This window comes from Ostreibacterium oceani (genome assembly GCF_009362845.1).
GTDB lineage: Bacteria > Pseudomonadota > Gammaproteobacteria > Cardiobacteriales > Ostreibacteriaceae > Ostreibacterium > Ostreibacterium oceani.
Genome location: NZ_WHNW01000006.1, coordinates 1 through 57,671 on the forward strand (window position 1 = coordinate 1; position 57,671 = coordinate 57,671).

At 45.7% G+C, this 57,671-nt stretch carries 50 protein-coding genes and 1 pseudogene (1 of these 51 running past the window's edge); 26 read left to right on the forward strand and 25 right to left on the reverse strand.

Annotation, left to right across the window (positions count from 1 at the left end; all coding sequences use genetic code 11):
- A pseudogene (locus GCU85_RS10460) lies at positions 1 to 112 on the forward strand (IS30 family transposase); the annotation flags it as partial.
- On the opposite strand, the gene GCU85_RS06065 reads toward GCU85_RS10460, so the two are convergent.
- Both GCU85_RS06065 and fur read right to left on the reverse strand, forming a co-directional pair.
- On the reverse strand, positions 98 to 946 hold the full coding sequence (locus GCU85_RS06065) for an acyltransferase family protein (protein ID WP_152810295.1): 849 nt from the start codon (positions 944 to 946) through the stop codon (positions 98 to 100). The pseudogene GCU85_RS10460 and the gene GCU85_RS06065 overlap by 15 nt on opposite strands.
- An 81-nt stretch (positions 947 to 1,027) precedes the next feature.
- Complete coding sequence (fur, locus tag GCU85_RS06070) at positions 1,028 to 1,444, reverse strand: ferric iron uptake transcriptional regulator (protein ID WP_152810296.1); 417 nt, start codon at positions 1,442 to 1,444, stop codon at positions 1,028 to 1,030.
- Positions 1,445 to 1,550: 106 nt separating this feature from the next.
- Here fur and pyk point away from each other — a divergent pair, with 106 nt between their 5' ends.
- The 3 genes from pyk to metA all read left to right on the forward strand — a co-directional run bounded on the left by pyk (position 1,551) and on the right by metA (position 5,216).
- Positions 1,551 to 2,993 carry a pyruvate kinase gene (pyk, locus tag GCU85_RS06075; protein WP_152810297.1) on the forward strand — a complete coding sequence of 481 codons (1,443 nt, stop codon included), beginning with the start codon at positions 1,551 to 1,553 and terminating at the stop codon, positions 2,991 to 2,993.
- 192 nt (positions 2,994 to 3,185) lie between these two features.
- Positions 3,186 to 3,995, forward strand: a complete 810-nt coding sequence (locus tag GCU85_RS06080; RefSeq protein ID WP_152810298.1) for a EutP/PduV family microcompartment system protein — start codon at positions 3,186 to 3,188, stop codon at positions 3,993 to 3,995.
- 156 nt (positions 3,996 to 4,151) lie between these two features.
- Positions 4,152 to 5,216 carry a homoserine O-succinyltransferase MetA gene (gene metA / locus GCU85_RS06085; RefSeq protein ID WP_152810299.1) on the forward strand — a complete coding sequence of 355 codons (1,065 nt, stop codon included), beginning with the start codon at positions 4,152 to 4,154 and terminating at the stop codon, positions 5,214 to 5,216.
- A 51-nt stretch (positions 5,217 to 5,267) separates the two neighbouring features.
- Here the strand turns inward: metA and GCU85_RS06090 are convergent, their stop codons facing one another.
- The 5 genes from GCU85_RS06090 to coaBC all read right to left on the reverse strand — a co-directional run bounded on the left by GCU85_RS06090 (position 5,268) and on the right by coaBC (position 9,934).
- Positions 5,268 to 5,816 (reverse strand): protein-methionine-sulfoxide reductase heme-binding subunit MsrQ, encoded by a 549-nt coding sequence (locus tag GCU85_RS06090; protein ID WP_218110575.1) that lies wholly within the window; start codon positions 5,814 to 5,816, stop codon positions 5,268 to 5,270.
- Between the two features lie 202 nt (positions 5,817 to 6,018).
- Entirely contained in the window at positions 6,019 to 6,987 is a 969-nt protein-coding gene (gene msrP / locus GCU85_RS06095) for a protein-methionine-sulfoxide reductase catalytic subunit MsrP (RefSeq protein WP_152810301.1), read from the reverse strand.
- Positions 6,988 to 7,286: 299 nt separating this feature from the next.
- Positions 7,287 to 8,090: an acetylglutamate kinase gene (gene argB / locus GCU85_RS06100; RefSeq protein WP_152810302.1), complete on the reverse strand. Its 804-nt coding sequence runs from the start codon at positions 8,088 to 8,090 to the stop codon at positions 7,287 to 7,289.
- 88 nt (positions 8,091 to 8,178) lie between these two features.
- On the reverse strand, positions 8,179 to 8,667 hold the full coding sequence (gene dut, locus GCU85_RS06105) for a dUTP diphosphatase (RefSeq protein WP_152810303.1): 489 nt from the start codon (positions 8,665 to 8,667) through the stop codon (positions 8,179 to 8,181).
- Between the two features lie 64 nt (positions 8,668 to 8,731).
- On the reverse strand, positions 8,732 to 9,934 hold the full coding sequence (gene coaBC / locus GCU85_RS06110) for a bifunctional phosphopantothenoylcysteine decarboxylase/phosphopantothenate--cysteine ligase CoaBC (RefSeq protein WP_152810304.1): 1,203 nt from the start codon (positions 9,932 to 9,934) through the stop codon (positions 8,732 to 8,734).
- Positions 9,935 to 10,305: 371 nt separating this feature from the next.
- Here coaBC and GCU85_RS06115 point away from each other — a divergent pair, with 371 nt between their 5' ends.
- Positions 10,306 to 11,085, forward strand: a complete 780-nt coding sequence (locus GCU85_RS06115) for a response regulator (RefSeq protein ID WP_152810305.1) — start codon at positions 10,306 to 10,308, stop codon at positions 11,083 to 11,085.
- A 223-nt stretch (positions 11,086 to 11,308) separates the two neighbouring features.
- Here the strand turns inward: GCU85_RS06115 and GCU85_RS06120 are convergent, their stop codons facing one another.
- Positions 11,309 to 11,602 (reverse strand): YhbY family RNA-binding protein, encoded by a 294-nt coding sequence (locus GCU85_RS06120; RefSeq protein ID WP_152810306.1) that lies wholly within the window; start codon positions 11,600 to 11,602, stop codon positions 11,309 to 11,311.
- Positions 11,603 to 11,679: 77 nt separating this feature from the next.
- Here GCU85_RS06120 and rlmE point away from each other — a divergent pair, with 77 nt between their 5' ends.
- The 3 genes from rlmE to folP all read left to right on the forward strand — a co-directional run bounded on the left by rlmE (position 11,680) and on the right by folP (position 15,398).
- Positions 11,680 to 12,312, forward strand: a complete 633-nt coding sequence (rlmE, locus tag GCU85_RS06125; protein WP_152810307.1) for a 23S rRNA (uridine(2552)-2'-O)-methyltransferase RlmE — start codon at positions 11,680 to 11,682, stop codon at positions 12,310 to 12,312.
- Between the two features lie 100 nt (positions 12,313 to 12,412).
- Positions 12,413 to 14,338: an ATP-dependent zinc metalloprotease FtsH gene (ftsH, locus tag GCU85_RS06130; RefSeq protein WP_328592804.1), complete on the forward strand. Its 1,926-nt coding sequence runs from the start codon at positions 12,413 to 12,415 to the stop codon at positions 14,336 to 14,338.
- A 232-nt stretch (positions 14,339 to 14,570) separates the two neighbouring features.
- Positions 14,571 to 15,398, forward strand: a complete 828-nt coding sequence (folP, locus tag GCU85_RS06135; protein WP_152810308.1) for a dihydropteroate synthase — start codon at positions 14,571 to 14,573, stop codon at positions 15,396 to 15,398.
- A gap of 111 nt (positions 15,399 to 15,509) precedes the next feature.
- Here folP and ung read toward each other — a convergent pair whose 3' ends face one another.
- Positions 15,510 to 16,205, reverse strand: a complete 696-nt coding sequence (ung, locus tag GCU85_RS06140) for a uracil-DNA glycosylase (protein WP_152810309.1) — start codon at positions 16,203 to 16,205, stop codon at positions 15,510 to 15,512.
- Positions 16,192 to 17,688: an O-antigen ligase family protein gene (locus GCU85_RS06145; RefSeq protein ID WP_218110576.1), complete on the reverse strand. Its 1,497-nt coding sequence runs from the start codon at positions 17,686 to 17,688 to the stop codon at positions 16,192 to 16,194. The genes ung and GCU85_RS06145 overlap by 14 nt, the downstream gene beginning before the upstream one ends.
- Positions 17,689 to 18,159: 471 nt before the next feature.
- Here GCU85_RS06145 and GCU85_RS06150 point away from each other — a divergent pair, with 471 nt between their 5' ends.
- Entirely contained in the window at positions 18,160 to 19,830 is a 1,671-nt protein-coding gene (locus GCU85_RS06150) for a glycosyltransferase family 2 protein (RefSeq protein ID WP_152810311.1), read from the forward strand.
- A gap of 130 nt (positions 19,831 to 19,960) precedes the next feature.
- Here the strand turns inward: GCU85_RS06150 and GCU85_RS06155 are convergent, their stop codons facing one another.
- On the reverse strand, positions 19,961 to 20,995 hold the full coding sequence (locus tag GCU85_RS06155) for a metal ABC transporter solute-binding protein, Zn/Mn family (RefSeq protein WP_152810312.1): 1,035 nt from the start codon (positions 20,993 to 20,995) through the stop codon (positions 19,961 to 19,963).
- Between the two features lie 90 nt (positions 20,996 to 21,085).
- Between GCU85_RS06155 and GCU85_RS06160 the strand changes: the two genes are divergently transcribed.
- The 3 genes from GCU85_RS06160 (at position 21,086) to GCU85_RS06170 (ending at position 23,388) form a co-directional block, all read left to right on the forward strand.
- Positions 21,086 to 21,652: a Fur family transcriptional regulator gene (locus GCU85_RS06160; RefSeq protein ID WP_152810313.1), complete on the forward strand. Its 567-nt coding sequence runs from the start codon at positions 21,086 to 21,088 to the stop codon at positions 21,650 to 21,652.
- 67 nt (positions 21,653 to 21,719) lie between these two features.
- Positions 21,720 to 22,562: an ATP-binding cassette domain-containing protein gene (locus tag GCU85_RS06165; protein ID WP_152810314.1), complete on the forward strand. Its 843-nt coding sequence runs from the start codon at positions 21,720 to 21,722 to the stop codon at positions 22,560 to 22,562.
- Positions 22,549 to 23,388: a metal ABC transporter permease gene (locus GCU85_RS06170; RefSeq protein ID WP_152810315.1), complete on the forward strand. Its 840-nt coding sequence runs from the start codon at positions 22,549 to 22,551 to the stop codon at positions 23,386 to 23,388. Before GCU85_RS06165 ends, GCU85_RS06170 begins: the two co-directional genes overlap by 14 nt.
- 100 nt (positions 23,389 to 23,488) lie before the next feature.
- Here the strand turns inward: GCU85_RS06170 and GCU85_RS06175 are convergent, their stop codons facing one another.
- Both GCU85_RS06175 and GCU85_RS06180 read right to left on the reverse strand, forming a co-directional pair.
- The gene (locus GCU85_RS06175; RefSeq protein ID WP_152810316.1) at positions 23,489 to 24,625 is read right to left on the reverse strand and encodes a carboxylate-amine ligase; all 1,137 of its coding nucleotides are present in this window, start codon (positions 24,623 to 24,625) and stop codon (positions 23,489 to 23,491) included.
- A 139-nt stretch (positions 24,626 to 24,764) separates the two neighbouring features.
- A complete protein-coding gene (locus GCU85_RS06180; RefSeq protein ID WP_152810317.1) occupies positions 24,765 to 26,828 on the reverse strand; it encodes an EAL domain-containing protein in 2,064 nt (687 codons plus the stop codon).
- 384 nt (positions 26,829 to 27,212) lie between these two features.
- Between GCU85_RS06180 and GCU85_RS06185 the strand changes: the two genes are divergently transcribed.
- Both GCU85_RS06185 and mnmD read left to right on the forward strand, forming a co-directional pair.
- The gene (locus GCU85_RS06185) at positions 27,213 to 28,268 is read left to right on the forward strand and encodes an NAD(P)H-dependent flavin oxidoreductase (protein ID WP_152810318.1); all 1,056 of its coding nucleotides are present in this window, start codon (positions 27,213 to 27,215) and stop codon (positions 28,266 to 28,268) included.
- Positions 28,269 to 28,408: 140 nt separating this feature from the next.
- Positions 28,409 to 29,170, forward strand: a complete 762-nt coding sequence (gene mnmD, locus GCU85_RS06190) for a tRNA (5-methylaminomethyl-2-thiouridine)(34)-methyltransferase MnmD (protein ID WP_152810319.1) — start codon at positions 28,409 to 28,411, stop codon at positions 29,168 to 29,170.
- Between the two features lie 52 nt (positions 29,171 to 29,222).
- Here mnmD and GCU85_RS06195 read toward each other — a convergent pair whose 3' ends face one another.
- Complete coding sequence (locus tag GCU85_RS06195) at positions 29,223 to 30,311, reverse strand: asparaginase domain-containing protein (RefSeq protein WP_152810320.1); 1,089 nt, start codon at positions 30,309 to 30,311, stop codon at positions 29,223 to 29,225.
- Between the two features lie 246 nt (positions 30,312 to 30,557).
- Between GCU85_RS06195 and rarD the strand changes: the two genes are divergently transcribed.
- On the forward strand, positions 30,558 to 31,445 hold the full coding sequence (rarD, locus tag GCU85_RS06200; RefSeq protein WP_152810321.1) for an EamA family transporter RarD: 888 nt from the start codon (positions 30,558 to 30,560) through the stop codon (positions 31,443 to 31,445).
- 8 nt (positions 31,446 to 31,453) lie between these two features.
- Here the strand turns inward: rarD and uvrD are convergent, their stop codons facing one another.
- From uvrD to rpe, 3 genes are all read right to left on the reverse strand, one after another.
- Positions 31,454 to 33,649, reverse strand: coding sequence for a DNA helicase II (gene uvrD / locus GCU85_RS06205; protein WP_152810322.1), 2,196 nt, complete (start codon positions 33,647 to 33,649; stop codon positions 31,454 to 31,456).
- A gap of 1 nt (position 33,650) precedes the next feature.
- Complete coding sequence (gene trpE, locus GCU85_RS06210; protein WP_152810323.1) at positions 33,651 to 35,123, reverse strand: anthranilate synthase component I; 1,473 nt, start codon at positions 35,121 to 35,123, stop codon at positions 33,651 to 33,653.
- A gap of 81 nt (positions 35,124 to 35,204) precedes the next feature.
- Positions 35,205 to 35,873: a ribulose-phosphate 3-epimerase gene (gene rpe, locus GCU85_RS06215; protein ID WP_152810324.1), complete on the reverse strand. Its 669-nt coding sequence runs from the start codon at positions 35,871 to 35,873 to the stop codon at positions 35,205 to 35,207.
- Positions 35,874 to 35,962: 89 nt separating this feature from the next.
- Between rpe and GCU85_RS06220 the strand changes: the two genes are divergently transcribed.
- Genes GCU85_RS06220 through GCU85_RS06230 form a run of 3 tightly spaced genes read left to right on the forward strand, consistent with a single transcriptional unit; the run spans position 35,963 to position 38,532 of the window.
- Positions 35,963 to 36,802: a biotin--[acetyl-CoA-carboxylase] ligase gene (locus GCU85_RS06220; RefSeq protein WP_152810325.1), complete on the forward strand. Its 840-nt coding sequence runs from the start codon at positions 35,963 to 35,965 to the stop codon at positions 36,800 to 36,802.
- Positions 36,803 to 36,804: 2 nt separating this feature from the next.
- Positions 36,805 to 37,596, forward strand: a complete 792-nt coding sequence (locus GCU85_RS06225; RefSeq protein ID WP_152810326.1) for a type III pantothenate kinase — start codon at positions 36,805 to 36,807, stop codon at positions 37,594 to 37,596.
- 39 nt (positions 37,597 to 37,635) lie between these two features.
- Positions 37,636 to 38,532, forward strand: coding sequence for a hydrogen peroxide-inducible genes activator (locus tag GCU85_RS06230; protein WP_152810327.1), 897 nt, complete (start codon positions 37,636 to 37,638; stop codon positions 38,530 to 38,532).
- Positions 38,533 to 38,541: 9 nt separating this feature from the next.
- Here the strand turns inward: GCU85_RS06230 and GCU85_RS06235 are convergent, their stop codons facing one another.
- Together GCU85_RS06235 and GCU85_RS06240 are read right to left on the reverse strand one after the other, a co-directional pair.
- Positions 38,542 to 39,732 (reverse strand): YihY/virulence factor BrkB family protein, encoded by a 1,191-nt coding sequence (locus tag GCU85_RS06235; protein ID WP_152810328.1) that lies wholly within the window; start codon positions 39,730 to 39,732, stop codon positions 38,542 to 38,544.
- Positions 39,733 to 39,830: 98 nt separating this feature from the next.
- Positions 39,831 to 40,313, reverse strand: a complete 483-nt coding sequence (locus tag GCU85_RS06240; RefSeq protein WP_152810329.1) for an FxsA family protein — start codon at positions 40,311 to 40,313, stop codon at positions 39,831 to 39,833.
- 162 nt (positions 40,314 to 40,475) lie between these two features.
- On the opposite strand from GCU85_RS06240, the gene dsbD reads away from it, so the two are divergent.
- From dsbD to GCU85_RS06260, 4 genes are all read left to right on the forward strand, one after another.
- Positions 40,476 to 43,004 carry a protein-disulfide reductase DsbD gene (gene dsbD / locus GCU85_RS06245; RefSeq protein WP_152810330.1) on the forward strand — a complete coding sequence of 843 codons (2,529 nt, stop codon included), beginning with the start codon at positions 40,476 to 40,478 and terminating at the stop codon, positions 43,002 to 43,004.
- Positions 43,005 to 43,463: 459 nt separating this feature from the next.
- The gene (locus GCU85_RS06250; RefSeq protein WP_152810331.1) at positions 43,464 to 44,207 is read left to right on the forward strand and encodes a hypothetical protein; all 744 of its coding nucleotides are present in this window, start codon (positions 43,464 to 43,466) and stop codon (positions 44,205 to 44,207) included.
- Positions 44,208 to 44,350: 143 nt separating this feature from the next.
- Positions 44,351 to 45,265: a hypothetical protein gene (locus GCU85_RS06255; protein ID WP_152810332.1), complete on the forward strand. Its 915-nt coding sequence runs from the start codon at positions 44,351 to 44,353 to the stop codon at positions 45,263 to 45,265.
- Between the two features lie 240 nt (positions 45,266 to 45,505).
- The gene (locus tag GCU85_RS06260; RefSeq protein WP_152810333.1) at positions 45,506 to 46,453 is read left to right on the forward strand and encodes a DMT family transporter; all 948 of its coding nucleotides are present in this window, start codon (positions 45,506 to 45,508) and stop codon (positions 46,451 to 46,453) included.
- 55 nt (positions 46,454 to 46,508) lie between these two features.
- Here the strand turns inward: GCU85_RS06260 and recG are convergent, their stop codons facing one another.
- The 6 genes from recG to rpoZ form a co-directional block, all read right to left on the reverse strand.
- Positions 46,509 to 48,644 carry an ATP-dependent DNA helicase RecG gene (gene recG, locus GCU85_RS06265; RefSeq protein ID WP_152810334.1) on the reverse strand — a complete coding sequence of 712 codons (2,136 nt, stop codon included), beginning with the start codon at positions 48,642 to 48,644 and terminating at the stop codon, positions 46,509 to 46,511.
- Positions 48,645 to 48,657: 13 nt separating this feature from the next.
- On the reverse strand, positions 48,658 to 50,151 hold the full coding sequence (locus GCU85_RS06270) for a cryptochrome/photolyase family protein (protein WP_218110577.1): 1,494 nt from the start codon (positions 50,149 to 50,151) through the stop codon (positions 48,658 to 48,660).
- Positions 50,126 to 50,611, reverse strand: a complete 486-nt coding sequence (locus tag GCU85_RS06275; RefSeq protein WP_152810336.1) for a TspO/MBR family protein — start codon at positions 50,609 to 50,611, stop codon at positions 50,126 to 50,128. The genes GCU85_RS06270 and GCU85_RS06275 overlap by 26 nt, the downstream gene beginning before the upstream one ends.
- Positions 50,612 to 50,832: 221 nt before the next feature.
- Positions 50,833 to 51,213 carry a RidA family protein gene (locus tag GCU85_RS06280; protein WP_152810337.1) on the reverse strand — a complete coding sequence of 127 codons (381 nt, stop codon included), beginning with the start codon at positions 51,211 to 51,213 and terminating at the stop codon, positions 50,833 to 50,835.
- Between the two features lie 33 nt (positions 51,214 to 51,246).
- The gene (locus tag GCU85_RS06285) at positions 51,247 to 53,262 is read right to left on the reverse strand and encodes a RelA/SpoT family protein (protein ID WP_152810338.1); all 2,016 of its coding nucleotides are present in this window, start codon (positions 53,260 to 53,262) and stop codon (positions 51,247 to 51,249) included.
- A 48-nt stretch (positions 53,263 to 53,310) separates the two neighbouring features.
- On the reverse strand, positions 53,311 to 53,538 hold the full coding sequence (rpoZ, locus tag GCU85_RS06290; protein WP_152810339.1) for a DNA-directed RNA polymerase subunit omega: 228 nt from the start codon (positions 53,536 to 53,538) through the stop codon (positions 53,311 to 53,313).
- A gap of 998 nt (positions 53,539 to 54,536) precedes the next feature.
- Between rpoZ and hemL the strand changes: the two genes are divergently transcribed.
- The 4 genes from hemL to dnaG form a co-directional block, all read left to right on the forward strand.
- Positions 54,537 to 55,835 (forward strand): glutamate-1-semialdehyde 2,1-aminomutase, encoded by a 1,299-nt coding sequence (gene hemL, locus GCU85_RS06295; protein ID WP_152810340.1) that lies wholly within the window; start codon positions 54,537 to 54,539, stop codon positions 55,833 to 55,835.
- Between the two features lie 203 nt (positions 55,836 to 56,038).
- A complete protein-coding gene (gene rpsU / locus GCU85_RS06300) occupies positions 56,039 to 56,254 on the forward strand; it encodes a 30S ribosomal protein S21 (RefSeq protein ID WP_152810341.1) in 216 nt (71 codons plus the stop codon).
- A gap of 381 nt (positions 56,255 to 56,635) precedes the next feature.
- Positions 56,636 to 57,088 carry a GatB/YqeY domain-containing protein gene (locus tag GCU85_RS06305; RefSeq protein ID WP_152810342.1) on the forward strand — a complete coding sequence of 151 codons (453 nt, stop codon included), beginning with the start codon at positions 56,636 to 56,638 and terminating at the stop codon, positions 57,086 to 57,088.
- A 298-nt stretch (positions 57,089 to 57,386) separates the two neighbouring features.
- Positions 57,387 to 57,671, forward strand: the start of a protein-coding gene (gene dnaG / locus GCU85_RS06310; RefSeq protein WP_152810343.1) for a DNA primase. 1,446 nt of this gene lie beyond the right edge of the window; only the first 285 of its 1,731 coding nucleotides appear in the window; its start codon is at positions 57,387 to 57,389; its stop codon lies beyond the right edge, outside the window.

The window sequence follows — 57,671 nt, forward strand, 5'->3', positions numbered from 1 at the left end:
GCTTGACACAGTGACGCTTGAGCAAACACAATTTATCGAACACAGATTAAACAACCGACCCCGAAAAGTACTAGACTACCAAACACCACTTGAGGTATTATCTAGATGTTAGACCGTTGCACTTGCAAATGGAATCCGCCCTTAAATAAAAACTTTGTAATAAAGGATAGCCAATCATTGAGTGCGCTCGACCCCAGTAGTGGTTATGCAAAACAAAATGATATTGCGTAAATAGTAATAAAAAAATAGTCATGCTAATGATTGAAATGATGACGGTTTTTTTGTTTTGGAAAAAGCTCAGTGGATTAATATGCTTAAAATAGTGCATGCTGGCTAAAATCATACCAAATGCGATGTAGCCAAACGGGGTAAAGAATCCCAATCCCAAATAAGGACGTTCTTCTACCGGATGAAAATAAAAAGTGTAGCTACGCCAAATAATAGATAATGTGATGAGCACAAAGGCAATCATGAGAGTATGCTTTGCTGTTTTTAGCCACGGGCTTAAAAATGTCGCGATGACATAGAATAAGAATGAATAACTGAGCATCCACAATGTCCCGTTAATTGCTCCGCCAAATCCAGGGAAAAAAGATTGGACTGCAAACATGTGCGCAAGCAATACATGAATGCCATGCTCTGTGGTGATATAAAACGGCTTCATTAACAATACCGTTAGGATTAACACAAGGTAGTAAGGTGGTAATAAAACGCTTGCTCGTCGTTTTAAAAAAGTTGCCTTGGAAAAGTTCTTATTTCTAAGTAAAGTTACACAGGTAAAGTAGCCCGTTAGAATATAAAAGATAGGCACTCCGTGAGAAAGCCACTGTATTGGGGTGATAATCGGTGTGATATAATGCGAAAAATGCACAAAGAAAACGAGTAAGGCAGCGACGCCTCGTAAAGCATACAGTGTGGCACTTTCTTGTTTTTTTACAGTCGCCATAGTGGAAAAGACCTCGAAATGAGTTTATCTGAGACGTTAGTGAAGCGAGTTTAAGGCTTATTAAATAGTACCACGGATGTTTTATTTTTTATTACTACAGTTTTTATTCTGGCAAATGCCATACAGTACCATATTGTGGTCTTCTAGCGTAAAGCCGTTTTCTTTGGCGATTTGTGTTTGTTGATTTTCGAGTTTTTGGTCAAAAAATTCGATGATTTTGTTGCATTTGGTGCAAATAATGTGGTCGTGGTGGTCGCCTGTGTCGATTTCGTACATGGCTTGCCCATTCTCAAAATTGAGTTTATTCAGCAGGCCGGCTTGTTCGAATTGCGCTAACACACGGTAGACGGTTGCTAAGCCAATGTCGTGCCCACGCTCACGTAATGTGCTAAAGACATCTTCAGCACTGAAATGATGATCGTCCGCGTTTTGTAATAATTCCAATATGGTGACGCGCGGAATAGTGACTTTGAGTCCCACTTGTTTGAGTTCTTTCATAAATTAATTTCCGATTAACTGCCCTTAATCAATTTGACTTGTATATAATACAACGAGAATGCAATAATTAAAAATTGAAACCTATTAACAGGTGTCGGAGGATGAGATGCGAAGACAACGATTTGCGAAAATAGTAGCGACTTTGGGGCTAACGAGTAGCGACTCGGCCGTCATTGAACATTTGTTTTTAGCGGGTGTTGATGTTTTTCGCCTTAACTTTAGCCATGGCACCCACGAACAACACGCCATCAATATTAAAACGATTCGTGAAATTGAGGCAAAACACCAGCGCCCCATTGCGATTTTGCAAGATTTACAGGGGCCAAAATTTCGCGTGGGACAGTTTGTTGATAAACAAGTGGCGCTAACATCGGGGCAGTCTTTTGTCTTTGACTGTGATCCGACACCAGGCGATGCCAGCCGCGTTTATTTGCCGCACCCTGAGATTTTCTCAGGCGCAAAGCCAGGCGATAGGCTATTAGTCGATGACGCACGCGTTTGTTTTAAAGTCACTGCGGTGACGCCTGAGCGGATTGATTGCTTGCATGTTTATGGCAAGGCCATTTCAAATAACAAAGGCATTAACTTGCCCGATACGGTATTGAGCGTATCGGTACTGACAGACAAAGACATTACCGATTTACAATTTGGCTTGTCACAAGGCGTTGACTATGTTGCCTTGTCCTTTGTGCAACGTGCCAGCGATATGTATCGGCTGCGTGAGATGGTTGGGGATCGCGCTAATATTCTGGCCAAAATAGAAAAACCCTCAGCAGTTGATGATATTGAAGCCATTCTTGAGGCCAGTGATGCCATTATGTTAGCGCGAGGCGATTTGGGGGTGGAATTCCCGCCTGAAGAATTGCCCAGTATCCAAAAAACCATCGTGCAAAAAGCCCGTGAAGTCGGCAAGCCAATCGTGATTGCCACGCAAATGCTAGAGTCTATGATTGACAGCCCTGTGCCGACCCGCGCTGAAGCAACCGATATTGATACAGCGATTTCGTCGGGCGCGGATGCCGTGATGCTGTCAGGGGAGACCGCCATCGGTAAATACCCGATAGAGGCCGTTTCATTTATGAATCGTATGATCATCCAAACGGAAAAAGACTGGCGCTATCGTTCTGACATGAAACACGCCGCTTTTGGGCATGTAACGACTTCAGAGGGCGCTATTTCTTTGGCGGTAAAAGCCATTGCTAATGCCATGCCCATTGTTGCTGTTGCGTGCTATACCACATCGGGGCGTTCTGCCATTCGTTTAGGGCGAGAACGTGCACTAACGCCACTCATCGCCTTAACACCCAGCCAAGATACCGCGCGTAGGTTGCAGTTACACTGGGGCATTGATGCGTGTTTAATGCCAGACGTCGACAGATTTCAAACCATTGTTGCGGCAGCGACAGAGACGGTGAGGAAAAAAGGCTACGGCTCGCAAGGCAGTCCTGTGATTGTGACAGCGGGTGTGCCATTCGGCCAATCGGGGACGACTAACACGCTCAGGTTAGCGATTATTGGTGCGGATGATTCGGCGCAAATTATTGCCTAATAGCCAGTATCTAATAGTCGTTATCTAATGGGCGATATCTAATGGGCGGTATCATGCTAAGACACTCAGTCATCACGCAGCAAATGGATAATCTGTGTGCATATTTGTGTGGAATTAGTCAGTGTAAATAGCCGTTGTAAATAGACAGTGTAAGTGATTGACTGAAAAAAAAGAGCGAATAAGGTGAGCGTCATGCCAATAAAACAAAAACAGGCCTTAACCATCATGGGGATGTCTGGTGTCGGTAAAACAACGTTATCAAGAAAGCTACCGCGTAATAAGTGGTTTCATTACTCGGGCGACTATCGTATTGCAACACACTATTTAGCGGATGCGATTGGTGACTTTTTAAAACACGAAGCCATGCAATCAGCCGTGTTGAAAGGCTTGTTAAAAAGTGATTCGGTCTCTGTGACCCCTAACGTCAGTATTGATAATTTAGCGGTGGTGTCGGCGTTTATTGGAAAATTGGGGAAAACGGCGCTAGGTGGTACGCCATTGGCAACTTTTCAGCAGCGACAGGCGCTTCATCATCGTGCTGAAGTCGCGGCAACTTACGATATTGGTTATTTTAAGCAACGGGCGCAATCAATATACGGCTACGACTACTTTTTACATGATGCGGGTGGGAGTATTTGTGAATTAGATGACGAGGCGGCGATTGAGTACGTGAGCCGAGAAACTCAAATCATCTATCTGCACGCCGATGATGAAATGATTGCCGATATTACACAACGTGCGCTGGATTACCCTAAGCCATTGTATTATAAAAATGATTTTATTCGTCAACAAATTAAAACTTACGTAGATGAAGTTGGCTTGCCCCATATCGATGCCGCCGTCCCTGATGAATTTATTCGTTACGTGGTGCCCAAACTCATGCAGCACCGCAGTCAGCGTTATTTGTCTATCGCCGAACGTTATGGGAAAATTATAGACGCCAAAGATATTTTTGCCGTGCGCGATGAAAAAGATTTTTTGGCGTTAATTGAGCAACGTTAGCGACATTAGCTTGCCGCTAATCAAAAATTAAGCGATATTGTTAGTCGCGTTTATCGCCACGTTTATCGCCGCGGTCATAGTCACTGTCAGTCGCAATGCGTTGTTATTGAATATGAGAGTATGAATGAGAGTATGAAAAGATAATGAGAGTGTATCATGCCAATTGTTGCCTATAATGATTTACCTTCGCTGGCGCGCATCGCGCAAGAAGGAATAGACGTTTTATCGCAGGAACGCGCGCAGCACCAAGATATTCGTGAATTGCATATCGGATTTTTGAATATGATGCCAGATGCCGCTTTTTTAGCGACTGAGCGCCAATTTTTTCGCCTAGTTAGTGCCGCAACCAGTATCGTGCAGATTTATATTCATCCGATTCGTTGTCTTGGTATTGAGCGAAATCCAGCAATCAGCGCACATGTGGCAGCATACTACGAGGAGTTTGAAGACATCAAGTCACAAGGCTTAGATGCCATTATCGTGACAGGTGCAAACCCCAAGCTCTCGGATTTGACACAAGAAGCCTACTGGCAGCATGCGACAGAGATATTTTCATGGGCTGAACACAATGTGGTGTCGGTGTTTTTCTCTTGTTTGGCAACTCACGCGGTATTGCAGGCACAATATAATATTTACCGTCAGCCTTTGCCAGCCAAGCTATGGGGGATATTTTCGCATCGCGTTGCAGAGGGTCAGCACCCGTTGGTGGCAAATATTAATACGCGGTTTGATATGCCGCATTCGCGCTTTAACGACGTGTCCGCGCAGGCGTTTATCGACAATAACCTAAAACTGTTAGTCACTGGGGAAGACGCTGGCGTTGCTTTGGCGACTTCACGGGACGGCTTTCGTCAAGTATTTTGCCAAGGGCACCCTGAATACGACACCGCCAGTTTGTTAAAAGAGTATAAGCGTGAAATTTTACGGTTTGTCAGTGGGGAGCGCACGGATTACCCCGATTTTCCGCATGGCTATTTATCGCCTAACGTCCAAGACCAATTGCAAACCTTTCGCGCGCAATTAATCAAAAATGCCGTGGCAGTTGCCGACTTTCCTGATAGCGATGTACTATCGGCAATCGATAATACGTGGCGAGACACTGCCAAGGCGATTTTTAGCAATTGGATTGGGTTAGTTTATCGGGTTACCCACGTTGATCGCGCGCAGTGGTTTATGGCGGGTGTTGATCCTGATGACCCACTAGCACGTTGGTATCGCTGAGGCCTTTGTTGCTGGCGCGAATGGCTGGCGTGAATGGCTGGTATAAATCAGCTAATGATTAATCTGATTTTTTCTAAGCTTTGATTGCGGCGTTGATTTTTTTGCACGTTTGCGCAGCAGTAATAAGCCAATAAACAACAAGGAATAAATAACTGGTTCAGTATAATCACTTTTTACCTGCCAAGTGAAGTGCAAAATCACTAAGGCGGTAATCGGATAAATGAGCTTATGCAGCCGAGTCCAGTTCTTGCCTAGTTTTTTCATCATGCGTTTGGTGGAAGTCACCGCGAGCGGGGTCATCAGCAGCAATGCGCTCATGCCGACAAAAAGGTATTTCTTTTCGATGGCTTCGTGCAATACGCCCATAAGATTAAAGCTCTGTTCAAACGCCACATAAATCAATAGATGCGAGGAGGCATAAAAAAAGGCGAAAAGCCCTAACATGCGGCGATAGGTCACCCAGTTTTTTTTCAGGCGTTGCCGAATAGGCGTAATGGCCAAAGTAATCAACAAAAAACGCAATCCCCAATCACCCGTAATTTGCAGCATCTTATCGACAGGTTCTGCACCGAGTTGTTGCGCTAACAGCTGATAAACCATCAGCAAAAAGGGCGTTAAACATAGGACAAAGAGCGTTATCTTTTTTAGTGTAGTGGCAGTGGGTCGTTTTATTATTGGCATAGGTGTTGTATTGGCGTAGGACGGCGCTAATCGATGGCATCTTTGTAACGCGATAAAGCGATAAAGCGATACGATAAATCAAATCAAATCAAATCAAATCAAATTAAAGATAGGTCTAGGCCTAGTAATATTTGGTCAAATCCATGCCGCGGTACAAATCAGCGACTTCATCTGCATAGCCATTGAATAATTGCGTTGGGATTTTGAATAGTCCACCGCCGATGACGCGTTCCTTTTTTTGGCTCCAACGCGGGTGATCAACGTTGGGATTGACGTTTGAATAAAAGCCGTATTCGCGGGCGTTAATTTGATTCCAAGTTGCGTGCGGCTCTTTTTCTACAAAACGAATGCCAACAATGGATTTTATGCTCTTAAACCCATACTTCCATGGCACGACAAGCCGTAACGGTGCGCCATTTTGATTGGGCATTGGTTTGCCGTATAGGCCATCAGCGATTAAGGTCAGTGGATGCATTGCTTCGTCAATCCGAAGTCCTTCACGGTAGGGCCAATCAATGCCTGTCCGATTGAAAAGCCCTTTGCGTTGATTCGGAAACTGCTCTGGGTCAACAAGCGTTTCAAAAGCCACGTACTTAGCTCGTGAATTGGGTTTGGCTAATTTGAGTAATTTATTGAGCTCAAACCCTTGCCAAGGAATCACCATAGACCAGCCCTCAACACAACGAAAACGATAAATGCGTTCTTCGCTGGCAAACATTTGGGCGAGTGCTTCTAATGTCCATGTTTTGGGGGCATCGCATTCGCCATCGACGCGCAGTGTCCAATTAGCGGTTGAGAAATCTTTTGCGAGTTCTGCAACCGCCTCTTTACCCGTTGAAAATTCATAGAAGTTGTTGTAGTTGGTGATGTGTTCATAGCTGGTGAGTGACTTTTTTAAATCCGCAATCGCATCGGGCTTGCTGGCTTGTGCGTGGCTGGTCTGAATCATCGGTGCAGCGATAGTACCCATGCCGAGTAACATGGCTTGTTGCATAAAACGACGGCGCGCGCGGTAATCGGCTTCTGATGTGATTTCGCTGGAAGCAATTTTTTTGGCAGTAATCTTTTTGGTGCGAAATGGCTGAGACATGGTTTTATCCTCGTAACGAACGGTTAGGCGCTTTGGTTAGGCGTTTTATTTACTTTATTTAGGTGGCATATAGCGATAGCGCAACATAAGCGCAATCAACTTGATTTATACGCATAATACCTAATAATACGCAGCGAGTCATCGTTTGGTTTCATTGTTTTTTGCATTATTGCACTATATTGATTTGCATTATTTGCTTTGTATTGTTTGCTTTGTATTGTTTGTTGGCATGGGCTGTTAGTTCGTTGTGAATTGAGTATCGGACTTTAAATCAGCCATTGCAAGCTGGCAAGTAACACTTATGCAGTAATGGTCGTGCCCACTGGTTCGCCTGCGAGTAACTGAGCTAATTGTGCAGGCTGGCGACCATCCATGATGTGGACTTTGTTGACGGCTGATAGACAGTCCATTGCCGCGTAGACTTTGGGTATCATGCCGCTGTGGATGATTTTTTGCTTGACTAGGTCTGCAATTTGCGCACAGTTAATGTGAGGGATGACGTGTTGATTCGCATCCATTAGTCCTGGGATATTACTCATCATAACCAAATGCGTTGCGTTGAGTGCTTTGGCAATTGCTGCTGCGGCGTCGTCGGCGTTGACATTATACGTATTGCCGTCAAGGCCTAGCGCAAGCGGTGAAATCACCGGGATAAAGCGGGCGTTAATCAATGTCGTTAGCAAATGCGTCTGTATTTGCTTAATGTGTCCGACGTAGCCTAAGTCAATGGGTTGGCCTTGTGCGTTTTGTTGGCGTTTTTCGGCGAGTATTGTTGGGCCGTCTTTGCCACTCAGTCCAGCGGCGTGTCCGCCCAGTGCGTTGATGCCTGTCACCAGTTGCTTGTTCACTTGACCGCTTAGGACCATTTCGGCAACATCAAGCGTGTCTTGGTTGGTGTAGCGCAGGCCATCAACAAATTGGACGTCTAGTGATAATGCTTTCAGTAAGGTGTCGATTTGTGGGCCACCGCCGTGGACAATAACAGGGTAGAGGGTCGTGTTCGTCTGGGTAATGCGGTGTATGGCCTGACTGAATTGTTGGATAGACTCAGCGGTTAGTGCGTTACCACCAAATTTGATGACAGCGATTTTTATGTGCGACATGTTTGAGTAGGGTGCGGATTAAATGCGTTGATAAAGGGCTTTGACAAAGGGGCGTTTTTCGGGACAAGAAATAGGCTGAGACCAAGGACTATTTAGGTGTGTCCTTTATTTCTGTGGAACGGTCCTTTATTCCTGTGGAGCCAAAGCCACCATCCCCTCGGTCAGAGTCAGAGAAGTCGGAAACGAGGTCGAATTCTACCTGTGCAACGGGCAGGATAACCAGTTGCGCAATGCGGTCACCCACTTGTAATTCAAAAGGTTTGTCACTACGGTTCCAGCAAGAGACGAATAGCTGCCCTTGATAGTCAGAGTCAATCAGACCCACCAAATTGCCAAGAACAATGCCGTGTTTGTGTCCTAAGCCTGAGCGGGGCAAAATGACTGCTGCGTAGTTGGGGTCAGCGATATGAATAGCCATCCCTGTTGGAATGAGTTGTGTCTCACCTGGGGTAATGGTTAAATCGGTTTCGGGTAAGGCGCGCAAATCCAATCCCGCAGCGCCTGCTGTGGCATAGGCGGGTAAGGGAAATTGAGTGCCGAGGCGGTTGTCGAGAATTTTAATGGCTAATTTTTTCATGGTAACTTGTCAGTGTTAGAGTGAGTGATGAATGATGAATTATGAATGATTGGCAGTGGATAGCTTACGGTTTACGGTATGTAGCGCTGTGCGCAGTATGGTATTCAATGCAAGCGAGTAAAATATCATAGGCTAACTGGGCTTTGCTGGCTTTGGGTAAGCTTTTTTCCCAACCCTCACCAATCACAGTAACCGCATTGTCATCGCTATTAAACCCCATATCGCGTGTGGATACATCGTTTGCACAAATTAAATCGGCGCCTTTTTTTAGGCGTTTAGCGCGCGCATTGTCTATGACGGCCTCAGTCTCTGCGGCAAAACCAACGGTAAAAGGGGCATTTTTAAGCTGACAAACGGTTTGTAAGATATCAGGGTTTTGGCTGAGTGTTAGGGTGAGGTTGTTGTCGCCTTGTTTTTTTATTTTTTGTGGCATGGGGCTGTCTATGCCGTAATCTGCCACCGCCGCTGTTGCAATAAACCAGTCGGCATGGTCTACCTGTGCCATGACAGCTGCTAGCATATCTCTAGCTGATTCTACCGTAATACAGTTTAAGTATGCGGGTGGCGGTGTGTGTAGTTTGCCTGCAATTAGCGTCACCTTAGCGCCCATATGATAGGCCGCTTGCGCGAGCGCAAGCCCCATTTTGCCCGATGAGTCATTGCTAAGAAAGCGCACTGGATCAATGCGTTCTATGGTTGCGCCTGCGGTAATCATCAGGTGTTTGCCGAGTAATGGTTGGTGATTTTGATGTATCTGGTTAAAAATGTCGGTAGGTTCAGCCATGCGCCCTGGGCCTATTTCACCACAGGCTTGTTCGCCTGATGCGGGTGCAATGATTTGTATGCCGTGTTGCGTGAGCTGGTTGATATTGGCTTGTGTTACAGGGTGATGCCACATGGCTTGGTTCATTGCAGGCGCTAGCGTAATCGGTGATTGCGTCGCGAGACACAGCGTGGATAACAAATCATCAGCCATGCCAGTGGTGAGTTTGGCGATAAAATTGGCCGTGCATGGCGCGATTAAAATACAGTCAGCCCACCGTGCAAGAGAAATATGGTCGATTTCGCCTTCTTGGTCAATATCAAACAGTGCGGTGCGGACTTTATGCCCCGAAAGGACTTGTAACGTTAACGGCGTAATAAACTGTGTTGCGGATGCCGTCATGACAACGCGAACCTCGTGACCAGACTGTGTGAGTAAGCGGATTAATTCTGCGACTTTGTAGGCTGCAATGCTGCCTGTTACGCCAATCAATATTTTTTTCAATGAATTTTTCCTACCTAAATGATTACATTTGCATTAGAATAACATTAATTTATTGTTGCTTAATGTCGTTGCGCGTGATTACGCTAAGTTTGTTGTTACAGGAATAAGGCTATATGCTTATTATATGCTTATTCGTTAAAAACAGCGGTAAAAACAAAGCGCTAAAACACACCCAACGCCAACTTGCTCCATGGAATGTGTGGAGGATGAGGAGTCGATATTACTCAGTGGTGTTAGCCAGACGCGTTAGTGCCAGCAAGTACTGCTACTAAGTGCTGCTACCAGATGCGGCTACCCAACGCTACTACCCAATCGATGACCCATTAAGCGAATGATTCAATCACATTTTAGCATGATAAGGTAAAACAACAATGGCAATAAACAAAGTACTAATCGTGGATGACTCTCGCCTCGCGCGGTTAACGTTGTCACGATTACTAAATGAAAAGGGTATGGCAACGCTAGAGGCTGAATCGGTGGATGATGCGTTGGCCGTTTTGAGCCAAAACACCGTTGATGCTATTTTCATGGATGTGATGATGCCTGAACGCAGTGGCTTCGAAGGCGTAGAGCAAATCAAATCCGACCCTAAATTAAACCATATCCCTTGCGCGATGTATTCGGGTGACTTGTCAGTAGATGCGCAGCGCAAAGCGATTGAGAGTGGGGCCCAAGCTTATCTATTTAAACCCGCCAGTGGCGAAGGGCTAGACCATGTATTGGCGGCATTGAATGCGGGGATTATCGCAGATAGTATGCAAAAATATTCAAATACGGCCGCGTTGTCGGCAGAAAAGTCAGCAGACAGTACGATGACTAGTAGCGAGCACACGGAAATGATTGGATTGCTAGAAAACCGAACCAAAAACCTTGCGCGTATCGTGATGAAAGAGCGCAAAGAAAATGAAAGCATCAAGCGTGAAATGGAGCAAAAAATCGCCGCTTTATTTCAAGAGTTGCAAGCAGTGGAAAACCAAAAACTGGCGCATTCTCAAGAAGAGTTAGAGCGTAAACGCATAGAAAATGACTTGCGCGGTCAGCTTAAAAATACGCGAGGTGATTTAAAGTTAATCGGCTTGGTCGCTTTTGCGGCGGGTGTGGTCGCTTTGGTGAGTTTATTTTTTGTAGTTTATCTCGCCCTTAAAACGTAAAACGCTTCATCACTACCATAAATCATAATAGGTTAGTAGCGTTAGTGGCGTTAGTGGCATTAGTGGCATTAGTGGCATTAGTGGCATTAGTGGCGCGTTACGCTTGAGCACACGTCACTAAACACGCCGAGGTCGTCACTGATGACCTGTCGGCTTAGCTTGCGCCTAAATTAGCGCCTAAGTTCTGACGAAGTTCTGACTAAACTTTCGTCTAAGCTTTCGTCTAAGCTTTCGGTAGTGTGATTTTAGGGGCTTTGCTATTGTGTTTGTATAAAACGATGGTTTTTCCGATAGATTGAACCAGTTCGCATTGTTGCCAAGCAACAATTTCGTCAGTCATCGCGGCTCTTTCGTCGCGTTCGGCATTGAGTTTAACCTTGATCAGTTCGTGGGCGCTTAACGCGATACTGATTTCTTTTTGTACCGCTTCGGTGAGTCCTTTGTCGCCTGTTTGCAGCATAGCGTCTAAGTGATGGGCAAGGCTTCGTAAATGACGTACTTGTGGATTTGAAAGCATGGTGAATTTCCTGCATAATGTAGCGAATGTGGTCTGCTATTGTTAGTGAAGTATGAAAAAAAATCAAATAAAATATTATGGCAAAGAGTAAAAGTAGCAAACAGTGGTTAAAGGAACACTTCAAGGACGAATTTGTGCAAAAAGCACGACAAGACGGGTATCGCTCGCGTGCGACTTATAAATTGATTGAAATTCAAGGGCGTAATCAATTAATCAAGCCAGGTCAAGTGGTGGTGGATCTAGGGGCAGCGCCTGGTGGATGGTCGCAGTATGCCGTAGAACTCGTCGGTAAACAAGGGGCGGTGGTTGGATTGGATATATTGCCGATGGCACCACTTGAAGATGTGGCGTTCATTGAGGGTGATTTTCGTGAAGCAGCGACACTGGAGAAATTGATGCAAACGATTGCGCCTTATCATGGTATTGACTGGGTGTTGTCTGACATAGCGCCCAACATGAGTGGCATCAAGGCCGTCGATCAACCCAAAAGTATGTATTTGGTTGAGTTGGCGTATGATTTTGCGATTAATTATTTAAAGCCAAACGGTGGTTTTTTGTGCAAAGTGTTTCAAGGCACGGGGTTTGATGAATTACTGCGGCAAGCGCGCCAAGATTTTGATAACGTAGCTATTCGTAAGCCTAAAGCGTCGCGCACAAGAAGTATTGAGACCTATTTGTTAGCACGTGGGTTTCGAGCCAATAACCGCTAAATCCAAAAACTAAACAACAGTTAACTAAAAAGCAGTTAAATTTATGCGCGATTTAGGGCATAATAAGCATAGTTTAAAATAGCTTACCGAGGCAATATTAGTGAATAACTCAAAAAAACAAGCCATTTTTACGATTGTGATGATCGTGGTCGTTTTGTCTTTACTCAACAGTTTAAAGAATTTATCCGAAAGTGGTACGCGTACCGAAGAACAAACCTACTCTCAGTTTTTAGACGCGGTCAATAATGGCGAGGTAAAATCGGCTAAGTTTGATTTAGAAGAGTTTCGTATTGATTACACGGGTCGAAATGGTGGCAATTACTATGCTTATAATCCAGAGGCGCTGGATACTAGCGAGTTAATCCCTGTGTTGCGTGCTAATGGCGTTGAGATTGCAGGTAAAGAGCGAACCAAAGAAAGCCTATTGAGTCGAATCCTCCTCAGTTTATTGCCAATTTTGCTTATTTTGGGGATTATTATTTATTTTTCACGCCAAATGCAAGGTGGTGGCAAAGGTGGTGGCGGTGCTTTTTCGTTTGGCAAGAGCAAAGCCCGATTGATTGATCCCGATAAATCCAAAATCACCTTCAAAGACGTTGCAGGGATTGATGAGGTCAAAGAAGAACTCGTTGAAATGGTCGACTACCTCAAAGACCCCGCTAAATTTAACCGTCTAGGCGGTAAAATCCCCCGCGGTGTGCTGATGGTAGGTGAGCCTGGTACAGGTAAAACCTTATTGGCAAAAGCAGTCGCTGGCGAAGCGAAAGTTCCTTTCTTTTCTATTTCGGGTTCGGACTTTGTCGAGATGTTTGTTGGGGTCGGTGCCGCGCGAGTGCGTGATATGTTTGCCGAGGCGAAAAAAACCGCCCCGTGTATTATTTTTATTGACGAAATTGATGCCGTTGGTCGGCACCGTGGCGCAGGTATGGGCGGCGGCAATGATGAACGCGAACAAACGCTAAACCAATTGCTGGTGGAAATGGACGGGTTCGAAGGCAACGAAGGTATTATTGTAATTGCGGCGACTAACCGTGCTGATGTACTAGATAAAGCCTTGCTTCGGCCTGGTCGATTTGATCGCCAAGTCGTGGTGCCGTTGCCTGATATCAAAGGCCGTTTTGAGATTTTGAAAGTTCACATGAAAAAAGTCCCGTTGAGTGCTGATGTGAGACCAAAATTATTAGCCCGTGGGACACCAGGCTTTTCAGGTGCAGAATTGGCAAATTTAGTCAACGAAGCGGCGTTGTTCGCGGCGCGCCGAGATTCTAAAACCGTGACAATGTCCGATTTCGAAAAGGCAAAAGATAAGATTTTAATGGGCGCTGAACGCCGCTCGATGGCAATGAGCGAAGATGAAAAACTGATGACTGCTTATCATGAAGCAGGTCATGCGATTGTCGGACGATTAATGCCCAAGCACGACCCGGTTTACAAAGTGACGATTATTCCTAGAGGACGAGCGCTTGGTGTGACCATGTTTTTGCCCGAGAGTGATAAATATTCGCATTCAAAAACTTTCCTAGAAAGCAATATTGCCACGTTATTTGGTGGGCGTATTGCCGAGGCGTTAATCTACGGCGAAGATGAAATTACCACAGGGGCATCGAATGACATTGCCCGTGCAACCACGATTGCCCGCAATATGGTTGAGCGATGGGGGCTGTCAGATAAGCTAGGGCCTCAGATGTTTACGACCAGTGAGCATGAGAGCGAGCTCAAAGCATCAGGCCAAACGTTAAAAGTCATTGATGAGGAAATTCACCGCATTTTGGATGAAAATTATCATAAAGCGTTGACTATTTTGCAAGAGAATCTAGACATATTACATGAAATGGCGAAAGCGTTGATGAAGTATGAAACCATAGACGTCAATCAAATTGATGATTTAATGGAAAGGCGTGCCGTCAAGTCTGCTGATGATTACGATGATGATGATAGTGACGATGACTCGAGTGCCGAGTCTGCAGAAACTGATACGGCAGAGACTGATACGGCAGAAGAAAACATTCCTTCAACGGTGCACTGAGTTTGATTGCTAGGATGAGGCACACCAATGAAATGGATGCCCCATTGATGGAATATAGGTTAGATTGACCGACTGATATAGACTGAGTGAATAAGTGAAAAGCGAGCTTTGGAACGGGAACAGGGCTCGCTTTTTATCGGTCTACATCCTAATAGGGATAACGCTGATGAGGCTTACCCCTAACAGAGCTTGCCCCCATAGAAATATATGAATTAAACGAGTGTAGAGACAGATGATATTAGCAGCAGGGCGATTTCAATTAGACTTATCTGTTCCAAAAATCATGGGGATACTCAATGTGACCCCAGATTCATTTTCTGATGGTGGGCGTTACCAATCGGTAGATGCTGCACTCATTCGCGTCGAAGAAATGCTCACCCACGGTGCCGATATTATCGACATTGGTGCAGAATCAACCCGCCCAGGCGGACAGCTGATTGACGTTGAGACCGAGTTGTCGCGGTTGTTGCCAGTGATAGAGGCCATTCAACAACGGTTTAATTGTTGCGTTTCTATCGACACGAATAAGCCTGAAGTGATGCGCGCGGTTTTGTCGCACTCGGTTGATATGATTAATGATGTGAGAGGGTTTGTTGCAAGTGGGGCATGGCAGGCGGTTGCTGCATCAAAGGCCGCTATTTGCATTATGCATATGCAAGGACTGCCGCAGACGATGCAGGACAATCCCAGTTACCAAGCGGTCGTCACCGATGTGCTGGCCTTTTTACAACAACAAGCTGAGCTAGCAAAGCAACATGGCATTGATCAGAATCGGATTGTGATTGACCCAGGGTTTGGGTTCGGCAAAACACCTAAACAAAATATGCAGCTCTTGGCCCATATTGATACGTTTGCGGCGCACTATCCAGTGTTGTTTGGGTTATCAAGAAAATCAACTTTGGGGCACGTATTAGGCGACATGGCAGCCGATAGAACAAGCGCAAGCGTGGCGGGGGCATTGATTGCCGTGCAAAACGGTGCGCGTATTATCCGTGTGCATGATGTAAAGGCGACTAAAGACGCACTATCGGTATTAAATGCCACTTATCCGCTGTCATGATGACGGCAAAGATTCGCTGAATAAATCGCCAAACCACGCCAAACCATTTGAATGCAATAAGATTATCTTTTGTCAGTCGTCAATTGGTGGTCATCTATTGGCGGTTATCTATCAGCTTTGCCGCGTTGGATTCCAATCAATCGGTTGCTGTCCCTGCGCCGCTAAGATGGCATTGGTGCGACTAAAATGACGGCAACCAAAAAAACCACGATAAGCCGAAAGCGGTGAGGGGTGTGGTGCTTTTAACATAGTATGGCGTTTGTCGATAAGCTGAGATTTTTGTTCAGCAGCACTGCCCCATAATAGATAGACGATGGACTGCGGTGCCTGGTTTAATTGCTTAATCACTGCTTCGGTAAAGATTTCCCAGCCTTTATTTTTATGCGAGTTGGGGCGGTGTGCTTCGACAGTAAGCACGGTATTTAGTAGCAAGACGCCTTGCTTTGCCCAAGCGCTCAAATCACCGTGATGCGGCATTTCTCCGCCGATATCCGCGCATAGTTCTTTGTAGATATTGCGTAGTGAGGGTGGGATTTTTTGATTTTTCCTGACGGAAAAGGCCAGACCGTGGGCTTGATTGGGGCCATGATAAGGATCTTGGCCTAAAATGACCACTTTTACGTCCGTATATTCGGTATAACGAAAGGCATTAAAGACGTCTGATTGCGCAGGATAAATGGTTTTGCCTTGTTGACGGGCGGTATTGACGAAGGCGGTCACCGTTTTGAATGCCTCTGACCGCTTGGCTTCAGCGAGTACGGTTGACCAGCTAAGTGGTTGCTGGGCTATTTTATCAGGCGTTTGCATATTCCTGCTTCGATACGGATGTCGTTGTTGATGAAGTTGTCGCTGAATTTTTATTTGAATCGATAGTGGATATGCTACATTGCTGTGTCGATAATGCGCTATTGATTTGCGTTATCGCATGGTATAAAAAAACGAGGGTAAAGCCATAAAAAGTGGCAGAGCGCACGTTAAATAGAGGGGCTTCGGTGAGTCCACAAGTTGCAAAAGCAACCACAATGCTTATTCCCGCCATGCTCAAATAACGCAAGTTGCGCTGATTTTGGTCGCAGGATTGTGGTGAGTCTGGTGCTTTGGCTTGACTGGTTTGACTGGCTTGGCTGTTTTGCTGTTTTTTGGCAAGCCAGTAGTGGCGAATAAAAAACACCAGTGGCACAAAATACAGCAATAGCAATGAAGCAAGTCCCACCAGCCCTTTGGTCGATAGCGTCTGCAAGATTTCATTATGCGATGAGCTTCGTCCACTGGTGCCAATGCCACGGCTGGCCGGGTTTTTCTCGATATAGGCTTGCATCAATTCGCCACGCCGCGGGTAGCTGACACCCAAGATGGGGCTTTCTTTGAATGCCATCATTGCGACTTGCCAATAGTCAAAGCGTATCCCTAAACTAGTCTGTCGGTTGTTGTCGTTGGTGTAACCAGAAATGTCATTGGTGGCTTGTCCAATACGTGTTTTGATCATAGGAGAGAGTGAAAAAGCCGTGATTAATACGATAATAAATAGGAATAGATTCAATAGCCTTGGTTTGTTGCGCCTCGGCAGTAAAATAAGTTGCAATAAACAAACGAGAATAATGGCAGGCCACGCTCCTCGAGTACCTGTTTTGATGATGAGGAGAAGCGCACAGCTAGCGCCAATAACGCCGATACAGCGCCAGACTAAGGATCTGTCAAGCGACAGTTGTGTAATAGATAATGCCATCAGTGCAACACCAATGTAAGCAGAATCGAGATGACCGACACCCCAATTGACTCGCGCTTCGCTGGTAATCATGGGGAATTGCCATACGATAGGTATAATAACGCCGATACTGGCTGCGCGTAATAACCAGCAAGGGTTTATCAGTGGTATGTTTTTTTTGCTATAGTATGCCAGTCCGATAAAAACAATCCACGCGGCGAGATAACGCGCAGGCGCGTCTAATGGCATGCCTGTTTGGCTTGTGACGGCAAGGGGTAACGACGTCATTAGTGGCATCAAAAACATGAGTGTCCAAAGTCTGTATGGCTGAGGTATGCATGACTGAGGTATGCATGTTTGAGACCAAGGGGCTGGGTGATGGTTGGTGTTCTTTAGATTGATGCCCTTGATTTGCAATAAAAACGCAGGAAATACAGTTAGTAACAATAAAAATGCAATGGGTTGGCTACCGTTTTTCATCACAATCGCAGTCATCATGAAAAGCCCAGTTAACCAATAAACACCCATCGGAATAATCCAGTTCGATATTTTTTGGCTAACTGATGCGGTGGGCGATAAAGGCATAGAATGTGGCACAAGGGTCATTACTACAAATTATTTAGGGTCATTGTGAAAAGGTGTTATTGTGAATCTTGCGGTTATGGCGCAGCTTGCCTATGAAAACTAACCCAGTCAACTTAGTCAACTCACATGGACAACTCGCATGGAAACAACCAGTGAGTCAGCATAGTTAGCCTAAGAAAATCTAGAAAATCTACAGCCGTGACTGTTATTTTATCGTATTTATGGTGTTTTTGACAGGGTTTATGCGACAGGATTTATACACATTGAGTGCGGCCTGTCGAGTGTGGGCTATTAAGTGCGAGCTATTAAGTACAGTGCGCCGTAACGATTGACTGCTGTTTAATATAGGTGAGACAAAGGCACGGTATTGCCGATTAGCACATTGCTGGTTGGCGCATTATAATAGGCGCATTATAATAGGCGCATTATAATTGGCTAACTGGTACAGTTTGATTTTTAGAGGCTTATATTATGCAGCAACGGGTAGAAAATTTATCGGTCATCATCATCACGCTCAATAACGAAGACGAGATTGCTGACTGCCTAGCAGCGGTTCGGTTTGCAGGGGAGGTGATTGTTGTCGATGCTGGTAGTCAGGATGATACGGTCAATATCTGCCAGCAGTATGCAGACAAAGTAATTGTCAATCGGCCGTGGCCGGGTTTTGGCCCGCAAAAAAATGTTGCACTTAGCTTGGCGACAAAGCCTTGGGTGCTTTCTATTGATGCCGACGAACGCGTTCCTGATACCTTGCAGCAGGAGATTGTTAGCGTGGTTTGTGCTGATTCAAGCGAAGCGCCCATCGCCTACAAAATCCCACGTCGGTCGTCATTTTGTGGAAAATTCATGCGATTTAGTGGTTGGTATCCTGATTATGTTTTGCGCCTGTTTCATCGCGAGGCTGCTGCGTTTAGTCAGGATTTGGTACATGAATCCATCCAGCTCAATCACCCTAACCAGTCTAAACAGGCGGTAGGGAAGTTAAAAACCCCGCTAATCCATTATTCCATTAAAACCATCGATCAAGCACGTCAAAAAATGTATCGCTACGCTGAGCTTGGTGCTAAAAATAAATGGAAAAATGGTAAGAGTTGTCTCGCTATCAGACCGTTTTTGAGTAGTGCCTGGACTTTTTTGCGCACTTATTTGGTGCAGCGGGGGCTATTTGATGGACAGCATGGATTGGTTTTGGCTTGCCTTAATGCAAAAGGTACGTTTATTAAGTATCACCTGCTGAGGAGATTTAACCAGCATCAACATGTCCCAACGTGCGGTATTATTGTCTCGACTTGTAATTGGCCTCAGGGATTGGCGCGGTTGCTGAATAGTATTGAGCGACAAACTAAATGCCCTGATGAAGTGATTATCGCTGATGACGGCTCAGGGCAGGTAACCCGTGACTGTATCGAGGCTTTTCAAGCCAGTAGTGCGTTGACGATTAAACCTATTTGGCAGGCTGATGATGAGGCTCAGGCGACTCAGGTTGCACGTATTCGCAATAAAGCCATTGCCGCTGCCAATACGGATTTGTTGATTTTCATCGATGGGGATTGTGTTTTGCCCAATGATTTTGTCGCGAATCACTACTGTCTGGCTAAGCGTGGGCATCTGAATGCGGGAAATCGTGTGATGCTTTCAACGGCGCAAACCAACGAATTTTTGCAATCCATGCCATCAGAATCCATGCCATCAACTGACTGGCGTGGGCAAGTGACGCTAACCTTGCCACAAAAAATTAAACAACTTTATTTGCCGTTAGGTTTTTTCAGAGATTTTTTCCCCCGACGCTGGAAAGGGGTGAAGACCTGTAATGTGGCGATTTTTCGACAAGATTTGCTGGCGGTCAATGGATTTGATGAGGGATTTACAGGTTGGGGATATGAAGATTCTGATCTGGTGATTCGACTTTATCGTAACGGAGTTAAACGTCGTGCGGCGCGTTTTTCGGCCAGTGTCTTGCATTTATGGCATGCGAGCAATATCGATACACAGAAAGCTGAACACAATCGGCAACAGTTGGCACAAACATTAGCCAGTAATACGATAAAAGTGACGCAGGGGATTGATGGACATATTGCTAAAGTTAGCGTGGCTAAAGATTGTATGGATAAAGATTGTATGGATAAAAAAGGCAGGGATTAACCTGCCTTGCAACAATGAATAAAACAGATGTTCTAGTGAGTATTCATTGCGAAGCATCAAACTGCTACGCATTAATTTTTGGTTATTGGTTCGCTACATACTCAGGTTATTATTTACGCTATAATTCACGCTATAATTCACGCGAGGGGCATTGGCTCACTGCCTTGGCAAGATTTTCTAAAATGGCCGCATACCCCGTTTGTTCAGTACTGCTGTAGCCGACTGGATCGAGTATCGATACCGTGACGGACGAACCTTCGGCTAGTTTTTTGATAATGGGGCTTTCAAATTGTGGCTCGGTAAACAAACAAGCAGCAGCGCCCCCACTCAGTTGATTTTTGATTTCGTTTAGGTGTTGCGTATTGGCTTGCTGCGCACTGTGGTTTCTAATGACACCTTGGTTTTTGATACCGAATTCTTGCTCGAAATAGGCATAAGCATTATGAAAGATGAAATACGGCTTGGGTACTTCGGCTGCCAATTGCGTGCGGATTGTCTCGCGGGTGCGATTTATTTTGGCAATAAATTGCGCTAAATTGACTTCGTAGCGAGCCTGATGCGCGCTGTCAATACGGCCAAGCTCTGCTGCCAATGCCGTTGCGATGGTGATGGCGTTCTCTGTTGACAGCCAAAGGTGTGGGTCATAAAAAATTGGCTCACCCGCTTTGTTATGTAGATCACTTTCGTGGTGGTCGTGCCCGTGATCGTCGTGTCCGTGTCCGTGATCATCGTGTCCGTGTCCGTGGTCATCATGTCCGTGTCCGTGGTCATCATGTCCGTGGCCTTTTTCTTCTGTGATGAGCTGGATTCCTGGGAGCGTTGATGCGGTGATTGTGGTATGATTTTCGTTTTTTTCTCTGTTTTTTATGGTATTTTTGAGTTGTGGCATCATGGCGCTGCCAATCCATAAAACAATGTCCGCGTCTTGCAAGCCATTAATATCACTGGGTTTTAAGCTGTAATGGTGTGGAGACAGGTAGCTGTCTGCAATTAAGTCCGTCGGTTCGCCAACAATCTCATTGGCGATTTGTTGTAGTGGGTAGATAGAGCTGACGACTTTTGGGGTAGTTTCTGGGGTTGTCGCTGTCTGGTTGCTATCCGCGTAGCTGAATGCAGCATGGCTAGAAAGGAACAATAATAAGGTTTTTAGTGCGTGGTTTGTCATAGCGAGATATCTCATTGGTTAATGTTTTTGGTTAATAGAATCTAGTTATGTTATAATATAACACAAAATAGTGTAATGGGTAAATAGGCTATGTCAAGTCAAAAAAAATCAAGTCAGGAAAAACCGAGTCAGGAAAAACGATTACGCGCTGATCAGCTAGGCATAGGGCAGCTAGATAGGGAGGATCCACGTGTGGAGCAGGCGCGTGTGGGGCAAATCCCCAGTATTGAAAAATTAAGCGAATACTGTCAGTTACGGGGTATTAAGCTAACGCCGCTCAGACAAGATATCCTGAAAATTCTAGCCAATACGAGTAAGCCATTGACCGCCTATACGGTATTAGATAAATTGAAGTTATCGAGACCAAAAGCACAAGTCATGAGTGTTTATCGGGTGTTGGATTTTTTACACAGCCATGAGTTAATCCATCGGATTGAAAACTTAAACGCGTATCGACTTTGCTGCCATTTAGAGTCCGTGCATTTTTCACAATGGTTGATTTGCCAGCGCTGCGGGAATGTGAGTGAGCATTGCTTAGGCACCTTTGACCAAGGGATTGCTGAGATTAAACGAATGACAGGTTTTGATGTCGCCGATTCTACGATTGAGTTAAAGGGCACTTGTCAATCTTGCTTGCAGCTAGGGAAATATAGCTAGGGAAATACAGCTAGGGGAAATAACTAGGGGAAATAACTAGGGGAAATAACTAGGGGGAAATGAATTCATGGCACTTATTCAGCTTAGCGAGATTAACTATCGCGTGGCAGATAAAACCATTTTGACCGATATTGATTTACAGGTCAATGATGGTGAAATTATTACGATTGTGGGTCCGAATGGCTCAGGGAAATCTACGTTGTTAAATATTGCGTTGGGGCTTTTGCAGCCAACGCAAGGCAGCGTGAATCGTCAAAAAGGGTTGCGGGTTGGCTATGTTCCACAATCAATCAACCGAGATTACACGTTGCCACTCAGTGTGTTTGAGTTTATTAGTTTGACCAAGCACAAAGTCAAACGCGATGTGATTCATCAGTTATTAGATGATTTGTCATTGTCAGCATTGAAATTTTCCTTGTTGAGCCGATTATCAGGAGGCGAATTGCGGCGTGTGTTGTTTGCGCGGGCTTTGCTTAACCGCCCGCAACTATTGGTGCTAGACGAACCAACAGCGGGTATTGATATCAACGGTCAGGCGCGATTTTACCAACAGCTCAATGCGCTACGTGAACGCTATCAATTTGCGGTGTTGATGGTTTCGCATGATTTGCACTTTGTGATGGCGACAACCGATCGGGTGATTTGTTTGAATCATCATATTTGTTGTTCTGGTGTGCCTGCGCAAATTGTCAATAATCCCAGCTATATGGCGTTGTTTGGTGAGGCTCATGCGCCTACGCTTGTCGATGAGATTGTCCCTGAAATTGCGCCTGAAATTGCATTTTATCAACACCAGCATGACCATGAACACGATGAACAAGGCCATCATTGCCAGCAGTCACATCAAACAGCAAGCGGCACGGGTTCTGACGACAAAATAGACAAAGGAATTAGCGATGCAACTGATTGATTTTTTTAATCCGACACACTTTATCGGGCAGGGCGTGATTGCGTTGCTTGTGCTTTCTTTTTTGACAGCCCCGATGGGTTGCTTTCTCATCTGGCGACGTATGTCTTTTTTTGGTGCGACGTTGGCGCATTCGGCATTATTGGGTGCGGTGATAGGGTTATTGCTTGGGGTTGGTGTTTTTGTTGGTGTCATGGGCTTTACGGCATTGCTTGCTTGCTTATTGACTTGGTGGTTGCAAAACCAGCGGTTAGCCAATGATACCGTTTTGGCGATGATTGCTCATTTGACACTCGCGATTGGGGTTGTCGCTATTTCGTTGATGGATAACTTGCGTATTGATTTGATGGCGTATTTGTTTGGCGATGTGCTGAGTATTTCACGTCCAGTATTTTATCAAATTGTGGCGGTCTGTATCGTGTCGGCAATTGCGCTGCGTGTCTTTTGGCGGGGCTTTGTTAATTTAGCCGTGCAGCCTGATATTGCACAAGTCGAAGGCTACCGAACAACGGTGTTATCTTTTTGCTTTGTTTTATTCTTATCGATAACCATTAGTGTAGGGATGGTGACGGTTGGTGCGCTACTAATAGTCTCGATGTTAATTATCCCAGCGGCAACAGCGCGCTTAATTGCGAATCAATTAAAGACGATGGTTTTTGCGGCATGGATTTTTACGGTAATCAGTATTATCTCAGGAATGGTGGCTGCTTATTATGTAGATTTGCCCGCAGGTCCTATGGTGGTCATTGCCAGTGGCGGTTTATTTGTGTTGGCGTATTTAAGTGCGCAGTGCCAGCAGTCGCGCCAGCAACAATTGCATCAACAATAATCGCACCAGCAGCGCTTATCGTCTCAGGATACTAATGCCAACACAAATTCCAAGTACGAGTATGAATGAATCAATCCTACACTAAGCGCTACACCAGGCGCTATACCAAGCCATGTTGCGTGTCTGTAATGAGCTCGTCGACGACGGCTATCAACGCGGCTTGTTCTGAATCCCCTGCATCAATGTGGGCTTGGTACGTTGCAACTTGTCGGTGGGCGCTGGTACCGTTTTTGAGAATATTACGTGCGTGCGTAATTTCAGTTTGACAGCCTAAAATATCCGCATCTTCAGCCAGCAAAGCGAGAATTTCCTCGATTAGTTCAGTGCAGGGGACTTCGCATGTCTTGCCAAAATCGATAAGCCCTTTATCGATGCCGTATCGTTGTGCACGCCAGCGATTTTCATTGATCAGCATGTTGGCGTATTGACGCCAGCGCATATTGTTTTTCCGTAGTCGAAATAACATGTGCAGCCAGCATTGATACAGTGCGGCAATGCATATTGCATCTTCAATGCGCGTACAGACATCGCTGATACGCATTTCTAGTGTTTTATAGTTTGCACTGGGGCGGATATCCCACCAAATTTTGCTGGCATCTTCGATGACGTTGGCATGAACGAGTACGTCAACGTGGCGTTGGTATTCTTTGTAACTATCGAAGCGTTCGGGTAGCCCCGTACGAGGCATTTCATCCCAAACGGCGAGGCGATAGGATTTTAAGCCCGTGTTTTCACCGTGCCAAAAGGGTGATGAAGTTGATAGTGCGAGCAAATGCGGCAGAATGTAGGCAGTCTGCCCCATCATGTCAATCCGTAAATCATCATCATCAATACCGCAGTGTACGTGCATACCACTAATTTGAAGACGGCGAACGACAGCTTGCAGGTCATGCGCCAGCTGGTCATAGCGCGTTTTTTCCGTGTGCTTGAGTGTCCCCGGCATGGAGAAGGGGTGCGTAGAAGCCGCAACAATCGAGATATTATAGTCTTTGGCAATCTCGATGAGGGTTTGGCGTAGTTGCATGAGTTCTTTTTTTGCTGCAGGGGCGTTTTGACAAATGCGCGTGCCGATTTCGATTTGGCATTGCAAAAACTCAGGCGCAACTTGGTCGCCCAGCGCTTTTTCGCAGGCAGCTAAAAATCCTGCTGGCATTTCTTTAATGAGCGCCCGAGAGGTTGAGTCGACCAATAAGTATTCTTCTTCAATTCCTATCGTAAAAGGCGGTGATGTATTCATGGTGTCGTTATGTCGTTATTGGTTATGTTGGTGTCGATGCCAGTTTTCATGCTCATACCCATGTCCATGATTATTCTTGCTTCGAGGTAATGCCTAGTAATTTTCGTCTCGTTAATGCTGGTTAAGGGCGGTTAGTGGTCTATAATGCAAATTCCGAGAAGTTAAAATCAAGGTCTTCGACAATCGGTGTCATACCTTCACCTTGGATAAACTTAATATCATAAGGCCAAATACGAGACAATTGTCCTGGCGAGCCTAGGTACTCCGCAATAAGTAATGCCCCTAGCGATTGGGCTTTTTGTTGGATAGCGCCCATGATTTCGGTTTCTTCATTATCGTCTAGGGTATCAATTTCGCGCAAGTCTAACTTGATGATTTCGGGTTTGATATCGTCAAGCACACGGGTATTCGCTTCGTTTAAAATGCCGATTTTCGTGACGGCAATTTTGCCGCCCCCTTTACGCATCACCTTGCAAAAATTAATCGCACCCGAGTAGGCGTTTTGCACGTCGTCACTGGAAATTTCAAAGACAAAATGTTTGCCATTTAACCCTGTTTCAACCATTTGTTTGGCAAGCCACGGGGTGAATTTGTCATGCTTGAGTGAGTCAGACGAAATCGAGATAAAAATTTGTATTTTTTCGCGTTTGGCTAAGTCCATGCTGAGTAGCTTATCGAACAACAAATTCATTTTTCGCATATCGATTTGGTGCGTTAACTCGTAACGTTCGGCCACATTAAACATAATACCGGCATCTAGGGTTTTACCGTCAGGGTCAAGCAAAAATAGGCGTTCACGGTAGCGTTCAACGCCATCGGGCTCAAAACTCGCAATCGGGTGGTATTGCATTTTCATTTGTGAGTGTTTAATGACGGCTTGTAAATCCTCTAGGCGTTTGCTGTCTTTTTTGGCAATCTCGACACTAACAGGCTGATTAACTCGTGCGCTTGATTCTGATAAGCTAGCGGCACGCGCGGTTCTAAACAAGCGGCTAGTGAGTTCTTGATAATCGGTGCTTTTATCGATTTCGCCATAACCAGCATAACAAACGGGTTCAACCATTCGTTCCATGCCTTCGGGGGTGATTTTATCTAGCCCTTTGACGAGATTGGTCAGCGTCTCGTTGGTCTGTTCTTCACTGAGGTTAGGGATATACATGAGCAGTCCATCGTCTGTGTAGCGAGCAATTTCGGTGTGTACAGGCATGGTTTTACGTACGTACTGGGTAACCGATTTGATGAATTTTTCTGCCTCTTCGAATCCATCAGCCCCCCAGACGTCACGATAATTTTTAATGATGACATAGGCAAGCATGGCACTGCCGCCCGTGCTGTGAAACTGTTGTATTTTTTGGTTAAGGTAAAAACCCATTTGCCCGCGATTTGCAAGCCCCGTGGTTTCGTCGTAGAGCGATGCGCCGCCGCCACCACCACCTTCAGCGGTTGAACGCATATACACTTGAACGACCTCTTCGTCGTTAAATTGTGCAGGCTTTGACATGATGACGTATTCGACTTCTTTGCCCAATTTGGTTTGCATTTGGAATAATACAGGCGTGGCACTGAGGTCGCGTTTGGTCGATTTGCGCAAGTGGGCTTTGATTTCGCTGTGGGCTTTGCGGTTGACAAAGTTGAGGATGGTGAGTTCATCGAGTTCTTCTTTGTCTGACACTTCAAAGCTACGTAAAAACGCTGGGTTGCAATCGACAAAAACGCCATCGTGTAAATAACAAACTGGATCAGCCAAACCAACGTATAAATCGTTAAATTTTTGTTGGTAGGCGGCAATGACAGCGTTGTCTTTTTTTACCGCGCTGTGGTATGCGTGAAAATTCATCAGCAGTTGGGCATAATGCAAAATCGAGAGTTTGTCGTCTTGGTAGCAAATCGCATTCGCCCCGTTTTTAAGGAATTCGCCAGCGGCTTTGTCTTGGCTTTTGCCAATTAATTGTAGGATAGGGGTCTCTAAGCGGATGTCATTGATAGCATTTTTTATGCTACCGACCCCAATAGTTGTGGGTGCATCATCGATAATAATTAGGTTGATTTGCTCATGAGAAAGGACGTTTTTCGCCTCCATGATGGCATTGCTTTTATGAATATTGAGCAGAAATTGCGTTTTTAACGCGGCTTCAATAAGATTGATTTGTTCCAGTTGTTCGCTGATAATCAATAGATTGGTAATTTTGTTTTTTTTTGCCATAGTGCCTATAGTGCGTTAGCGAATCCGATGCCGCTTAGGTTTATTGAGTGTTTGTAGTCGTTAATGTAGAACGCTATTCTAACGTAATTACAGGAAATTGCTAACATGTTTGTGTGTTTTTATCTGTTTTGCCTTAGCCTGAAAACAGTCTGAGAACGGTCTGATAGCGGCCTGAGAACGGTCAAATACGGGTAAAATACGGGTAAAATACGGGTAAAATACGAGTTAAATGCCGTTGCCAACTCGGCTGACACGCTGGGATAAGGATTGATTTTAATCGATAAGCCACGTTCAGTCGGTTTTTTGGATAAATGATTGACCGATTTATAGGATAATGGATAATATGATTTATTCTAAATCGCAAATTTCAGGCTATTATTTACTATGCAGATGCAATTAACGGACATTATTGGGATTGATTTACCTATTTTTCAGGCACCACTTAGTCTATATCCACGGCAAAGCCAATTGGTGAGTGCTGTCAGCGAGGCGGGTGCATTGGGTGTTTTTGATACATTAGGCCAGCCAATCGAGATGATTCGCGAGGCGCTCAGTGACATTGAATTACAGACACAAAAGCCTTATGCAGTTTTGATGAGTGCGTCTAATGCATCGAGCAATATGGACTTGGCAGATAGGTCATTGGCTAATGGAATTTTAGCCGATGCACGTCAGGCACTTGCCTTGTCTTTGCCGTTAACAGAGCAAACCGTGTTGCCAGATTTTTCGGATATTTTGACAACGGTTATGGATTATCAGCCTGCTGTGATTATTTTTCAAAATGGCTTGCCAGATGATGCGATTATCACGGCGTGCCAAGCGCAATCGATTTATACCATGGCGATTGCGAGTAATTTGCTCGAAAGTATCGCCATTGCTTATAGCCCGATTGATGCGTTGATTTTACAAGGCACAGAAGCGGCTGGATTGCATTCGCAGTTTCCGAATCAGCTGGATACGTGTTTTTTCCCGGTTAACACCTTGTTGTATCATGCGCTGGCCAATGTGCCGAAGCCGATTGTCGTCTGGGGTGATATGGTCAATACGCCTAACATGGTCGGTGCATTGATTAATGGCGCTTCTGCCGTGATGATCGACACGCCATTTTGGACTTGCGATGAGTCTCCGATTCCGACGAGTTATCGCCAGTGTCTTGCGGTATCTAATGAAATGACTTCACGGGTAACCACGCTGTGGAATGGGTTCCCTAGTCGCGCGATACCCAATGCCATGACAGCGGCCTTTGCACAAATGAAGCAAACCAGCTTGCCACCAAAAAACCAGCAAGCGTTGCTATTGCCGATTATCAATGCAGCGATTGAATACAACCACAGCGATTATTTGCCGATGTGGTCTAACCTTTGCCCCGTGGTTTCTGATCAATCCATTGCATCGCTTTGCGAGCGTTATGCCCAAGAATTATCTGAAATGATTTCATAGGATTAATTGATAAAATTATTTGGTCGGCAAGCTTGATGCGTTAGTTTGATACACGAGTTTGGCACACAAATTTGGCGCACGAATTTGACACATAAATTTGATACCTAAGTCTACTGCATTACTTGATAAGGTTTAGATAAATGGCAGATAACTCTCGCGACTTACCCCCTAACAACTTACCGCTTAACGATTTACCTTTGGCCGCTGTGAACATTGATGCAGGTGGCATTTATAGCGAGACTTTTGCCGATTATTATTTCCATCCCGAGGCAGGTATCCAAGAAAGCGAATATAACTTTATCCAAGGTAATGACCTTGCCCATCGGTTTGGTCGTCAATCTCAGGATACCTTTACGGTCGTTGAAATAGGGTTTGGCAGTGGGCTCAATTGCCTGCTCACTGAAAATTGTTGGCAACAACACCGCGTTGCTGGCAAGCAGCTGCATTATTTGTGTGTGGAAAAATACCCCCTAAGTCGCACACAGTTGGCGGCTATTTATCGTCAAAATCATTGGCAGTTACCTGCGATTGATGCAATGCTGTCGTGCTATCCGCCACGAAAAGCAGGGCAGCATACACAGCAATTAACACCGAATATGCAGATAAGCTGGTGGTTTGCGGATGTGTGCGCTGTGCATTCGCTCGGTGTTTCGGTAGATGCGTGGTTTTTAGATGGTTTTGCGCCCCAGCGAAATCCTGCCATGTGGTCCCCGCAGCTGTTTGAATTGATGGCCAGACATAGCCATGCCAATAGTACTTTTGCCACCTTTACTGCCGCTGGTTTTGTGAGACGTGGGTTACAAGCAGCAGGGTTTGTGGTGAACAAGCATCCAGGGTTTGGGCAAAAGCGTGAACGGCTTGTTGGGCATTACGCTGAGGCGTGTTGCGCTAAAGGCATTTAGTACCGGCTGTCTATGTGTTTTTTGTGTATTTTTTATGTGTTGTTGGGCTGCTTTAGCAGTTTGACTGTGGTGGTGTTAGTTCGCCACGTAAATTCTGTTGGCATTTTTCCTTAATCTTATGCGAGTCGCGCCCATAGACAGCGGATAAATAATAAAGCTTAGTGACTGCGGCTTCAATGGTCATGTCCTCACCGTTGACGACACCCGCGCGAATCAACGGCTGTGCAGCGGCGTATTGATGGCTCACATGCCCGCCGCTACATTGAGAGACATTAACCGTGACGATACCATGCTCATGAGCGGTTTGTAGGGCTTGAATTAATGGAGTATTGTGGCTGCCCACGTTGCCTGAGCCATAAGAGACTAACACCAAACCATTAACGTGTGCATCAATCATTGCATGAATCAATTCACAGGGCATGGCAGGGGTGAGATAAATCACTGCAATTTGGAGCTTATCTAGGTGTAGTGACTTGATGCGCTGTTTGTCGGTTGTGGCTAAAAAAGTCGGTGTCTCAGCAGGTAAACAGCGATTAGGAAAGCATTTGATTTGGTTTTCGAATGCCGCCAACATCGGGTAATTGGCGGATTCAAAGGCAATCATCGCGCTGGTGCTGATTTTACTGGCGCGATTGCCGCGAAATAGCGTATTGGCAAAATAGATGCAGACTTCGGGGATTTTATAATTGGCCGCGAGTTGCAAGGCGACTAGCAAGTTAGTCGCACCATCGCTACAAGGTTCAATCAACGGAATTTGCGCACCTGTCAATATCACGGGTTTATCAATGCCACCCAATAAAAACGATAACATCGATGCGCTGTAAGCCATTGTATCCGTACCGTGAAGGATGATGAAACTATCGTAGTCTGCGTATTTTTCAATGATTAAATCAGCCAGCTGTTGCCAAATCATAGGCGTCATGTCGGCGCTGTCGATAGCGGGTTTTATTTCTAAATAGTCGTGCGCGGGCATTTGCGCCCAAATAGATGCGGCAATCGTACGTTTGGCAAGGGCTTCAAAACCAGCGGTTGCGGTATAAATGCCTTGGGCATTTTTTTCCATACCGATAGTGCCGCCAGTATAAATAATGAGTGTGGGTTGTGGCATAAGTGTATTTTTGTCTGTAAATTCGCTGGTCATTTGACTCGTTGTGGATAGGTATTATTGTACCAAACCGCACAAATGACAAGCAAATTTAGGGCAGAGCCATCAGGCTGAGCAAATGATCAGTGTGCGCAGTGCTGTTTATGGTATGGCTTTTTAGTTGCGTATCGGTGTCACTGCGACTACAATCAACTGTGTGGGCTCGTTGCTCTATTTTCGTTACTTTATTTTCGTTGCCCTGTTTCTCGTCAGAACCTATCATCTATTAGGAATTAAACGCTTGTGAACAAAAATACAAAAATCGCGTTAATGCAAGCGCTTGCTGCCTATGGTATGTGGGGTATTTTCCCCTTGTATTGGTATTTTTTACAGCATGTGCCTGCGATTGAAAGTATTGCGCATCGGATTATTTGGTCTTTTGTTTTATTGATTGTTGTGTTGACAATGAGTAAAAAATGGCAAGCCGTTCGTGGGGTTTTTCTTCAGCCACGCTTGCTGTTGGCATTGGCTTTGACGAGCTTGTTGGTGTCTGGGAATTGGTTGTTGTATATTTGGGCGGTCACCCATCAATATGTCATTGAATCCAGTTTAGGTTATTTTATTAACCCCGTGGTTAATATGCTACTGGGGACGCTGTTTTTGGGAGAGCGCTTTAGAAAATGGCAATATTTGGCGTTATTTTTTGTGCTGCTAGGTATTGCGATAATTTCCATTAGTTATGGGCGAATACCCTATATCGCGCTGGGGTTAGCGGTGAGTTTTGCTTTGTATGCTTTATTGCGAAAAGTGATTGCCGTGGCTTCGCAACCAGGCTTATTGATTGAAACTGGCATTACTTTGTTGCCCGCACTTATTTATTTGACTTATTTGGGGCAATCCAGCGCGTTTGTTTCGGGTGGCTGGCTAACCAGTACGCTATTGATTGGTGCTGGTATTGTGACGATAGTCCCTTTAATCCTCATGAATAGCGCGTTAAAAGGACTAACGCTAACCGAGGTGGGGCTGGTGCAATACTTATCCCCGACGATTCAGTTTTTGCTGGGGTTGTTTTTATTTAAAGAGCCTTTTAGTACGCTACAATTAGTCAGTTTTTGTTGTATTTGGTTGGGCTTGATTATCTATACGGGCGAGCGGCTAATGTACCGAACACCTGCAAGCGATGTGGATTAGTGGTTAGGTTAGGATAACACTTGAATTTTTGCAAACGCCAGTACCAGCCATTTACTTCCTTGTTCGCTAAAATTGACTTGAACCCGCTGGCGTTCGCCATCACCTTCTAGGGCGGTGACTGTGCCTTCGCCAAATGTGGGGTGCGCGATTAAACTCCCTAGCTGAATGGTGGGTTGATTAGACTGGCTGGACGCACTGTTTGTCAGGTTGGCATTAGTGGCGTTTGCGGCATTTGTGGCATTGACTGTGTAGTGGGTAGGCGTGCCCCGCACAAAATGTAGCAGCGCTGCTGGAATTTCTTCGATAAAGCGCGAGGCGCGCGGATACAGCGTCGTGCCGTATAATCGGCGTTTTTCGGCATAGCTAATATGTAGTTTTTGCTCGGCACGCGTGATGCCAACATAAGCGAGTCGTCTTTCTTCTTCGAGTTGTTCGGTAATCATCGCGGACTCTTGATGTGGGAAGAGACCTTCTTCGACGCCAACCATAAAAACGGTAGGGAACTCTAGTCCTTTGGCTGAGTGTAGTGTCATGAGCTGCACATAATCACTGTAATTGCTGGCTTGGGTCTCACCGGCATCTAATGCGGCTTTTGCCAAAAATAACCCAATGGCATCTGCCTTTTCCTCAGTCGATAAGTGATTTTCAAACTGTTCGGCAGCGGTGATGAGCTCGGCTAAGTTTTCTAGTTTGTCTAGGCGGCGCTCATCTTTTTGTTGTTTGATGTGATCTCGCAGTCCGCTGTTATCAATAACACGTTGCAAGTAAGTGGGTAAGCTGTCGCCACCGTGCTGTGTATCGGTAATTAACTGCATAAACTGCGACACGGCCTGTGTTGCGCGCGGCGGCAGTGACTGCTGTTGCACTGCGTGTGCAAGCGCCTGCCAGAGGCTGAACTGGTTACGGCTAGCAATCTCGCGAATTTGCTCAATCGTGCGTTGTCCAATGCCGCGCGGCGGGTTATTGACGACGCGCTCAAACGCGACATCATCGGCATGATTAAGGCACAGCCGTAAATAAGCGATGGCGTCTTTAATTTCGGCGCGGTCAAAAAATCGCAGGCCGCCGTAGATACGGTACGGGATATCATTGCCGAGTAAGTTTTCTTCAAACAGCCGTGACTGCGCATTACTGCGGTATAAAATGGCGATGTCTTGGTGTAATCCACCACGCTCGATATGCATTTTGATACGCTCAATTACATAAGCCGCTTCGTCGTATTCGTTAAAAGCGGGATAAACATCGATTTTTTCACCATCGCCCGATTCTGTCCATAGGGTCTTGTCCAGTCGTCCACTATTTTTGGCAATGACGGCGTTTGCGGCGCGTAAAATATGCCCCGTTGAGCGATAATTCTGCTCTAATTTAATGGTGTTTAAGCGAGGGAAACGTTTTTCCAGATCCAGAATATGTTCGATTTTGGCGCCCCGAAAGGCATAAATCGACTGATCATCGTCACCTACGACAAGCAAATCAGTCGAATCAGTGACCAATAACTGGATAAAGGCGTACTGAATGCGGTTGGTGTCTTGGAATTCATCGACTAAAATATGTTGAAAACGAGTTTGGTAATGCGTGCGAATCATTTCGTGGTCGCGAATTAACTCGACGGTGCGTAGCAATAATTCAGTAAAATCCACTAGGCTGTTTTCGCGGCAGTGGTGTTCGTACTGTGCATAGATATGGACAATCCATTTTTCAATGGGGTGGTAAATAGCGCTTGTGTCAATGTCTGCAAGTCGCTTTCCTGCTTCTTTGTATTGGCTGATGGTATTGACAATTTGGCGCGCGCTGAGGATTTTTTCGTCGATGTTTTCTTGGCGCATCAGCCGTTTGACAAGGCGTAGTTGGTCGTCGCGATCAAGGATTTGAAAGTCGCGTATCAGCCCTGCGCGTTCATGGTGTGTCCGCAGTATGCGGTGGCAAATGCTATGAAAAGTGCCGACCCAACTGGTCGCTAAATTCGTACCGAGCATAGACTCAATGCGCGCGCGCATTTCACCCGCCGCTTTGTTAGTAAATGTAACGGCTAAGATGGAGTAAGGCGACGCGTTCTCAACCCCAATCAACCATGCAATTCGGTGAACTAGGACACGCGTTTTACCAGAGCCTGCCCCTGCCAAAACGCGTAACTTGCCGAGTGGGGCGGTGACCGCATCGCGTTGTGCTTCATTCAAGCCATCAAGTATGCTAGAGACATCCATGTTAGACGCGGTGAATCAACTGACAGGCGGTGATAATCGATGCGGCTTTGTTTAGGGTCTCTTCCCATTCGCTTTCGGGGTCGCTGTCATAAACAATCCCTGCGCCTGCTTGTACCATAAGCTTTTTGTCTTTGATAATCGCAGTGCGAATAGTGATCGCGGTATCCATATTGCCATTCCATGCAATGTAGCCAATCGCGCCGCCATAAATATTGCGCTTGACAGGCTCTAGCTCGTCGATGATTTGCATCGCACGAATTTTTGGCGCTCCTGATAAAGTGCCTGCGGGAAACACCGATTTAAAGACATCCATTGTGGATTTGTCATCCAGCACGTCACCAATGACGTTAGAGACAATATGCATGACATGAGAGTAGCGTTCGATGGCCATTTTTTCATCGACGTTGACTTTGCCTGGTTTGGCGATGCGTCCGATGTCATTGCGTCCCAAATCAATTAACATTAAATGCTCAGCGAGCTCTTTGGGGTCGTTGAGTAGGTCTTTTTCTAGTTGTAGGTCTGCTTCGTGCGTTTTTCCGCGTTTGCGTGTGCCTGCAATGGGACGTACTTGGGCTTGACGATTTTCAAAGCGAACCAAGATTTCAGGGCTGGCGCCGACAATGGTAAATTCGTCCAAATTCAGGTAGTACATGTAAGGCGATGGATTAAGTGTGCGCAATACGCGGTACAAATCCAGCGGTGATTCGTCAAAATCTAATGTCATGCGTTGCGATAAAACAATTTGAAAGGCATCGCCATCGACAATGTATTGTTTGGCTTTGGCAACGTTTTCTAAAAACACAGGTTTTGGGGTTGAGTAGTGTAGCGCAGGTGGGTTTTGCGGGGGCTGAGTGCTCAATGTCGTTGAGCTAGCAGGTAAGGGTTGCTTGATAGACGCTAGCAAGGTGTTAAGGCGTGCTTGTGCCGCTTGATAACTGGACGCATTTGGCTCGGCTAAGGTGATTAAGTAGGCTTTACCTAGTAAGTTGTCAATGACGATGACCGACTCAGAGCGGATAAGCACGACATCAGGGATGTTGAGTTCGTCAACTTGGTCGGCGTTAGCTAAGGCAGGCTCAATCAAACGAATCACATCATAGGCAAAATAACCGACTAATCCGCCCATAAATTCGGGTAGTCCAGGGACATGCTCTGGGACGCGATAGCGCGCCGTGACCTCATCGATATAGGCGAGTGGATCGTCGCAAGTCAGCGTGTTGGTGATTTGATGGTCGTCTATTTCATGAATTTGCTGTCCACGAATTTCTATGCGGTGGGGACTGGGTAAGCCAATCATCGAGTAACGTGCCCATTGCTCTCCGCCCTGTACAGACTCAAATAAGTAGCTATAGGGTGCATTGGCGACTTTTAGATATAGTGTTAATGCGGTGTCTAGGTCACAGAGGACAGACGTAAAAACAGGGATGCGGTTGTAACCCTGTTCGACATAAGTTGAAAAGTTTGAATATTCCATAAATGGCGTTAAGTTATTTCCAGATGAATGGGTGGGTTAGTGCTGGTGTTTGTTGCCTGTGTTTGTTGCATATTGACTATCTCAACAAGCCAGTTGCTTACGCATAGCGGCAATCACTGCGGCGTAGTCGGGTTGATTAAAAATAGCAGAGCCTGCGACAAAGGTATCCGCGCCCGCGTGTTTGATAGCCGCGATATTGTCAACTTTGATGCCACCATCAACTTCTAGTCGAATATGAGCGTCTACTTGTTGGATACGTCTGCGGGTTTGGGTTATTTTATCGAGCGTATGCGGTATAAATGATTGCCCACCGTAGCCAGGGTTGACCGACATTAACAAGACCATGTCTACGTAGGGTAATGTGTAGTCAAGTACCGATAAAGGCGTGGCAGGATTGAGCACCAATCCTGCTTTGCAACCTAGCGAGCGAATGAGTTGTAGGCTTCTGTCGACATGGCTGCTGGCTTCTGGATGAAAGGTGATATAAGTCGCACCAGCGGCCGCAAATTGTTGGATTAAATCATCGACAGGCGAGACCATGAGGTGGACATCAATCGGGGCGGTGATGCCGTAGTTTTTAAGGGCTTGACAGATGGGAGCACCAAACGTCAAATTGGGTACATAATGGTTATCCATTACATCAAAGTGGATAATATCGGCGCCTGCAGACAAGACATCGTCGACTTCTTGGCCGAGCCGTGCGAAGTCGGCGGATAAAATAGAGGGCGCAATCCAATCGTTATTTATCATGGTGATTTATGGTTAAGTGCTACGTAATGCTAAAAAGATACTATACAATATTTATCCTATTTATGCATCGTGAGTATTGAGAAATTCGTGTGAAAGAACGTTTTCGATTAAACCCAACACCAGGGCTACACCCAGAGATTACCTGGCGCCACGTTGACACAATTGATTCAACGAATGCCACACTGCTCGCAACCGATACGCCGCTACCGTATTTGCTGAGCACGGACTATCAGACCCAAGGGCGCGGGCAACGCGGTCGCGTGTGGTCGAATCCCGAAAAATCGCTGATGTTTTCGCTGGCGTTTGCCTTGCCTATTACGGCTGAAAAGTTGGCGTTGTGGCAATTAGTCGTTGCGTTGACATTGGTAGAGCAATTTTCTCAAACGGTTGATACACAAGCGTTTCGGATTAAGTGGCCGAATGATATTTATGTGAATGGTTCAGTAAATCGCCATCAACTGCCGAGTCATCCACTGCAGAGTCATCAACTGCTAGGCGAACCACTGTCGCAAAAAACTGCGGCGCAATGGGGAAAGTGTGCGGGGATTTTGGTTGAAAATCAGTTGGGCTTTCGTAACAAGGTGGTCACGGGTATTGGCATTAATTTAGCACCCGTTGCCCTGTCAGATACCCGTTATGCGAGTGGTTATGTTGATATTGGATGCGATAAATATATTTGGTTGGTGCAGCTTGTCAATAGCCTCTATGCCGCTTGGCAACGTTTTTGTGAAGCGCCTTACCTAGATGTGGCGGCGTATGCGCATTATGATTTGTTGGCAGGTAAAATGATTAGCGCAGTCGATTCAAAGACCAATCAGACGGTTGCTGGTGTTTGCCTCGGGGTAGATGCACAGGGTGCTTTGCATCTGTCGAATGAAACGGGGATACAGGTATTGACAGCGGCTCATCAAATACAGTGGGAGGAATAGCGATGCATGGCTTAATCGACGTAGGCAATACGCGGATTAAATATCTGCCTCACGCAGCAGTGGCTTTGAATGCTTGTCAGGATTACCAGGCCATCATGCACGACCAAGTTGACGTGCTGATTGAACACTTAGCGCAGCAAAATGTGAGTAAAATTACCATCGCCAGCGTGCGCGCCTTGCCCGTGACACAACGTCTTATTGATTGGGCTGCACACCATCAAATTACCCTACAAAGGGTGCAAGTCAACCCGACTTATTTGGCGGTTAATTACCGTCACGTAGACCAGTTTGGCGTTGATCGCTATTTAGGGTTATTAGCCGCCAAAGCGGTGCATCAGCAAAATTTTTGTGTTGTTTCGGCAGGCAGTGCCATTACGTTGGACTTTTTTGGACAGACCCACTTGGGCGGTATGATTTTACCGGGGATTGGCACGAGTTTGTCCTGCTTGCAGGAAAAAACAGGACTGGCATCGATTCGTGAACCTGATGCATTGCTCGGTAATGATACGGCAAGCAGCATTGGCGCGGGTATTTACCAAGGCTATTCGCGGCTTGTGGCGGCGAGTATTGCGGATGTGTCTGCGGCGTATCAGCAATCGTTTCAGGTGGTTTTAACTGGTGGTGACGCTGATTACATCGCTAAATACCTAACTAATGATACCACCAAGGACGCTACTGGCGCCACTAAGGACGCCACTAAGGGCGGATTACTTGCTAAGGTGACCATTAAGCCCAATCTCGTGTTTGAGGGGATGCACGTGTATTTGTCCATGATGGAAAACGGGGCGGTTTAGCCTGAATTTTCTATAGAAGATTTAACGAGTGAGCGCATTATGACATTGACAGAGTTACGCTATATCGTGGCATTGGAACAAACACAACACTTTGGACGCGCGGCTGAACGGGTGTTCGTCAGCCAGCCAACGCTGAGTGTTGGGATTAAAAAATTAGAAGCTGAACTTGGTGTGCAGATTTTTGAACGCTTAGCGCACAAGGCAATCCCCACGCAAGTGGGTAAACAAATTATCGAGGCGGCTAAGCAAACCCTAATGAATGCCGATACGATTCGCGCCATTGCTGAAGCGACACAAGGCGAGCTGGTCGGCAATGTTCACCTAGGTGCGATTTATACGGTGTGCCCCTATCTGTTGCCAAAGATGATTCCAGCATTACAACAAACCGCGCCTGAGGTTAAATTGTTTATTAAAGAAGCCTATACCCAACAGCTCATAGATGATTTGAAGGCGGGAGAGTTGGACGTGGCGCTGGTGTCGCCACCGATTCCTGATGCTAGCTTATTCGAGAGTCTGACGTTGTTCTCAGAGCCTTTTTACGTACTCATGCCCAAAGGGCATGCATTGGCAACTAAACAGGCGATAACAGCCGAAGCGCTTCGCGGAGAACGGGTGTTTTTGCTAGGCGGTGGCAACTGTTTTCGCGACCAAGTGTTAGAGGCCTGCCCAGGTTGCGAACAGCCTAGGTTGTTCGATAAAAATTGGGTACAAGGTGGTTCGTTAGAAACTATTCGGATGATGGTATCCAGCGGGTTGGGTATTTCGGTCTTTCCTGAGATGGCGCTAGTGCCTGATGAAAATATTGTCGTACGTCCTTTTGCGCCACCGATGCCACAACGCCAAATCACGTTGATTTGGCGTAAAAGCTTTATTCAACCGCAATTAATTAAAGCGATAGCGACCAGCGTTGTCCGCTGTCTAGGGCGTAGTGGTTAGGTTGGTTTTTCACTTTATTGCGCTGCGTATTTCGCCGCGTATCTCGCCGCGTGCGATTTCACGGATACGCGTATCGGTTAATTGCTGATAATCGACATTGAGTGCGTATTGGTTGCGTTGTGGATGGATTGGCAACACAAAGCCCTGCAATAAAAACGGGTGCAGCAATTCGAGCACTTGTCGTTGCGTTAGTTGGGTTTTGTGGATTAAGTCGTGCAAACTGACAGGGCCATTGCCTGCTTTGAAATTTGCGATGATGTGTTGCATTAGCATTGCCGCATAGTATTCGGTTTCGGCAGGATTGAGGCGGGACTGGGTTTGGGGCTTGAGCAAGCTGGGGAATTGCACAAAGTAGCCAAATAGCCCGCCAGAAAGGAATAAAACCCATAAAATATTAAGCCAAATCAGCAAAATAATCAAACTAGCAAAGCTGCTGTAAATAATAGAATAACTACTGCTAAAAATAATAATTTTCGTAAAAATAGCGGTAAGTGGTAGCCATAGCAAGGTACAAAACAAACCACCCGCAAATGCCGCGCGAAATTTAACCTGTGCATTGGGGATGGCGGCGTAGAGTATTGCGAGTAACAACGCAGTGATGATAATCGACACAGCTTTGGCCAAATAGCCTGAGATAGCCGCCCATAGTGGGTAAGCGGCAACTTGTTCAATCAACACATTTTTATGGAAAAATAGATTAAGTCCTAAGGCAATGGCAGAAATAATCACGGTAAGCATCATGGCACCGAGATAGCCAATGATTTGTATTCGAAACGGTCGGATTTGGTCAACATGCCAAATATGGTTTAAGGTGGCTTCTATTTTGCGAAATAGAGCAAAGATACTATAAAATAAAAAGACCAACCCCACGCCCCCCAAAACGCCCACGCGTGTGTTATCAACAAAAGCACGAATGTACTGCGCCACTTCAGTCCCTGCATTACCCATTGGTGCAAGCAAATCCAGTAATAACGATTGAAAGACGGTATCCATACCAAAAGATTTCAGTAGGGTAAACAGTATCGCCAGCAAAGGGATAATCGCCAATAGCGTACTATAGGTGAGCGATGCCGCCGATTGTTTTAGCCGTGAATGCCAAATAATACGCCATACCGCCAGACAAATTTTGGCAAATTTTAGTAGCCGTGTTTCGTGTTGTTGTTGCCAGAGTTGGTGCTCTAGTCGTTGGAGTAGTGTCATGGATAGCTGTGGTGGATTAGGTATGGTGGATTAGGTATGGTGGATACGTTAACCAAGCCTTTTGCGATGCTGGATTAATCTGTTAGGTTATTTTTATGTTAATCTTTGCGTTCATATTCGCCTTCGAGTATGTCGTTTGATTGTTGGCGGTCACCACGATGTGGCTGGTGTGGGTTGGATTTGCCCCAGCCAGTGTCGTCGATTTCTGCGTGTGCGGTGTGCGAAAAAAAATGGGTTGCTTGTAAATTGACATGGCGCTTGATGAATCCAATTAATCGTTCGCGCAGGGCAGGGATTAGCCCTAAAAAACCAACAATATCGGTTAAAAAGCCTGGGGTAATCAATAGCACGGCACAAATTAACAAAACAATGCCTGCAATCAGCGTATCCGAAGGCGCAGTGCGCTGTATTTGTTGTTTTTGAATGACGAATCGCCACTGTTTTTTGAGCTGCCAAGACCCAAGCATTGCGGTAAACACAATGATTAAAAACGTGTTGAAAAAGCCAATTTGATTGCCTACTTTTGCGATTAAAACGACTTCAATCGCAGTGACAACCAACATAAGTAAAAATAATCGCATGAAACCAAATCGAATGTAAAACGTATCTACATTCTAACCGAAGTTAATCATTAAGTTAATTAACTTGTGCCATTCATCGTGATTGAGTGTGATAAACTCAGTGCGATTATTTCTCGTATTACGGTGTTGTTTGTTGATTATTTCTTGTTATTTTTGTGATTCATGGGCGGCGATTTGTCATTGCTAACGGTGTTGTTTTTTAGGGTGTTGGTTTTGTTGTCTAGGCTGGGCGTGTCGGGACTGAGTTTGGCGAGGCTGGGCGTGTCGGGACTGGGCTTGGCGAAATTGGGCTTGGCGAAGTCGAGGTTACTAATACTGGCGACTGTCAGTCTAGGGTCTATGCAGACAGGGCTTGCACAGACGTCTGTGCTGCCTGCTGATACGGTTTTTGTACCAACGGTTGAAGCCGTGACAGAGAACCAATTGACATTGGCTATTTCGGTAAAACCCGGCTATTACGTGTATGCCAGTCGGATGTTTGCACTAACACTTAGTGATAAAAAAACGGGTAATCAACTGCTTGGTGACCAAGTCCAAGCAACGCCTACGGTAGGAAAAGACGATCCTTATTTCGGGCAACAAGCTGTGTGGATGGGTGGTGATGACCCCATTAGATTGACCTATCAATTGGCACCAGTCCAATCAGGCGTTGCAACGTTGGTATTGAAATACCAAGGCTGTGAAACAGGCGGGATTTGTTATCCACCGCAGGAGAAACAGTTTACTATCGCGGCAACCACTAAAACAGGCACTGCTCAGCCCAATTCTCAGGCCCGTATAGACGCTGGTACGTCGATTTTTACCACAACGCAAACAGGCGTTGCGTCTGCTAGTGCTTCCTCTGCCAGTACATCCTCTGCCGCATCACCCGCATCGTCATCGGTGGCACAAGCCACGACGACAACGGCGTTGTTTGACCGAACGGCATCGGCTGCATTACTGGGCGAAGACGAAGCGTTTTCTGTCTATTTGGACGCAATCGATGCAACAACGTATGCATTACGTTGGCAGGTTGCGCCTGCGTATTATCTCTATCGGGATAAAACGTTCGTTGATTTGCTAGGGGATGCGCGAATTATCAACGTGGCATTTAGCGAAGGTGAGATACACGAAGATGCGTTTTTTGGTCAGCAAGTCGTTTATCGCGACAACGCAGCACAAGTGACGTTAACCCTAGATCGACCACTGACCGATTTTAGGTTAAACATACAATTTCAAGGCTGTGCAGACGTAGGCGTTTGCTATCCTGTGACGGCACGACAAATGACGATTGTGGACGGGCAAAGCATTGACCTGAAGCCAGTAGATAGCGTGACCAATGGCTCAGTTAATCGTGCAGGCGGTTTAAGCGGCACGGATAGCACAGGGGGTATTGGCGCGAGTCGTTATTTTTTAGCGGATACCTTGAAGCAACAAGTAGTGCTGGGGGTTGTCTTGTTATTTGTTGCTGGATTGGCGCTGGCGTTTACCCCTTGTGTGCTGCCCATGCTGCCCATTTTGATGGGAATTATCACCAATCAACGTCAAGTCACCCGTAAAAAAGCGGGCATATTAGCCTTCGCCTATGCATTAGGTGTCGCGGTGATGATGGCGGTGTTTGGTTTGATTGTTGCGGCAACGGGTATTAACTTGCAAATCATTTTCCAGCAGCCGATTTGGTTGTTGTTGTTTGCGGGGCTTTTTATTGCCATGGGGCTTGCGATGCTGGGCGTGTTTTCGATTACGACACCTGGCATCATTCAGCAACGCGTGATTGGTTGGCAGCAACGCCTGCAAAACGCTAATGTGTTTAGTTTGTTTATCATCGGTGCGTTATCGACGTTGATTGTGGGGCCTTGTGTCGCACCACCACTGATTGCGATTTTGGCGTTTATTAGTGTGACCAACGATAGCGGATTGGGGGCGTTGTATCTGTTTTCACTCGGCATGGGGATGAGTTTGCCGCTGGTTGCCTTTGCGACGGTGATGCCCGTGATACCCAAAACAGGCGCGTTATCGCGATTGATTACGCGATTGTTTGCGCTACTGATGTTTGGTGTGGCGATATGGTTAATGAGTCGCTTGCTGTCGGGTGGCGTTGCTTTGGCTGTGTGGGGTGTGTATCTATTGGTGGTTGCCACGGTTTTGTGGCATCATGGGCTCAGCCGCGTTTGGATTAACTATGCCACCAATGCCATAGCGGTTGGCGTGGCTGCGATTGGTGTGGTCTGGCTAATCGGTGGATTGATGGGTAACAGCCATCCGTTGAAGCCGCTGACAAAACTACATTATCCCGAATTTGTTTATGTGAATTCGATGGATGATTTGATGCAGCAGCTTGTCACCGTCAGCGGCGATATTGATAAAGATGCCAGCAATGCTTCAAGCGTGAGTACTAGTAGCGCCAGTGGTTTGGTGATGCTTGATTTTTATGCGGATTGGTGTGTTGCTTGCCAAGAAATAGAGCATATAACGCTAACCGATCCTATCGTGCATGAAGCCCTAGACGGCGTGACGCTACTAAAACTTGATATCACACAGACAACACCCGCCCATCGTGAAATGATGCGGCAGTTGCATTTGATTGGACCGCCTGCCATGCTGTTTTTTGACCAAACACAAGAAATTAATCAAGCCCGTCACATTGGCGTGATTTCAGCGGTAGAATTACGCGATAAAATCCAGCAACTGAAAACACGCGCCGAGCCGTAAAATCACCATTGTGGCAGTGCAATGTGTGGCAGATGAATTTTGCTAGATGGATTTGTCAGATGGATTTGTCAGATGGATTTGTCAGATGGACTGGCGTTTGACGGTAAAATGCCAACTTTTTTTAATGTTGTTAAGTGGTTTTGATGAAATGACACATAATTCATGCGCTTGCCACACTGCTGACACGATTGATTGTTATAATTGACCACGTAACTCAGAGAAGTCTCCAATCAGTTCTGAAATTTTGCCCATCGTTTGATGGGCTTTTTTTTGTTTTATTGGTAGGTGGCGTGGATATAGTGACTAAGATACAATACTGAAATTAGCTTCCTATTTAGGCACAGTTTTGTATTAATATTAACGTAATAGATTTAGGCGATAATAGAAATGATAAAGAGAATACTGGTAATAGGCGTACTTGTTTTGAGCGGTCAGCAATTGAGTTACGGAGAGGAAAGTGTGAGAGAAAGAAAAGTGACAGCGCCATGGATAACTGAACGTCAACTGCGTTTCTATGAGAGTTACGGAGGCGGTAATGTGAGAGAAAGAGAAGTCACAGGAACAGGGTTGACTGAACGTGGACTGCGCGCCTATAAAAACTCAATAAAGCGGCTGGATCTGGCTTCGGAGTGGGTCATACAACATGGCGTACAGCAGTACCAACAATTAGGCGGTAAAGAGCCGTTAGAAGATAAACTAAAAAAAGATCTCGGAGTAAGTTTACGTCATGCTTATGTTGAGGCTGATCGCTACGTTGATGGCTTTTGGCTAGTGGGTGTCGGTGAATGGGGCGTGTTGAATTTATATAGAGCGCCTTATGAGGGACATTTTTACGAATTTTGGTTTGTGTTGTCGTTTGAGAGGTCGGTAGCTAAATGGCCATATAATGAAGCCACTAAGCCGGCTATTAAGCCGTTGACGACCTTTTATGTGACAAAAACAGATGCGATTTATGGTCAGCGCGAAATTCTAGAAAGGAGTGAGCAGTTTATTCCGTCATATCAACTGCCAGATGGTCATCTGATTGAATTCCCGCAGGACGATGCATCCCTGCTGATGGAATTAAATCCTTGGAATTACCCCGATAGCTATAAAAACACGACGCTAGACGATAAAAAAATTGTTTGGGATACCGCTAAGGAAAAGTACGTGTTTGAGGAAGATGCAAGTTTTTGGGATAAATTGTTCCGTAGTCAAAATTAGTTTGTTGGTTAGCGTGTGTTTCAGTAATGGATTAGAGTTATATAATAATTCCTTTAATTTTTTTATGCTGAATGATTTAAATAAATGAAAAAAAAGAAAATATAAAGCGCAGGCTTGATATATTAGTCACTTGGATTTTTTCTTTGGCTTTTGTCTCGATTATATTTTTTGGGTTGTTCGCTATTTTCGGTAGTGTTCTTCGTTTTGGTAATGCCAAATATCATGATGAGGTTGAGGAATATAAATCTTTTAAAGCTACCCATTATTCAGCGGAGGGAGTGGAATTTCCTTTGATTGACTATAAAAACAAATTGATTAGCCTGCTGGAAGTAGCAGGAATGGATGAATTTCCAGTTTCATTTGATAGGATGAACGTCGCTGGTAGATATAAGCGACAGTATTGGTTTGGGTTCAAGAAAGAGGGCGTGCCGTATGGCCGTATTACTCTAAATTTGGCAATGAATGTGAATGCTGATAAAGCTGGAGAACCAGCAACTATATTTAACTCTACAATAGATTTTCTGACTAGCACTGGCTATTCAGCAATAGAGGCGGATGAATTGATTAAAAGTGTAATCCATATGGCGGATAGCGAATTTGGATTGGAATACTATCCATTGAAATTAGGTTATGCGCCAAAATTCTATAAAAGAACTGACATTCAAAGTACGTTACAATCAACGGCTAATTTGGATACAATTGCATATTTTGAACGCATTAGATCAACTTTAAAAACGCGTGGAATAAAACACATCAAGTCAGTCCGCAAGCCTACAGTCTCAAACGCTGATTATTTTGATATAACTGGAATTATGGGGGATGGTGAGGAGTGCATAAATCTTTGGCTTAGTGTAAATAGAAATCAAAAAAATAGAACTATGGACACGTTAGAAAATTATTCTTTATCGTCTAGTATCCGCGTTAATACTGACGAAAATTGCTCTAACGCCAAGGCGGATGCATTGATGGCAGCACTTCTTTCGATGGCAGAAACAGAGTTTGGATTAAAGTACAACTTGTCTCATTCAGAGGGTGCTGAAGAAAAAAACCAGCATTGACTGCTAGTTAACGCCAATAATGTTTCCTAATGTACGATTAATTTGTTTGCATTTCGCTAGACTAAATCGAGTCTAACTGCTATAACTAAGCCTATTATGTTTTACTAAAATTTAAGCCATCATTCATCATTTTGCTATTTCGTCATTTCGTCATTTCGTCATTTCTTTATTGCGAAGTGAGAAAATCAATAAAGGTAGCGGTAGCGGCAACGGCAACAATAACAATAACGGTAAATTAGCATGCAACATCCTGATATGATGCCACAAAACAAGGCGCTGGCTGGGCAAGGTAACTCTGCTACAGAATTTAAACTGGGTATATTTCTGGTCGCCGCCGCTGCAATTGTATGGAGTTTTGGCGGGTTTTTTGGACGCATTGTTACGGTTGAAGATAGTTGGACAGTCATATTTTGGCGCTCAGTGTGGGCCAGTTTATTTTTATTGGCCTTTATGTTGGTACGTGATAAGCCTAAAGGCACGGTTAACATTTTTCGCACGATGGGCTGGCCGGGGATTTGTGTTGCATTATGTTTTGCCTGCGCCTCGACGTCTTTTGTTGTGGCACTACAATATACAAGCGTTGCCAATATTCTGCTCATACAAGCAGGTGCGCCATTATTGGCGGCCTTGATTGCTTGGATTTTATTTCGTGAAAAAGCAAGCCTACCAACATGGATTGCCATATTCGTGGTTATTTTTGGCGTCAGTATTATGGTGTCAGAATCCTTTGCTGGGGAAGTTTCACCAATAGGGGATTTACTCGCCTTAATCTTAACTTTATGCTTTGCTATTGCGACTGTAATTACACGGCGATATGCGCATGTACGAATGTTGCCTGCGGTTTGTTTAGGCACGATGATAGCGGCAGTATTGTCTGGTTTTATGGCTTCTTCATTAGTTACCAGTGCCTATGATGCCGGAATTTTGGTGGCCTTTGGTGCATTAAACTTAGGCCTTGGTTTGGCGCTATTTGTTACTGGCGCACGGCTATTGCCTTCACCAATAGCCGCACTAATCAGCACCGCAGAGCCGATGCTCGGCCCACTTTGGGTATGGATATTATTAAATGAAACACCAACGAAATTCACTTTAATCGGCGGTGCAATTATATTGATTGCTATTTTAGCGCACTTAACCTGGCAGTTAATTCATCACCGCCGCGTTATGGTCGTGGCAACACCCAACTAAGCATTGCAATAACAGCATTGCTACCAAATTCAGTGTAATTAACTATTTTTTGTGACTAGATATCGGCGTAGTGTTGGCTAGATCCTACCCAACGGTTGACTAATTTATCAGCCAAAACAGGGTCGTGCGCGACGATGTGCTGGGCGATGGGGTAGGTAATAGCAATCCAAGCCTCGTCTCGTGTTAAATCAGCAATACGAAAGTGCATATCGCCAGTTTGTTTAGTGCCCAAAATTTCCCCTGCACCACGTATGTCTAAATCGGCTTTGGCGATAGCAAAGCCATCATGATTTTCACGGATGACTTGTAGGCGTTTTTTGGCGTTGTCGCTGAGGGGGGCTTGGTACAGTAAAACACAGTAAGATTGTGCTGAGCCACGACCGACACGGCCTCTGAGCTGATGCAATTGTGCAAGCCCAAACCGCTCGGCACTTTCAATCACCATCAGCGACGCATTGGGCACATCGACGCCCACCTCGATAACGGTGGTGGCGACCAGTAATTGAATTTCATTGGCTTGGAATTTGGCGATAATGGCCGTTTTTTCGTCGCTATTAAGCCGCCCATGCAACAGCCCAACCGTCATGTCAGGTAGTGATGCAGACAATTGCTGATAGACGATTTCAGCGGCTTGTGCTTGCAACGTGTCTGATTCGTCAATCAGCGGGCATACCCAGTAGACTTGTTGACCCGCATGGATGATATGTTGAATGCGATTAATTAGGGTTTCACGCTGGCCTTGTGGCAATAATAGGGTTTCAATGGGCTGGCGTCCTGGGGGTAATTCATCAATAATTGAAGTGTCTAAATCCGCATAAAATGTCATCGCTAGTGTTCTGGGTATCGGGGTGGCGGTCATTACCAGTAAATGTGGGGTATCACCGCTACGCGCTTTGTCTCTGAGTTGCAGCCGTTGGTGTACGCCAAAACGATGCTGCTCATCAATGACAACCAGTGCTAGCTGGTCATAGATGACATCGGCTTGGAATAGCGCATGGGTACCAATGATGAGTTGCGCCTCGCCGCTTTGGATGGCAGCGAGTGTTTCGCGGCGTTGTTTGGCCGTGGCTTTGCCCGATAGCCAAGCGACGGAAACGCCCAGCGGTGCTAAATAGCGTTCGGCTTGTAAGTAGTGTTGTTCAGATAGGACTTCGGTGGGCGCCATAATGACAGCTTGCAAGCCGTTGGCCGTGGCTTGTAACACCGCAGTCAATGCGACCAAGGTTTTGCCCGAACCCACATCGCCTTGTATTAAGCGATGCATGGGTTTGTTGTGCTGTAAATCGCTAAAAATATCATCGATGACGCGACCCTGTGCGCCAGTCAGCGCAAAAGGCAGTGAAGCGATAAGCCGTTGGTATACAGCGTGATTTAAGGTAAATGCAAGGGCATTTTCCGATTGATGGGCGATTTTTTGACGCAGCAACGCTATTTGCTTACCGAGCAATTCATCAAAGACTAACCGTACAAGGTTTGGGTTATCAGGTGATAGCAATGCGTCTAGCGATTGGCCAACGTGTGGCTGATGAATGGCGATTAAGGCCGTGTTTAAATCAGGCAGCTGGTGCGTTGTGCGTATGGGTTCGGGCAAGTCAAGCAGTGGTTCATGGTGTAGACAATTAAGCGCCAGACTAATCCAGCGTTGGATTTTTTTGGTGCCGATTCCCAAAAGGCTAGGGTAGACTGGGGTTAATGCATGAGTGAGTGTGATGGGCTGCTGTGGTGTGATGACTTGGTATTCTGGGTGCATCATTGCCCAGCGTTGATTGCCACTGTTGATTTGTGCTTGACCATAGACTAACAACTGGGTTCCCACAGTTAAGTGCTGCGTTTGTTGTTTGCCAAATTGAAACAGGCGAATGGTCAGCCACCCTGTGTCGTCTTGGGTCTCCATAACAAACATGCGTCTTTGCCCATATTTAATCCCGGTTGAGACAATCGTGACGAGGACTTGAGCGTCTTCCCCGTAGGTTAACTCGGATACAGGGGTAATTTGGGTGCGGTCTTGGTAGCGCAGGGGCAGAATGAATAATAAATCGCTGATGCGGTGAATATCACGTTTGTGTAGCTTTTCTGCCACCGCAGGCCCGACACCGGGTAATTGTGTAATCGCGTCGCTTAGTTGGTGTGTGGGGTGGTGTGCTGATTGGCTAGGCGTTGATTGGCTAGGCGTTGATGGCTTTTTTGGCATGTTTTTTGTGTAATTATTTTAGTGCCTGTTGATAAGTCGCGAGACAACGTGCGCGTGCGGCTTTATGGTCAATAATGGGGCTGGAATAATTGGCCGTGTTATATTCAGGCACCCAACGGCTAATATAACATAAATTGGCATCAAATTTTTGTGCCTGTAAATGCGGGTTAAAGATACGAAAGTAAGGGGCAGCATCGACACCGCATCCAGCCGCCCATTGCCAATTGCCCACGTTGCTTGCTTGCTCATAGTCGTGGAGTTTTTCGGCAAAATACGCCTCTCCCCAACGCCAATCAATCAGTAAATGCTTGCATAAAAAACTGGCAACGACCATGCGCACACGGTTATGCATGTATCCTGTGGCGTTTAATTCTCGCATACCTGCGTCAACGAGTGGGTAGCCAGTCGTGCCTTGGCACCATCGCGCAAAGTCTTGTTCGTTATGGCGCCATGCAACGGCCTCATATTTGGCATGAAAGCACTGTGTCGTTGTGTGTGGGAAATGCCACAAAATTTGCATAAAAAACTCACGCCAAATGAGTTCATTCTGAAAAATATCAGCGTGGTATTGTTGTGCTTTTTTCATGACTTGGCGGATGCTAATCGTGCCAAAGCGCAAATGGGGGCCTAAATGTGAGGTTGCATCTTGCGCGGGGAAATCACGCGTTTCACCGTAATGCATCAGGACATCATCACTAATGTCATAGGTGCGAATGCTTTCAATATGAGTGCCCTCAGCGCAAATATTCTGCGCCGTGTTGTCGGCGTTAGGCGTGTTAGTCATCGCGGTAAAGCCCATGGATGCTAAACTCACCGATGGATAGTCGGCGAGCGTGGCCCAATTCGTTGTCGGGATGTGATTATTCATATCCGTGTCGGCGTTGTAGGCACTGGTTGCCCATTGTTGCGCCAATTGTTGCCGCCAGCATTTCATATAAGGGGTATAAACCGTGTATGGGCTTTGGTCGGTTTTGACGACTTCGTGGGGCTCAAAAATGACGTGATCTTTGAATGTGTGAAAGGCGATGTGATGTTTGTCTAAATAGGCGGCGATGCGATTGTCGCGTTGGCGTGCATAGGGTTCGTAATCACGGTTGGCATAAACCGCGGTAATGGTCATTTGCTGACGCAGTTGCTGAAAAATTGATAATGGATCACCGTGGTATCGGGCAATGCCACTGCCGTGATGTTTGGCTAAATAGGCATGCATTTGTTGCAAGCGTTGATGGATAAAGCGCACGCGCGCATCGTTTTGTGGGAGCGTTTTTAGGATATGCGGGTCAAAAATAAAAATCGGCAGTACAGCAGATTGCTGTGATAATGCGGCGTTTAGTGCCGTATTGTCGCGAAACCGCAAATCTCGACGCAACCAAACAATCGCAACAGCGGGCTTGGCAGTCTGTAAATGAGCTTGTGCGTGAGATTGTGTGTGAGATGTTGTGTGAGAGGATGGTTGCTTACGGCGGTTCATGATGGATGATTTAGTTAAACCCAGCAATGTAGGCATTGAGCGAAATCGCAATAGCAAGCCAAATAAGGTAAGGCAACAGTAGATAGCGCCAGTGGGTTAATGCAGGTCGCGGCGCATAAATAAAAAATACGCCAATACAAAAAAACAACGCCACAATAACCGCCAAGGCGAGAATGACCCAATGCTGGCTGAAAAAAATAAAGTTCCAGATGACATTAAGCCCCCAGCTGATAGCGAAAAGCAGTACCCAGCGGTTACTGGCAGGCAACATGATCAGCCGAGTTAGGTAGATGGAAAAGCACAGCATAATCAGCGACCAAGCTGCGCCAAACACCCAGCCTGGTGGTGTCCATGGTGCTTTGTTTAGTGCTAAATACCAATCGGACTGAGGGCCGTCAGCCATTGCCCATGCGCCTATGGCTAGACCCGAAAAATTGAGGATTAAAAACCCGACGAGGTAAAAAAAAGCGATTAATAAAGGATGGTTGCGTTTCATTAGTTTATTGGGGGGTGGATGGTTGGATGAGTGGCTGGACGAGTGGCTGGTTTAAATATGCCACAGAAATAAGCTGTAGTAAATGGCTGTAGTAAATAAGCCGTGGCAAATGAGCCACAATGGACTGATTGATCTGCTTGTGATTAGAATAGTTAGATTAGTTAAATCAGCCCATTGTGCTCAAATGATGGGTATCGTCATGTTGGCTTATTTACTATGGGTTAGCTGCCTAAATCCAAAATGGCTTCCATTTCGACTTCTGCGCCCTTGGGGATGCCAGCCACTTGCACGGCGGCACGCGCGGGATACGGGGCGGTGAAATACTGTGCCATGATGTCATTGAGTATCGCGAAATTGCCGAGATCCATCACAAAAATATTGACCTTAATTACTTGGTCCATGGTGCCTCCTGCGGCTTCGACGACGGCTTTGAGGTTTTGAAATACTTGGTGAGTTTGTGCTTCAAATCCTTCTTTTAGTGTCATGGTCTCTGGGTCTAGTGGGATTTGGCCTGATAAAAAAACTAAATTTCCTGTGCGCACAGCCTGTGAATAAGTGCCAACAGCAGCGGGGGCATTAGTGGTTTCTATGATTTGTTTCATGTAATATCCTCGTTTAAGTGGTTAGGGTGTAGGTTAGTGGTTAGGGTGTAGGTTAGTGGTTAAGTCAGTAGATTCGTGTAATGACGGCTGGCTTTTATGGGTTAATTTTTTTACCAACGGTAACGCACTCAGCTGAAACATAATATGCTCTAGCTGCACCAGCGATTGTACTTTGATGATAAAGGTCATGCTAACTTCTGCACGCTGCATATCATTGGGTAGCTCAACGCTCACGATATTGGCGGCGCATTGGCCAAAGACGTCAGCGACTGAGGCGAGCGCGCCAGGTTGGTTGAATACCTGCGCGGTGATTGTCGTGGTTAGCCCGTCTTGGTCGAGAAGGTGTTGCAAATCGTTTAAGGTTTGTTTTTTGCCGACTTCATCGAGCGCGATTTTTCGCAGGAGTGCTTTGCGCTTAATGCCGCGCTTTTTGGCGACTAATTTGAGTAACGCTTTTAGGTTAGCGTAGGTAAAGCCGCGCTGAGCCAAGTATCTTTCTAATTCACTGTGCCCGAGTTTCTCTAAGTCTGATTCAGGTAGGCTATTAAAATAATGCCTGATGGCTACCCGTGCGCGTGCGGTTTTGACGACCTGTAGCCAGCGACAATCTGGGTGTGCTGCAGCTTGGGTGAGGACTTCGACGGTTTGTCCATTGTTTAGCGTAAACGTTAAATCAACGTCAATGCCATTGACCTTGGCGGCGCTCAGGTGGTTGCCTAAATCGGTATGAATGTGATAAGCAAAATCAATGACCGTCGCGCCAACAGGCAAGGCGATGGGCTCGCCTTTGGGGGTAAATACTTGGATGTCGTAGCCCGTTAAATCGCGTTTGATGGCCTCGTAATAATCCAATGAACCCGACGTATAATTACGCAAGTCTTTGAGATTAACCAACCAGCGACGAATGGATTTGTCTCGTGGTGGTTGGTTGGTGTTGGGTTGCTTTGCAGTGATTTTTTCTTGGTTATGCTGTCGCCAAATGGCAATGATGCCAGACTCAGCAATGGCATGCATGGCTTTGGTGCGGATTTGAAAGTTAATGACCCGACGGTCTTTGGTCAGTGCCGAGGTATGAATAGATTGATAGCCATTGGCTTTGGGTGAGGCAATGTAATCAGTGAGTTTTTTAAAAACAGGGGGGTAGATTTGATGAATGATACCGAGTACACGGTAACAGTCGTCGATATTTTCGGTTAAGATAATAAACGGAATACTCGCGTTTTCTAGCGGTCGTCTTGTGAACCGACTTTTCTGTAGTTTTTTATAGATATTGAGCAAGTTTCGCCGTCTTTTACGGACAGAGGCAGCAAGATTAGCGAGTTTAAATTGTTGTTGCAGGGTTTGAATGACTTGGTTGGCTGTGTTTTCCCTAGTTTCGTTGTCGGTGAGTAGTTTGCAAATGGTATTATAACGCCATGGATTAACGTGCTTAAAGGCGAGTTCTTCCATCTCAGTTTTAAAAACATACATCCCCAAACGAGTGGCAATAGGGACATAAACATCCAGTGTTTCTTGGGCAATGCGTGCGCGTTTTTTGCTGGGTAGTGCGTCCAGCGTTTGCATATTGTGTAGTCGGTCAGCAAATTTAATCATCACAACACGCGGGTCGGCTTCCATTGCGCTGACGAGTTTTTCAAAGGTTTGTGCTTGTAGCACTTGTGGTGAAATTGATTCGTTTTTTTCAAGCTTACTGACGCCATCAACCAGCGCGGCGACTTCTTCGCTAAAATGTTGAATTAACGTTTTTTTGCTGATGGGTGTGTCTTCGATGACATCGTGCAAGATAGCAGCCTGTAAAACCGCGATATCGAATTGCACTTCGCTGGCGAGGATTTCTGCTACTTTGATAGGGTGGCAAATGTAGGGCTCGCCAGAGTGACGTGTTTGGGTTTTATGCGCTGTGGCCGCAAAAAAGCAGCAATCGATGAGTTGCTGCTGCTGGTCTGCGTCAAGATAGTCGCTCTGCGCAATGAGCTGAGTAATGCTTGTCGTGATGGCGTCTAATCCATCGAGATCAGGGTCATAAAATAGGGCATCACGGTAGCGCATTGTTCGTCTATTGATGAGGCTATTGATGAAGCTATTGATGAGGCAGGGTTAGAATAATTCCTCAAGATGGTCTGCTTGGTTTAAGATTTCATCGACTGTTTTTTTACCTTCGGCAATTTCGCGTAGCGCGATTACCGTTGGTTTGTCTTTGTCCTCTGGTACCAACGATTGTCCACCTTTGTTGATTTGGTGAGCGCGCTTGGATGCCGCTAAAATGATTCTAAAACGATTGTCAGTAGGGGACTGTAAGCAGTCTTCGATTGTAATTCGTGCCATAGGTGATTTTCCTCATTCAATAAAAATAACGCGATAAATAACGCGGTGATGTAATTAGTTGTACCTGTCAATTAAAGGGACTTAATTGCGCTATAGGTCAATGCCAAAGACACACAATATGGGCCTGTAATATAAGCCTGTACAGACAATGAAACAAATTATCACGCCAATCTACTGTGCGAAGCCGCGATGCCAAACCACTACGCCAAGCCACTACGCCAAGCCACGATGCCAACTGCATCACAGGTTACAGGCTCTGTGTGTCAAAAAGCCGATAACCATAGATGATACCTTAGTCGCTCAAAAACATCACGCGTTTTTCAACAATTTAATCTCGAATTTAATCTTGATAGTGTCTGATGAGTATCAATTGGGCGGGTTGCTGGATAGCGCTGCCGCTTATGTTTTGGGTGTTAGGTGTCACGCATTAGGTATTAGCATTAGGTATTAATTAGGCATTAACATGAGGCATAAAAAAAGAGACACACATACTTAATTTCGTCATGTCTCTTTTGCCAAGTAAGTTCTGGCGAATGTCATCGTTTGCACCAACTAGTTTGCCACACTAAATGATAAATTCAAGCTAAATTATCAAAATATTTACCAAAATATCGGTTATTTTTACAGGTTGATAAGATCTATTTGTTTGAAATATAAGGTTATTTTTAGTGATTTTGGGTGGTGTTTGGGCGTTTGGGCTGATTTTTTTATGGGTAGCGGTATTATAAAGGCATCGAGGGGCATCAAGGTGTTGCAAGGCTACTGTGTTGCAAAACTACTGCGAAATTGCTGTAAAACTGCTATAATACGAGGTTGTTGATAATCGGTGGCGCATTGATTAGTCAGCGTTGATTAGTATGCGCTGATTAGTATGCGTGGTTCGCCTGTTCGTTAAAGACATTAAGTAGTGCATTGAGTAGCGCATTAAGGTGCTAATAAGTGCTAATAGGCGCTAAAAGTCACGCAATTGCTGCGCCATCATTGAGGTAAATAACATTATGCATCAGCCAAGTAACAGTCCCGCCAATCAAGCTGCCTTTGACCGCGCTTGTCAATTTATACCCGGTGGTGTGAATTCGCCCGTGCGTGCGTTTAAAGGGGTTGGCGGCACGCCTGTTTTTATCCGTGCCGCAGACGGGGCGATGTTGACGGATATTAGTGGTAAACAATATATCGATTATGTCGGCTCTTGGGGGCCGATGATTCTAGGGCATGCGAATGAGTCCGTGCTGCGCGCGGTACGAGAAATCATGCAATATGGTTTGTCATTTGGCGCACCAACAGAAATCGAAACGCAGCTAGCCGAAAAAATCGTCAGTCGTATCGCGAGTGTTGACTCGGTTCGTATGTGTAACTCAGGGACAGAGGCCACGATGTCAGCTATTCGTTTGGCGCGGGGCTTTACGCGTCGAAATACGCTGATTAAGTTTGAAGGCTGTTACCACGGCCACTCGGATGCGCTATTGGTAAAAGCGGGGTCAGGGATGCTGACGCTTGGGGTGCCAACATCACCTGGCGTGCCTGCGGACGTGGCAAAACACACGCTCACCCTGCCTTATAATGACCCTGATGCGCTGCTGTCGGCGTTTGAACAGTTTGGCGATGAGATTGCGGCCGTTATCGTTGAGCCAATTGCAGGCAATATGAATCTAATCGTACCCAGTGATTTATTTATACAAACGATACGCCAGTGCTGCGATCGCTACGGCAGTGTATTCATTGCCGATGAAGTAATGACGGGTTTTCGGGTAGCAAAAGGCGGTGCAGCTGAGTATTTGTCATTTACCCCTGACCTAATCACGTTTGGTAAAATTATCGGTGGTGGTATGCCAGTTGGTGCATTCGGTGGGCGACAAGAGATAATGAACCACTTAGCGCCGATTGGTGGTATTTATCAAGCTGGCACGTTATCGGGTAATCCAGTTGCTATGGCGGCGGGATTGGCGACATTGACAGGGACTGAAATCGAGGGGTTTTATCCGCTGTTGGCTGAAAAAACCGATTACTTGGCAGCAGGGTTGCGCCAAGTGGCCAAAGACAATGGGCACTCACTGTTGGTTAAAAATGTTTGCGGTATGTTCGGTCTGTTTTTTACAGAAGCCACCTCGGTCGATACGTTTCAAGCAGTGATGGCCTGTGATAATGAAAAATTCGCACGATTCTTTCACGGCATGCTGGCGCATGGGGTTTATCTGGCGCCATCGGCTTTTGAAGCGGGGTTTGTTTCGATTGTCCATGACCGTGAAATTTTAGATAAAACGATTGAGATTGCCGATCAAGTCTTTAAGTCGCTATAGTTACCATAGTCGCTATAGTCACGATAGCAGGGATAGTGGGGCTGGTAGAATTTGGACTGGTTGTCGCAGCGGGGCAGGTTGATACCGTTGCTTACAGTAATTAAACCGCGCTTGTCGGTTTTTACTTGGTTTTTGTGGATAATGTCTGTATAATTGCGTTTTTTTAATCCCATTTACATTAATTTTTATAGGTAGAATAGTTTATGCCCACAGTTAAAGTACGAGATAACGAACCTTTTGATGTCGCACTCAGACGCTTTAAGCGTTCTTGTGAGAAGGCAGGAATTTTATCAGAGGTGCGTGCTCGTGAGTTTTTTGAAAAGCCTACGCAGGAAAGAAAGCGTAAAAAATCTGCAGCAGTCAAGCGTAATGCGAGACGAATTAAACTGGAAAAGAAGCGTTTCGAAAGATTGTATTAACAGATTGTATTAATTAATACATCACGCTAGGCTCCACGGCATTAGCTTCACGACTGATTTTTGTTGGCTGCCTGATTGGCTGGTAGGTTCGTTGGCTGACTGGGGCATTGGGTATTGCTTACGGTAGTTGTTGCGGTCGTTTACTGTAATGGCTACCTTAGTTGTTTGTTTTCTTATCCGTGTTGTCAAAGGAGCGCCTGAGCAGACAGCTTAACTGTTTGTTAATAAATCGAATAGCCAGTATTCTGTGAGGCGCTTTTATGGGGTGGCTGGTGGTGACTGGCAGTGACTGATTGTTTTCTCTTTGTAATTGGTTAATTAGATTTGGTTAATTTGTAAACGATAGCAACCTAACGCCACAATATCAATGACAGTATATCAATGACAGTAAAAGAAACGCTAAAAACTGCGACAATATCGGCAATGAAGGCTGGTGAAAAAAGTCGCCTTCTTGTTCTTAGAACTGCATCAGCGGCGATTAAGCAGTGCGAAATTGACACGCAAACGACATTGTCTAGTGATGAACAGCTTGCCGTAATCGCGCAGTTAATTAAGCAAAGAAAAGATTCAGAGGCACAATTTCGGCAAGCCAATCGGCTCGATTTGGCGGAAAAAGAACAGGCTGAAATAGCGGTGTTGACTGAATTCTTACCCGCGCCCTTGAGCGAGGCAGAAATCCACGTGCTGATTGACGCAGCAATTGAACAAACCGCGGCAACAGGTGTCGGTGATATGCGCCAAGTCATGGATTTGTTGAAACCCAAGCTGCTCGGTCGTGCTGACTTAGGGCAGGTCAGCCAATGGGTTAAGTTACATTTGAGTCGCCTGACGTAAAAGGGATATAAAAAGTAAAGTGGCGTAAAAAGCGACGGCTGCAGTGTTGTTAGCCCCGTTAACAAGTCTGATGCAAAGCTAGATGCCACGCTAGATGCCACGCTAGGTGCGGCGTTTGAAAGTGGTTATCGAAAGCAGTTATCGAGAGCAGTCAGGAATAGACATTGAGTGCTTAATGGATAACGGGTTTGTTTCTATGGGTGGTTGTTTTTTTAATAATGATTTTCAAGGAGTGACGAAATAACTTCAGCCGCAAAATGACCTCAACCGTAAATCAACAGCGACCTTTAAATACTTTGTGAAACGCATTGCCAATAATTTTATCGATGAATTACTCAGCCATGTTGATATTGTCAATGTGGTTGATTCGCGTGTGTCACTTAAAAAAGCGGGGCGTAATTTACAGGCTTGCTGTCCTTTTCATGATGAAAAAACGCCTTCATTTACGGTGTCGCCGACTAAGCAGTTCTATCACTGTTTTGGTTGCGGTGCGTCTGGTAATGCCATCCGTTTTGTGATGGAGTTTGAGCATTTGTCTTTTGTCGATGCCGTTGAAAAATTAGCGGAAACCTATCAAATTCCT

Excerpts from the sequence above, each read along its gene's own strand:
- GCU85_RS06165 (WP_152810314.1), top strand. The coding sequence starts at position 21,720 with ATGGCACTTATTCAGCTTAGCGAGATTAACTATCGCGTGGCAGATAAA.
- hemL (WP_152810340.1), top strand. The coding sequence starts at position 54,537 with ATGCATCAGCCAAGTAACAGTCCCGCCAATCAAGCTGCCTTTGACCGC.
- mnmD (WP_152810319.1), top strand. The coding sequence starts at position 28,409 with ATGGCAGATAACTCTCGCGACTTACCCCCTAACAACTTACCGCTTAAC.
- GCU85_RS06160 (WP_152810313.1), top strand. The coding sequence starts at position 21,086 with ATGTCAAGTCAAAAAAAATCAAGTCAGGAAAAACCGAGTCAGGAAAAA.
- GCU85_RS06225 (WP_152810326.1), top strand. The coding sequence starts at position 36,805 with ATGCATGGCTTAATCGACGTAGGCAATACGCGGATTAAATATCTGCCT.
- GCU85_RS06065 (WP_152810295.1), bottom strand. The coding sequence starts at position 946 with ATGGCGACTGTAAAAAAACAAGAAAGTGCCACACTGTATGCTTTACGA.
- GCU85_RS06155 (WP_152810312.1), bottom strand. The coding sequence starts at position 20,995 with ATGACAAACCACGCACTAAAAACCTTATTATTGTTCCTTTCTAGCCAT.
- GCU85_RS06145 (WP_218110576.1), bottom strand. The coding sequence starts at position 17,688 with ATGCCTTTATCGCCCACCGCATCAGTTAGCCAAAAAATATCGAACTGG.
- folP (WP_152810308.1), top strand. The coding sequence starts at position 14,571 with ATGATATTAGCAGCAGGGCGATTTCAATTAGACTTATCTGTTCCAAAA.
- GCU85_RS06260 (WP_152810333.1), top strand. The coding sequence starts at position 45,506 with ATGCAACATCCTGATATGATGCCACAAAACAAGGCGCTGGCTGGGCAA.
- GCU85_RS06240 (WP_152810329.1), bottom strand. The coding sequence starts at position 40,313 with ATGCGATTATTTTTACTTATGTTGGTTGTCACTGCGATTGAAGTCGTT.
- GCU85_RS06080 (WP_152810298.1), top strand. The coding sequence starts at position 3,186 with ATGCCAATAAAACAAAAACAGGCCTTAACCATCATGGGGATGTCTGGT.
- pyk (WP_152810297.1), top strand. The coding sequence starts at position 1,551 with ATGCGAAGACAACGATTTGCGAAAATAGTAGCGACTTTGGGGCTAACG.
- dut (WP_152810303.1), bottom strand. The coding sequence starts at position 8,667 with ATGAAAAAATTAGCCATTAAAATTCTCGACAACCGCCTCGGCACTCAA.
- dsbD (WP_152810330.1), top strand. The coding sequence starts at position 40,476 with ATGGGCGGCGATTTGTCATTGCTAACGGTGTTGTTTTTTAGGGTGTTG.
- GCU85_RS06235 (WP_152810328.1), bottom strand. The coding sequence starts at position 39,732 with ATGACACTACTCCAACGACTAGAGCACCAACTCTGGCAACAACAACAC.
- metA (WP_152810299.1), top strand. The coding sequence starts at position 4,152 with ATGCCAATTGTTGCCTATAATGATTTACCTTCGCTGGCGCGCATCGCG.
- GCU85_RS06285 (WP_152810338.1), bottom strand. The coding sequence starts at position 53,262 with ATGCGCTACCGTGATGCCCTATTTTATGACCCTGATCTCGATGGATTA.
- GCU85_RS06270 (WP_218110577.1), bottom strand. The coding sequence starts at position 50,151 with ATGCCTACATTGCTGGGTTTAACTAAATCATCCATCATGAACCGCCGT.
- recG (WP_152810334.1), bottom strand. The coding sequence starts at position 48,644 with ATGCCAAAAAAGCCATCAACGCCTAGCCAATCAACGCCTAGCCAATCA.
- fur (WP_152810296.1), bottom strand. The coding sequence starts at position 1,444 with ATGAAAGAACTCAAACAAGTGGGACTCAAAGTCACTATTCCGCGCGTC.
- ung (WP_152810309.1), bottom strand. The coding sequence starts at position 16,205 with ATGCAAACGCCTGATAAAATAGCCCAGCAACCACTTAGCTGGTCAACC.
- GCU85_RS06230 (WP_152810327.1), top strand. The coding sequence starts at position 37,636 with ATGACATTGACAGAGTTACGCTATATCGTGGCATTGGAACAAACACAA.
- GCU85_RS06185 (WP_152810318.1), top strand. The coding sequence starts at position 27,213 with ATGCAGATGCAATTAACGGACATTATTGGGATTGATTTACCTATTTTT.
- GCU85_RS06195 (WP_152810320.1), bottom strand. The coding sequence starts at position 30,311 with ATGACCAGCGAATTTACAGACAAAAATACACTTATGCCACAACCCACA.
- GCU85_RS06305 (WP_152810342.1), top strand. The coding sequence starts at position 56,636 with ATGACAGTAAAAGAAACGCTAAAAACTGCGACAATATCGGCAATGAAG.
- GCU85_RS06120 (WP_152810306.1), bottom strand. The coding sequence starts at position 11,602 with ATGCTTTCAAATCCACAAGTACGTCATTTACGAAGCCTTGCCCATCAC.
- rpe (WP_152810324.1), bottom strand. The coding sequence starts at position 35,873 with ATGATAAATAACGATTGGATTGCGCCCTCTATTTTATCCGCCGACTTC.
- GCU85_RS06115 (WP_152810305.1), top strand. The coding sequence starts at position 10,306 with ATGGCAATAAACAAAGTACTAATCGTGGATGACTCTCGCCTCGCGCGG.
- uvrD (WP_152810322.1), bottom strand. The coding sequence starts at position 33,649 with ATGGATGTCTCTAGCATACTTGATGGCTTGAATGAAGCACAACGCGAT.
- rpsU (WP_152810341.1), top strand. The coding sequence starts at position 56,039 with ATGCCCACAGTTAAAGTACGAGATAACGAACCTTTTGATGTCGCACTC.
- GCU85_RS06275 (WP_152810336.1), bottom strand. The coding sequence starts at position 50,611 with ATGAAACGCAACCATCCTTTATTAATCGCTTTTTTTTACCTCGTCGGG.
- msrP (WP_152810301.1), bottom strand. The coding sequence starts at position 6,987 with ATGTCTCAGCCATTTCGCACCAAAAAGATTACTGCCAAAAAAATTGCT.
- GCU85_RS06180 (WP_152810317.1), bottom strand. The coding sequence starts at position 26,828 with ATGGCAAAAAAAAACAAAATTACCAATCTATTGATTATCAGCGAACAA.
- GCU85_RS06280 (WP_152810337.1), bottom strand. The coding sequence starts at position 51,213 with ATGAAACAAATCATAGAAACCACTAATGCCCCCGCTGCTGTTGGCACT.
- trpE (WP_152810323.1), bottom strand. The coding sequence starts at position 35,123 with ATGGAATATTCAAACTTTTCAACTTATGTCGAACAGGGTTACAACCGC.
- GCU85_RS06090 (WP_218110575.1), bottom strand. The coding sequence starts at position 5,816 with ATGGTTTATCAGCTGTTAGCGCAACAACTCGGTGCAGAACCTGTCGAT.
- GCU85_RS06150 (WP_152810311.1), top strand. The coding sequence starts at position 18,160 with ATGCAGCAACGGGTAGAAAATTTATCGGTCATCATCATCACGCTCAAT.
- rpoZ (WP_152810339.1), bottom strand. The coding sequence starts at position 53,538 with ATGGCACGAATTACAATCGAAGACTGCTTACAGTCCCCTACTGACAAT.
- rlmE (WP_152810307.1), top strand. The coding sequence starts at position 11,680 with ATGGCAAAGAGTAAAAGTAGCAAACAGTGGTTAAAGGAACACTTCAAG.
- GCU85_RS06175 (WP_152810316.1), bottom strand. The coding sequence starts at position 24,625 with ATGAATACATCACCGCCTTTTACGATAGGAATTGAAGAAGAATACTTA.
- argB (WP_152810302.1), bottom strand. The coding sequence starts at position 8,090 with ATGTCGCACATAAAAATCGCTGTCATCAAATTTGGTGGTAACGCACTA.
- GCU85_RS06170 (WP_152810315.1), top strand. The coding sequence starts at position 22,549 with ATGCAACTGATTGATTTTTTTAATCCGACACACTTTATCGGGCAGGGC.